General features: G+C 37.7%; 65 protein-coding genes and 1 pseudogene (1 of these 66 cut by a window edge). 12 read left to right on the forward strand and 54 right to left on the reverse strand.

Annotated features, from left to right (window positions below; all coding sequences use genetic code 11):
• Window positions 1-238 precede the first annotated feature (238 nt).
• The 3 genes from AAG807_RS11925 to AAG807_RS11935 form a co-directional block, all read right to left on the reverse strand.
• Window positions 239-652: a DUF6157 family protein gene (locus AAG807_RS11925; RefSeq protein WP_341904065.1), complete on the reverse strand. Its 414-nt coding sequence runs from the start codon at window positions 650-652 to the stop codon at window positions 239-241.
• Window positions 653-726: 74 nt separating this feature from the next.
• Window positions 727-1,230 carry a hypothetical protein gene (locus tag AAG807_RS11930; RefSeq protein WP_341904068.1) on the reverse strand — a complete coding sequence of 168 codons (504 nt, stop codon included), beginning with the start codon at window positions 1,228-1,230 and terminating at the stop codon, window positions 727-729.
• A 66-nt stretch (window positions 1,231-1,296) separates the two neighbouring features.
• A complete protein-coding gene (locus tag AAG807_RS11935) occupies window positions 1,297-1,692 on the reverse strand; it encodes an OsmC family protein (RefSeq protein ID WP_341904071.1) in 396 nt (131 codons plus the stop codon).
• A 434-nt stretch (window positions 1,693-2,126) separates the two neighbouring features.
• Here AAG807_RS11935 and AAG807_RS11940 point away from each other — a divergent pair, with 434 nt between their 5' ends.
• The 3 genes from AAG807_RS11940 (at window position 2,127) to AAG807_RS11950 (ending at window position 4,802) form a co-directional block, all read left to right on the forward strand.
• Window positions 2,127-2,369: a hypothetical protein gene (locus tag AAG807_RS11940; RefSeq protein ID WP_341904074.1), complete on the forward strand. Its 243-nt coding sequence runs from the start codon at window positions 2,127-2,129 to the stop codon at window positions 2,367-2,369.
• A 208-nt stretch (window positions 2,370-2,577) separates the two neighbouring features.
• Entirely contained in the window at window positions 2,578-2,817 is a 240-nt protein-coding gene (locus tag AAG807_RS11945; RefSeq protein WP_341904077.1) for a hypothetical protein, read from the forward strand.
• A 167-nt stretch (window positions 2,818-2,984) separates the two neighbouring features.
• On the forward strand, window positions 2,985-4,802 hold the full coding sequence (locus AAG807_RS11950; protein WP_341904080.1) for a serine hydrolase: 1,818 nt from the start codon (window positions 2,985-2,987) through the stop codon (window positions 4,800-4,802).
• 33 nt (window positions 4,803-4,835) lie between these two features.
• Here the strand turns inward: AAG807_RS11950 and AAG807_RS11955 are convergent, their stop codons facing one another.
• From AAG807_RS11955 to AAG807_RS12000, 10 genes are all read right to left on the reverse strand, one after another.
• A complete protein-coding gene (locus AAG807_RS11955) occupies window positions 4,836-5,564 on the reverse strand; it encodes a hypothetical protein (RefSeq protein WP_341904083.1) in 729 nt (242 codons plus the stop codon).
• Window positions 5,461-6,180 (reverse strand): hypothetical protein, encoded by a 720-nt coding sequence (locus tag AAG807_RS11960; protein WP_341904086.1) that lies wholly within the window; start codon window positions 6,178-6,180, stop codon window positions 5,461-5,463. Before AAG807_RS11960 ends, AAG807_RS11955 begins: the two co-directional genes overlap by 104 nt.
• 75 nt (window positions 6,181-6,255) lie before the next feature.
• Window positions 6,256-6,690, reverse strand: coding sequence for a GNAT family N-acetyltransferase (locus AAG807_RS11965; RefSeq protein ID WP_341904088.1), 435 nt, complete (start codon window positions 6,688-6,690; stop codon window positions 6,256-6,258).
• 90 nt (window positions 6,691-6,780) lie between these two features.
• Window positions 6,781-7,656, reverse strand: coding sequence for a hypothetical protein (locus AAG807_RS11970; protein ID WP_341904090.1), 876 nt, complete (start codon window positions 7,654-7,656; stop codon window positions 6,781-6,783).
• Between the two features lie 135 nt (window positions 7,657-7,791).
• Window positions 7,792-8,352, reverse strand: coding sequence for a hypothetical protein (locus AAG807_RS11975; RefSeq protein WP_341904093.1), 561 nt, complete (start codon window positions 8,350-8,352; stop codon window positions 7,792-7,794).
• 16 nt (window positions 8,353-8,368) lie between these two features.
• On the reverse strand, window positions 8,369-9,466 hold the full coding sequence (locus AAG807_RS11980) for a hypothetical protein (RefSeq protein WP_341904095.1): 1,098 nt from the start codon (window positions 9,464-9,466) through the stop codon (window positions 8,369-8,371).
• Window positions 9,467-9,594: 128 nt separating this feature from the next.
• A complete protein-coding gene (locus tag AAG807_RS11985; protein ID WP_341904097.1) occupies window positions 9,595-9,963 on the reverse strand; it encodes a hypothetical protein in 369 nt (122 codons plus the stop codon).
• A 344-nt stretch (window positions 9,964-10,307) separates the two neighbouring features.
• Window positions 10,308-12,071, reverse strand: a complete 1,764-nt coding sequence (locus AAG807_RS11990) for a S41 family peptidase (protein WP_341904101.1) — start codon at window positions 12,069-12,071, stop codon at window positions 10,308-10,310.
• 156 nt (window positions 12,072-12,227) lie between these two features.
• Window positions 12,228-12,659 carry an SRPBCC domain-containing protein gene (locus AAG807_RS11995; protein ID WP_341904103.1) on the reverse strand — a complete coding sequence of 144 codons (432 nt, stop codon included), beginning with the start codon at window positions 12,657-12,659 and terminating at the stop codon, window positions 12,228-12,230.
• A gap of 6 nt (window positions 12,660-12,665) precedes the next feature.
• Window positions 12,666-13,145: a DinB family protein gene (locus AAG807_RS12000; RefSeq protein WP_341904105.1), complete on the reverse strand. Its 480-nt coding sequence runs from the start codon at window positions 13,143-13,145 to the stop codon at window positions 12,666-12,668.
• A 129-nt stretch (window positions 13,146-13,274) separates the two neighbouring features.
• Between AAG807_RS12000 and AAG807_RS12005 the strand changes: the two genes are divergently transcribed.
• Window positions 13,275-14,258, forward strand: coding sequence for a helix-turn-helix domain-containing protein (locus AAG807_RS12005; protein WP_341904108.1), 984 nt, complete (start codon window positions 13,275-13,277; stop codon window positions 14,256-14,258).
• 289 nt (window positions 14,259-14,547) lie between these two features.
• On the opposite strand, the gene AAG807_RS12010 is transcribed toward AAG807_RS12005, so the two are convergent.
• The 11 genes and pseudogenes from AAG807_RS12010 to AAG807_RS12060 form a co-directional block, all read right to left on the reverse strand.
• A complete protein-coding gene (locus AAG807_RS12010) occupies window positions 14,548-14,880 on the reverse strand; it encodes a TfoX/Sxy family protein (RefSeq protein WP_341904110.1) in 333 nt (110 codons plus the stop codon).
• A 17-nt stretch (window positions 14,881-14,897) separates the two neighbouring features.
• Window positions 14,898-15,497: a hypothetical protein gene (locus tag AAG807_RS12015; RefSeq protein WP_341904112.1), complete on the reverse strand. Its 600-nt coding sequence runs from the start codon at window positions 15,495-15,497 to the stop codon at window positions 14,898-14,900.
• Window positions 15,498-15,562: 65 nt separating this feature from the next.
• A complete protein-coding gene (locus AAG807_RS12020; protein WP_341904114.1) occupies window positions 15,563-15,907 on the reverse strand; it encodes a hypothetical protein in 345 nt (114 codons plus the stop codon).
• The gene (locus tag AAG807_RS12025; protein ID WP_341904116.1) at window positions 15,907-16,032 is read right to left on the reverse strand and encodes a hypothetical protein; all 126 of its coding nucleotides are present in this window, start codon (window positions 16,030-16,032) and stop codon (window positions 15,907-15,909) included. Before AAG807_RS12025 ends, AAG807_RS12020 begins: the two co-directional genes overlap by 1 nt.
• Before the next feature lie 54 nt (window positions 16,033-16,086).
• Complete coding sequence (locus AAG807_RS12030) at window positions 16,087-16,620, reverse strand: hypothetical protein (RefSeq protein WP_341904118.1); 534 nt, start codon at window positions 16,618-16,620, stop codon at window positions 16,087-16,089.
• 6 nt (window positions 16,621-16,626) lie between these two features.
• Window positions 16,627-17,100 (reverse strand): GNAT family N-acetyltransferase, encoded by a 474-nt coding sequence (locus AAG807_RS12035; protein WP_341904121.1) that lies wholly within the window; start codon window positions 17,098-17,100, stop codon window positions 16,627-16,629.
• A gap of 15 nt (window positions 17,101-17,115) precedes the next feature.
• Window positions 17,116-17,673 (reverse strand): annotated as a pseudogene (locus AAG807_RS12040) (GNAT family protein).
• Window positions 17,657-18,004 (reverse strand): hypothetical protein, encoded by a 348-nt coding sequence (locus AAG807_RS12045; RefSeq protein ID WP_341904123.1) that lies wholly within the window; start codon window positions 18,002-18,004, stop codon window positions 17,657-17,659. The pseudogene AAG807_RS12040 and the gene AAG807_RS12045 overlap by 17 nt, the downstream one beginning before the upstream one ends.
• 20 nt (window positions 18,005-18,024) lie before the next feature.
• Window positions 18,025-18,228 carry a helix-turn-helix transcriptional regulator gene (locus tag AAG807_RS12050; protein ID WP_341904126.1) on the reverse strand — a complete coding sequence of 68 codons (204 nt, stop codon included), beginning with the start codon at window positions 18,226-18,228 and terminating at the stop codon, window positions 18,025-18,027.
• 3 nt (window positions 18,229-18,231) lie between these two features.
• Window positions 18,232-18,780: a DUF2975 domain-containing protein gene (locus AAG807_RS12055; RefSeq protein WP_341904129.1), complete on the reverse strand. Its 549-nt coding sequence runs from the start codon at window positions 18,778-18,780 to the stop codon at window positions 18,232-18,234.
• Window positions 18,781-18,859: 79 nt separating this feature from the next.
• Window positions 18,860-19,618, reverse strand: a complete 759-nt coding sequence (locus AAG807_RS12060) for a DUF3667 domain-containing protein (protein ID WP_341904132.1) — start codon at window positions 19,616-19,618, stop codon at window positions 18,860-18,862.
• Window positions 19,619-19,684: 66 nt separating this feature from the next.
• On the opposite strand from AAG807_RS12060, the gene AAG807_RS12065 reads away from it, so the two are divergent.
• Entirely contained in the window at window positions 19,685-20,446 is a 762-nt protein-coding gene (locus AAG807_RS12065) for a helix-turn-helix transcriptional regulator (protein ID WP_341904134.1), read from the forward strand.
• A 32-nt stretch (window positions 20,447-20,478) separates the two neighbouring features.
• On the opposite strand, the gene AAG807_RS12070 is transcribed toward AAG807_RS12065, so the two are convergent.
• On the reverse strand, window positions 20,479-21,678 hold the full coding sequence (locus AAG807_RS12070) for a hypothetical protein (RefSeq protein WP_341904136.1): 1,200 nt from the start codon (window positions 21,676-21,678) through the stop codon (window positions 20,479-20,481).
• A gap of 244 nt (window positions 21,679-21,922) precedes the next feature.
• Here AAG807_RS12070 and AAG807_RS12075 point away from each other — a divergent pair, with 244 nt between their 5' ends.
• Entirely contained in the window at window positions 21,923-22,717 is a 795-nt protein-coding gene (locus AAG807_RS12075) for an SDR family oxidoreductase (protein WP_341904138.1), read from the forward strand.
• An 18-nt stretch (window positions 22,718-22,735) separates the two neighbouring features.
• The gene (locus AAG807_RS12080; protein ID WP_341904139.1) at window positions 22,736-23,653 is read left to right on the forward strand and encodes a helix-turn-helix transcriptional regulator; all 918 of its coding nucleotides are present in this window, start codon (window positions 22,736-22,738) and stop codon (window positions 23,651-23,653) included.
• Between the two features lie 5 nt (window positions 23,654-23,658).
• On the opposite strand, the gene AAG807_RS12085 is transcribed toward AAG807_RS12080, so the two are convergent.
• The gene (locus AAG807_RS12085; protein ID WP_341904141.1) at window positions 23,659-24,015 is read right to left on the reverse strand and encodes a hypothetical protein; all 357 of its coding nucleotides are present in this window, start codon (window positions 24,013-24,015) and stop codon (window positions 23,659-23,661) included.
• 543 nt (window positions 24,016-24,558) lie between these two features.
• Here AAG807_RS12085 and AAG807_RS12090 point away from each other — a divergent pair.
• Genes AAG807_RS12090 through AAG807_RS12105 form a run of 4 tightly spaced genes read left to right on the forward strand, consistent with a single transcriptional unit; the run spans window position 24,559 to window position 29,801 of the window.
• The gene (locus tag AAG807_RS12090) at window positions 24,559-25,497 is read left to right on the forward strand and encodes a hypothetical protein (protein ID WP_341904143.1); all 939 of its coding nucleotides are present in this window, start codon (window positions 24,559-24,561) and stop codon (window positions 25,495-25,497) included.
• On the forward strand, window positions 25,494-27,005 hold the full coding sequence (locus AAG807_RS12095) for a hypothetical protein (protein WP_341904145.1): 1,512 nt from the start codon (window positions 25,494-25,496) through the stop codon (window positions 27,003-27,005). Before AAG807_RS12090 ends, AAG807_RS12095 begins: the two co-directional genes overlap by 4 nt.
• Before the next feature lies 1 nt (window position 27,006).
• On the forward strand, window positions 27,007-28,749 hold the full coding sequence (locus AAG807_RS12100; RefSeq protein WP_341904148.1) for a hypothetical protein: 1,743 nt from the start codon (window positions 27,007-27,009) through the stop codon (window positions 28,747-28,749).
• Window positions 28,737-29,801 carry a DNA adenine methylase gene (locus tag AAG807_RS12105; protein ID WP_341904151.1) on the forward strand — a complete coding sequence of 355 codons (1,065 nt, stop codon included), beginning with the start codon at window positions 28,737-28,739 and terminating at the stop codon, window positions 29,799-29,801. The genes AAG807_RS12100 and AAG807_RS12105 overlap by 13 nt, the downstream gene beginning before the upstream one ends.
• 313 nt (window positions 29,802-30,114) lie before the next feature.
• On the opposite strand, the gene AAG807_RS12110 is transcribed toward AAG807_RS12105, so the two are convergent.
• The 21 genes from AAG807_RS12110 to AAG807_RS12210 all read right to left on the reverse strand — a co-directional run bounded on the left by AAG807_RS12110 (window position 30,115) and on the right by AAG807_RS12210 (window position 50,475).
• Window positions 30,115-30,690, reverse strand: a complete 576-nt coding sequence (locus tag AAG807_RS12110) for a GNAT family N-acetyltransferase (protein ID WP_341904154.1) — start codon at window positions 30,688-30,690, stop codon at window positions 30,115-30,117.
• A complete protein-coding gene (locus tag AAG807_RS12115; RefSeq protein ID WP_341904158.1) occupies window positions 30,687-31,211 on the reverse strand; it encodes a hypothetical protein in 525 nt (174 codons plus the stop codon). The genes AAG807_RS12110 and AAG807_RS12115 overlap by 4 nt, the downstream gene beginning before the upstream one ends.
• Window positions 31,212-31,390: 179 nt before the next feature.
• A complete protein-coding gene (locus AAG807_RS12120) occupies window positions 31,391-32,683 on the reverse strand; it encodes a T9SS type A sorting domain-containing protein (RefSeq protein ID WP_341904161.1) in 1,293 nt (430 codons plus the stop codon).
• Window positions 32,684-32,816: 133 nt separating this feature from the next.
• The gene (locus AAG807_RS12125) at window positions 32,817-33,515 is read right to left on the reverse strand and encodes an SDR family oxidoreductase (RefSeq protein WP_341904163.1); all 699 of its coding nucleotides are present in this window, start codon (window positions 33,513-33,515) and stop codon (window positions 32,817-32,819) included.
• Window positions 33,516-33,526: 11 nt separating this feature from the next.
• Window positions 33,527-35,026 (reverse strand): cryptochrome/photolyase family protein, encoded by a 1,500-nt coding sequence (locus AAG807_RS12130; protein WP_341904166.1) that lies wholly within the window; start codon window positions 35,024-35,026, stop codon window positions 33,527-33,529.
• Between the two features lie 4 nt (window positions 35,027-35,030).
• Window positions 35,031-35,168 (reverse strand): DUF2256 domain-containing protein, encoded by a 138-nt coding sequence (locus AAG807_RS12135; RefSeq protein ID WP_341904171.1) that lies wholly within the window; start codon window positions 35,166-35,168, stop codon window positions 35,031-35,033.
• Complete coding sequence (locus AAG807_RS12140) at window positions 35,165-36,667, reverse strand: deoxyribodipyrimidine photo-lyase (RefSeq protein ID WP_341904173.1); 1,503 nt, start codon at window positions 36,665-36,667, stop codon at window positions 35,165-35,167. The genes AAG807_RS12135 and AAG807_RS12140 overlap by 4 nt, the downstream gene beginning before the upstream one ends.
• Window positions 36,646-37,278 carry a flavin reductase gene (locus tag AAG807_RS12145; RefSeq protein ID WP_341904176.1) on the reverse strand — a complete coding sequence of 211 codons (633 nt, stop codon included), beginning with the start codon at window positions 37,276-37,278 and terminating at the stop codon, window positions 36,646-36,648. The genes AAG807_RS12140 and AAG807_RS12145 overlap by 22 nt, the downstream gene beginning before the upstream one ends.
• A gap of 33 nt (window positions 37,279-37,311) precedes the next feature.
• On the reverse strand, window positions 37,312-37,599 hold the full coding sequence (locus AAG807_RS12150; protein ID WP_341904179.1) for a TIGR03643 family protein: 288 nt from the start codon (window positions 37,597-37,599) through the stop codon (window positions 37,312-37,314).
• A 330-nt stretch (window positions 37,600-37,929) separates the two neighbouring features.
• The gene (locus tag AAG807_RS12155; RefSeq protein ID WP_341904181.1) at window positions 37,930-40,146 is read right to left on the reverse strand and encodes a S41 family peptidase; all 2,217 of its coding nucleotides are present in this window, start codon (window positions 40,144-40,146) and stop codon (window positions 37,930-37,932) included.
• Between the two features lie 348 nt (window positions 40,147-40,494).
• On the reverse strand, window positions 40,495-41,139 hold the full coding sequence (locus AAG807_RS12160; protein ID WP_341904183.1) for a hypothetical protein: 645 nt from the start codon (window positions 41,137-41,139) through the stop codon (window positions 40,495-40,497).
• A gap of 149 nt (window positions 41,140-41,288) precedes the next feature.
• Complete coding sequence (locus AAG807_RS12165) at window positions 41,289-41,918, reverse strand: class I SAM-dependent methyltransferase (protein WP_341904187.1); 630 nt, start codon at window positions 41,916-41,918, stop codon at window positions 41,289-41,291.
• A gap of 39 nt (window positions 41,919-41,957) precedes the next feature.
• Window positions 41,958-43,610: a T9SS type A sorting domain-containing protein gene (locus AAG807_RS12170; RefSeq protein WP_341904189.1), complete on the reverse strand. Its 1,653-nt coding sequence runs from the start codon at window positions 43,608-43,610 to the stop codon at window positions 41,958-41,960.
• A gap of 53 nt (window positions 43,611-43,663) precedes the next feature.
• Complete coding sequence (locus tag AAG807_RS12175; protein ID WP_341904191.1) at window positions 43,664-44,038, reverse strand: hypothetical protein; 375 nt, start codon at window positions 44,036-44,038, stop codon at window positions 43,664-43,666.
• Window positions 44,039-44,078: 40 nt separating this feature from the next.
• Window positions 44,079-44,714, reverse strand: a complete 636-nt coding sequence (locus tag AAG807_RS12180) for a 2OG-Fe(II) oxygenase (RefSeq protein WP_341904194.1) — start codon at window positions 44,712-44,714, stop codon at window positions 44,079-44,081.
• 180 nt (window positions 44,715-44,894) lie between these two features.
• A complete protein-coding gene (locus tag AAG807_RS12185) occupies window positions 44,895-45,608 on the reverse strand; it encodes an SIMPL domain-containing protein (protein WP_341904197.1) in 714 nt (237 codons plus the stop codon).
• A gap of 131 nt (window positions 45,609-45,739) precedes the next feature.
• Window positions 45,740-46,327, reverse strand: a complete 588-nt coding sequence (locus tag AAG807_RS12190) for a hypothetical protein (protein ID WP_341904199.1) — start codon at window positions 46,325-46,327, stop codon at window positions 45,740-45,742.
• Window positions 46,328-46,334: 7 nt separating this feature from the next.
• A complete protein-coding gene (locus AAG807_RS12195; protein WP_341904202.1) occupies window positions 46,335-47,786 on the reverse strand; it encodes a S41 family peptidase in 1,452 nt (483 codons plus the stop codon).
• A gap of 152 nt (window positions 47,787-47,938) precedes the next feature.
• Window positions 47,939-48,385 (reverse strand): cupin domain-containing protein, encoded by a 447-nt coding sequence (locus tag AAG807_RS12200; RefSeq protein WP_341904205.1) that lies wholly within the window; start codon window positions 48,383-48,385, stop codon window positions 47,939-47,941.
• A 39-nt stretch (window positions 48,386-48,424) separates the two neighbouring features.
• Window positions 48,425-49,330, reverse strand: a complete 906-nt coding sequence (locus tag AAG807_RS12205; protein WP_341904207.1) for a L,D-transpeptidase — start codon at window positions 49,328-49,330, stop codon at window positions 48,425-48,427.
• A gap of 230 nt (window positions 49,331-49,560) precedes the next feature.
• Window positions 49,561-50,475: a ClpXP adapter SpxH family protein gene (locus tag AAG807_RS12210; protein ID WP_341904210.1), complete on the reverse strand. Its 915-nt coding sequence runs from the start codon at window positions 50,473-50,475 to the stop codon at window positions 49,561-49,563.
• 162 nt (window positions 50,476-50,637) lie between these two features.
• Between AAG807_RS12210 and AAG807_RS12215 the strand changes: the two genes are divergently transcribed.
• Window positions 50,638-50,949, forward strand: coding sequence for a helix-turn-helix domain-containing protein (locus AAG807_RS12215; RefSeq protein WP_341904213.1), 312 nt, complete (start codon window positions 50,638-50,640; stop codon window positions 50,947-50,949).
• A gap of 370 nt (window positions 50,950-51,319) precedes the next feature.
• On the opposite strand, the gene AAG807_RS12220 is transcribed toward AAG807_RS12215, so the two are convergent.
• The 7 genes from AAG807_RS12220 to AAG807_RS12250 all read right to left on the reverse strand — a co-directional run.
• Window positions 51,320-51,772 (reverse strand): SET domain-containing protein, encoded by a 453-nt coding sequence (locus tag AAG807_RS12220; protein ID WP_341904215.1) that lies wholly within the window; start codon window positions 51,770-51,772, stop codon window positions 51,320-51,322.
• A 38-nt stretch (window positions 51,773-51,810) separates the two neighbouring features.
• Window positions 51,811-53,265, reverse strand: a complete 1,455-nt coding sequence (gene bchE / locus AAG807_RS12225) for a magnesium-protoporphyrin IX monomethyl ester anaerobic oxidative cyclase (protein WP_341904218.1) — start codon at window positions 53,263-53,265, stop codon at window positions 51,811-51,813.
• A 136-nt stretch (window positions 53,266-53,401) separates the two neighbouring features.
• Window positions 53,402-53,827: a hypothetical protein gene (locus tag AAG807_RS12230; protein WP_341904219.1), complete on the reverse strand. Its 426-nt coding sequence runs from the start codon at window positions 53,825-53,827 to the stop codon at window positions 53,402-53,404.
• Between the two features lie 687 nt (window positions 53,828-54,514).
• Complete coding sequence (locus tag AAG807_RS12235; RefSeq protein WP_341904222.1) at window positions 54,515-55,045, reverse strand: MepB family protein; 531 nt, start codon at window positions 55,043-55,045, stop codon at window positions 54,515-54,517.
• Between the two features lie 11 nt (window positions 55,046-55,056).
• A complete protein-coding gene (locus tag AAG807_RS12240) occupies window positions 55,057-55,401 on the reverse strand; it encodes a hypothetical protein (protein WP_341904224.1) in 345 nt (114 codons plus the stop codon).
• 7 nt (window positions 55,402-55,408) lie between these two features.
• Window positions 55,409-55,978: a hypothetical protein gene (locus tag AAG807_RS12245; RefSeq protein ID WP_341904227.1), complete on the reverse strand. Its 570-nt coding sequence runs from the start codon at window positions 55,976-55,978 to the stop codon at window positions 55,409-55,411.
• A 60-nt stretch (window positions 55,979-56,038) separates the two neighbouring features.
• Window positions 56,039-56,416, reverse strand: partial view of a hypothetical protein gene (locus AAG807_RS12250; RefSeq protein WP_341904230.1) — the 3' portion only. 39 nt of this gene lie beyond the right edge of the window; only the last 378 of its 417 coding nucleotides appear in the window; its start codon lies off the right edge, out of view; its stop codon occupies window positions 56,039-56,041.

Raw genomic sequence — 56,416 nt, forward strand, 5'->3', positions numbered from 1 at the left:
CCCAAAAGGAACTGACTTTGATAAAATTGATCCCAAACAGGTCGCTTTTGTTGAAAATCAAATCAATCATAGACCACGAAAAAGATATAACTTTAGATCTCCATTAGAAATGTTTAACCAAAAGTTGCATTTATAAGTTGAATGTACCACTCCCCAAGAAGTAAGTTTTTCAAAGTAAAGGAATACAAAGAATTTTCTTCGGATTTGAAGTTGATTTACGGACTATCTGCATACTCTTCTAACGACTTGATTTCATTGCTTTGACAATTTTCAAACTCTCGTCTTCAATAAATCGTTTGTATTCCGCGCTCTCCGAACTGTACAAGGCCATTTTCCCTTGTTTATCAAAATGAACTCCCCAACCATAACGTTTTGTCAATGGTGAAGCCCTAAAACATGCTTGTCCCTTAGAAAAAAACTGTACTCTGGCTTCTTCGTATTCGCTTTCTACCAGGTCTTTTCTAGCAGCAAAAACCTGAAACAAGACCTCATCAGAAGTATATTTATACGGATTCTCGCTCAGCATTTCAAACTGCCTGTTCGCTACCGTTTTTGTATCACCTTTCATAGGTGGAACCTGGCAATTTCCAAAAGGACAATCATCCGCAATGGCGATGAAGGTATCGGCATAATTTGTTGTATGAACTTTCATCTAACTAAGATAAGTAATTTACCCCTCCTTTCCCAATCTTAATCCGATCCCTGCAAACGGAGTCCCGAAAATCACTATTGGTATTGGTATGGCTCCTCATTGATTGTCATCTGACGGATATTTTCCAATACACGCTTCATGTAAATTCTCCAAAAGGTCTTGGTGAATATCCAATTCAAGGGATAAAGCAATGCCACATCGGAATGCAAGGTATAAGTGTATTCTATCTCAATCTTGTTGGGTTCCAATTCAGTTGTTTTCCATTCTCCGGTAAATTTTGAAAAGCCCAACATCCAGGACTGGAAATCGCTCACTTCAATTTTCCAATACACGTTCTCCTCGCGTTCAATAACCTGATCTATCGAAGCCCATCCGCCCTTTTGAGTGAGTGATTTAGCTACAAATACCTTTTTGCCATAGCCGGGTTTCCCCCAATGTTCATCATCCGTACAATGTGTCACCCTGGGCATCACACCATATCCGGTATGAACTTTTGACACATCGCAAAGCATAGGTGTTTTGAAAGCACGTTCCAGAGAACAATTATAAACCGTAATTACTTTAACCTTTGATTGCATACCTCCTATTTATCACTTTGTTTTTGAATAGCTTAATGACACATGCGTGCAAATGAACTTTTTCCGTCAAGCGTATTCCGTATTGATTTCAATCGGATTCGTAAGGATCTTATGAACGGGGCAGGCATTTGCAACCATCATCAAGCGATCCCGCTGCTTTTCATCCAGGTTCCCAAAAAGTTCCATAGTGCGATTGATAATGGTCTTGTTTGCTTTTTCGTCCCTTTGAAGATTTACTTCCAACTTCACCTCCTGCAAATCCCAACCTTTGTTATCGGCATAGATCCGAAGTGTGGCACTCGTGCAAGCCGCTAAAGCAGAAGCCAATAGTTCCGTAGGTGAAAACCCGAGATCCTGTCCCCCGCTTTCCAAAGGTTCATCAGCAATCACGACATTTCCGGAAGGTGATTCCATTTCCACTCGATACAACTCTTTTTTGATACTTGATGAAACACTTGCCATACTTTTCTACTTTGGATTAGAAGGAAAGATACGTATTCTTTTTTGTAAGTTTCAATCAAGAAATACGCTTTTAAATAGAAAAGTGTATTAAACAAGTTGTCTAATACACTTTTCTCTTCCTACCACACTAACACAACTTCTAAAGTTCTGTCACTCCACTACAAGCTCTTTTTAGGATTCATTCCTATAGTTCTAATTATTCTATCAAGTATTATTTCTTGTTCCAATCTTATAAAGCAAAGGTGGAGAACAATCTAGCTATGGATGTTACGTAATTATTGGAATAGCTTACAAAATTCACAGAAAGGTGGTTTGTCAAATTTTCAACAAATCTTGGGATTATGTAATTTTTATCAGGATTCTTGTAACAAAACTCCTGTTCTTTTAGCTCATATTTACCTCAATTGTTTCGTCGAAAACTTAAAAAAACGGTTATGAAAAAAGCACTTTTAGCCTTGCTCCTGCTGTCCGGCTTTACGCTGGGATCTTGCAAAAAAGATCGTACCTGTGCATGCGCAATGGTCCGGATAGATGATAACGGAAATAGGAATACCTCATCTGATGGAAATTATTCATTCAAAGATACCCGTCTGCGCGCCGAAAAAAAATGTGCCGATTTGGAAGAAACAGGAACAGATATTTGGGGAGACTACTCCAGAGAATGTGACATCAAATAATCTGTTTAGTTTGAAAGATTACATCGTGATCTTTGAGATGAAACAACATTAAGCGATGGATTTAGGTAATTATTGGATATTGAAATCATTTACCGAAAATCTAGGAATCATGTAAGTTTTATTCAAATTTCTGTAAGAGAATTTCAGGAACAATCAACCACTTTTGTTTACTGGTTTATCTAAAAAACACCTTTAAAACAAAATGATTATGAAGAAAGTAATTTTAGGATTGTTAGTCCTATCCGGATTTGCCTTGGGATCTTGCAAAAAAGATTATTCATGCGAATGCAAAAAGATTCACACAGATGATAATGGAAACAGTTTATCCACAGCGGATGGAACTTACACATTCAAAGATTCAAAAGTTCGTGCAGCAGACAGATGTAACGATCTGGAAGGAACAGGAACAGATATCGCTGGAGATTACACACGTGAGTGTGATATCTAACACCAATTTCATCAAGTGATTTGACGCTGCAGGGATTTAATCTTTGCAGCGTTTTTTTTGTAAATCACTTTTCAGAAATTACCTGGAACAGACAATTACATTCTTTTACACTTGGTGTTACTTTTCAAAGCGAAATTGATTTACCTTGTGAGTATCAAATCCAATTTATGAAAGCAGTTATCCTATTCATTGCATTATTGACAACCGGCGTGGTTACTTATTCCCAAACCACTTATTCCAAGGAGACACTTGAGAAGATCAAAGAAGTAGAAAATAATATCACCGGAAACGTTATTCTGAATAATGAAAAGCCGCGCACCATTCCGGAGCAAATGAAGCTTTACAATGTGAAAGGGATGAGTATTGCCGTGATCCAGGATCATAAGATTGCCTGGGCGAAAGCTTATGGTTGGGCAGATGAGTCTGAAAAGAGACCCATGACAACAGAAACCTTGTTTGAACCCGGTTCCATTAGTAAATCGCTGAATGCAGTAGGAATACTAAAACTTGCACAGGATAAAAAAGTGGATCTGTATACCGATATCAATACCTACCTGAAATCCTGGAAATTCCCTTACGATTCGCTTTCCAAAGGAAAAAAAATAACCTTGGCGGAAATTCTCAGCCACAATGCCGGTTTAACGGTTCATGGCTTCCCGGGACACAACATCAACGGTTCGGTTCCGACGGTATACCAAGTATTAGACGGAAAAACACCTGCAGTAACTCCGGCAGTAAGAAGCGAATTCGAACCTGGTTTGAAGTACCAATATTCAGGAGGTGGAACAACTATTTCACAGGTGATCCTTACCGACATTACCGGAAAAGCATACGATGAATGGATGTTTGAAAATGTACTCAAACCCATTGGGATGACACATAGTTCGTACGCCATTCCAAATTCAAAAAGTAACCCGAACCGATATGCTTCCGCTTATTATCCCGATGGCTCGCCTGTACTGAACAAATTCCATGTATACCCGGAACAAGCAGCAGCAGGATTGTGGATGACTCCAAGCGATTTATCCAATTACATCATCGATATGCAATTGGCTTACCAAGGCAAAAAATCCAAAGTATTGACACCGGAAATGGTGAAACTGCATCTGACTCCTTACAACAATGGTCCTGCAGCCATGGGTACATTCATTCAAGACCTGGATGGAGCGAAGTATTTTGAACATGGAGCCGGAAACGATGGATTCTGCGGACAGTTTTATGCAAGTCTCGATGAAGGTTATGGCGTTGTCATTTTTCTAAATACGGAAGATGGAAGTTTGCTCTACGATGTGATCAGCAGTGTTGCGAAAGCTTACAATTGGAAGAACTTCTATCATGAGCCTCAAAAAAAGGATCTTGAAAATGGACCTGTAGTAATCCCGGAATTTATCCTGGAAAAATACAAGGGAATTTATCTGTTTGAAAATCAATGGGCTTCCGTTGAGGAAAAAGATGGGGAAATTCGCTTTTACACCGACGGGCTATCTGCGAAAATGTATTTCACCTCGACCACCCGCTTCATCAATCGGGAGTTTAGGGCTGAGAAAGAATTTTATACCAATGAAGAAGGAAATGTAATCGGCTATACAAGACAAGTGGAAGGAAAAGCATTTCCAAACGCTATTAAAATTCTAAATCCTGACACCCTTCATTTAAATGTGAATGATTTGGGAAATATCGGTTGGTATTTAATGGAACGGAAAGAAACCAAAAAAGCACTTCCTTACTTTAAACGGGCTGTTGAATTGTATCCTGACGATCTGAACGCCAAGATGAACCTGGCACACGCCTATCTATTCGACACTAATTATCCCAGCGCTATAGCGATTTATAAGGCGCATCCCAAGGAACTGATCAGACCGGAATATACCTGGGAAGAAGGAATCAAAAATGATTTCATCTACTTCAGTGAACACCATTACGATACCAAAGGATTTGATCAGGTATTTGAAGAATTAAAGCTTGAAAAACCGAAAGGGTATTGATTTCCCCTTATCTTTTTAATCCTTTCATCCATTTCAGTAAAGACTTATTTCTTTCAATATGTTTTCTTTAGCTTGAATCTCGAATTTCTCATAGAAATGATCCGTTTTAAAAATCCGTTCCATTTCCAGAAAGTGCTGCAAAACTTTCTTCCTTCCCGGATGGTAAATTAAATCAGGATAGATAGCGTATTCTTTTCGCACATTTTCTGCGTATGTCAAATATGTTTCCCAATTCTGACCTAAAATGGAGAGATCCGCATCGGTAAAGTAATTCGTGTCCGAATCTGTGTATTCCTGATGCGTTTTGGTTGCACGAATCTGACCTTTGCAACTTTCAATCATTATTTGCGGTACTTCCAGTTGTTTCATCCTCGTTTCTGCAAGTAAAGCGCTTTGTTCTTCATTATCCGACTTTTTCGTATCATAAATGATGTCATGATAATAAAGCGAAAAGAGAATGGTATCCCAACTTGAAATGGAATCCTTTACTTCAGTTAATTGAAAAAACAAATGATCCAAATGTGAAAGTGTATGGTAATATCTTGTATTATCGGAATAATTTGATGCAATTTCTTCCCATAATTCATCTATCAGATGAATATCATCCGAATAGTTCTTTGCAAGATTTATAAAATCCTCTTTTATCATATCAATCATTTTAATCTCCGCCGCAACCACCGCAGCCCGAGTCTCCGCCACATCCGGAATGTCCTGAATCTCCGCCACATCCACTTGTGGAACAACCTCCCCCATTTCCTCCATTACGTATAAATAAAAATCCCATGAAAAGAATGGCTATCAAAACTTCTATTATCGTTCCTCCGTCCGAATGAGATTGAATGAAGAAAAATGAGGAAAATAAAAGCAAGAAGATCGTGGTGTTTTTTCCTTTGAAATTCGGTTTTCTAAGCACCCAATTTCTTTTCGTATTTATTCGTTGAAAATGAATATCTGAAAATCTTTCTTCGTTATCCGGCCAGATGTTTACAGGCGGTTCTTTCTTAAACATTTTCTTATACAGAAGAAGTGTTTCGGTATAAAGATTATCAAATTTTTCCCCTTCCGAATTTCCACCTTTTGTAGGATTGTGATGGATTTCTTTTGATAGTGTGTTTCTGCATAAATCAACCCAATAAGATCGGGTATATGTCAGATGTAAATGCCAGACTTGGTCAACCTGATCTGATGGCGTAACACTGGTTTCAGAGATACAGCAAAGAAAAATGAACTTCTTATACTCTTCAATTACTTTTTCTGAATAAGATCTGGTCCATCCATTTTCTCTTGCCAATCGGTGAGAAAATGTAAATGATGATTCAGGATCATCCAATTGGAATGAATTGATTTTATTCCAAAGCGTTTTTTGATCTACTGTCATTAAACTTTTCAGTGGCGATTTATTATGTCAAATTAATACATCAAAGGTATTTATTTTCTTCATTGATTGAACATCCTATGTCATTTGCTTATACATCAACAGATGCGGAATTCCGTCTTCCGGAAAATACTCCCCTTCTGCGAGGTAATTGTTTTTTAAGTAAAAATTGACAGCTGTATCTCTTGCATGGCAATAAATCCGTTGCGTCTTATTTTCATTTGCAATCTTTTCACAAAAGACCATCATTTTTGATCCGATACCGGAATCCTGATTTCCTTCCTTAACAACTACACGCTGCATTTTCATTGCATCTCCTTCAGGCACCAATACAGCAGTTGCAATCAATTCATTTCCAAGCAAGCCAACGATATGCAAGTGGTTCCTTTCCTCTTCCAGTTCTTCAGCAGTGAAAAAACTTCCCAGAGGTTTACGTAAAATCTCTTCCCGAAGTTGAACGGCGGATTTCCAACCATCACTTCCGTATGCTATGAGTTTAAATTCCGGTTCCATTTTCATTTAGTTGTTCAGAAATTCTTCTATCAAAATTCCATTCCGGATGTTTATTTCACAGAATTAAACTTACTAAAAAACGATTAATGATTACTCTTTCAACTGCATGACTTGCGACAAAAGCTGGGCTAATTTCGTTTTTTTCACACCCACATCATCCGTATATTGGCTCAAGACACAGGAAACATAGCGGTCTCTGACTTTTGCATTCACATAATACACAATCAATACATTACTTCCTCCCATGATCAGTTCCGGAATATTTATTTTCAATGTACACCGAAGCGCTTTCACTTCCTGACCTTCAAAAATAACATCCACCTGTTTTTGCTCAAGAATACTATATTTTCCGGGATCATCATTGCGAATTTTCTGATTGGTGATTAGTTGTCTTGCACGCACAGAATCAGTGAATTCGGACCAATTCATTTGTCCGTGATTCGGACATTGCAGGTTTCGCGGCCCCATCCACTGACAAGGCGGACCAAAATCAACCGGTCGTCCGGCAAACATGACCGTATCTACCGTGAGAGAAGTGAAAACACTTTTCGGAAGGGTCTTCTTGATTATTTCCGTATAAAGTTCTTTTTCAATGGCTGGAACCCGGCTGCAAGAGGTTCCAAAAGCTACCACCTTCAAGATTCCCCATCTGGGTGTTGACAAGAAATAAATACTGTGACTGACAATTCCATTCTCCATTACGTTTTGTTCAATCACTTTCACATTTGGAAAATCAGGACTGTCGAAAATGGGTGTTTCTTTCGGGATACCCAGTTTATTCTTTACTTTTCGGAATCCTTTCTCGTCAAAATACAATTCAAAATCAATTTGGGCAACATCGTATCCTTCCGTATTGTAAAGGGTTTGATTTCCATCCTTAACGGCTTGTAAGTTCTGAATAGTAGTGCTTTGTGCTATTGAATTGAAAATGGTAAGGAGAAAAATCCCGATGAGTATCCGTTTCATGTGTTGTCAAATAAAAGTACAACCAACCTTTCCCGGTAACAGATCCGATTTGATTTAGTTGGTTAAAAACAATTTCTCAAAACTAGTTATATTTTCAATGGAAGATGTTACGACAACAATAATTGTGAACTTCTTTCAATCCTTGTAATACCCGCTAAACCACCGATCAAAATCCACTTTGTACTTTTCCTGAGCCTGTTCGATCAATTCATCCGGATTTTCAACCGGTTCCAGACCAAATTGTTCTTTCAACCAATTTTTGTAGGATGCATGTCCTTCACTTTCCTCGTAATCCTCTTCGTCCTTGTAGAAATAGACTTCCTCATGATCCACGGAAATTTCAGAATCAAACGTCAATAGTTGCAGCAGTGCCGACAAATTTTCCGCAACAATATGCACACCACCTTCATCCCCGAAAACAACTACCGGTAATTCATTGAAGGCTTTAGAAGAACCGTCATTCCAAACCGCATAGATTGACCCCGAACAGTTTGCTTGTGCGAAAGGAAACAACCGTTCTAAAAACGCTTCATCTTCACTCCAGCTTTTAATTCCCGATTTATCATCTATCAAAACGCCGAATCCTTGAGAATACTCCTCAAAGTCGGAAACTGTATTTTGAAAATGGATCAATTTTTCCAGTTCTGCCGGAATATCTGTTAATCCCAGGTTTTGTTTGAATTCTTTTAGTTGCATGTTGAATTATATGAATTTATTTCGTTGGTATCACCTTAATTTTATGTGACCATTCATTTGTTGTCGGGATTCCTGATTTATTGTTTATCGTAATGGTTCCTTTCACTTCCAGTTCTTTTGAATTTGGAACCACAATGCTAATATATCCCTTTCCATCTTTGATTTTTCCGACGCGACCCCCAGAGACAGTTATATCAGGTGTCTTGTATTCATTGAAAGCGGCCATTAGGACTTCCAATTGCACTGTATCTCCTGCAACTGCTGCATTAGGAACATTTACGAGCGGAAGAATCTTTGAAAAGCTATAACTTCCTCCACATCCTACCCTGCCGCGCATTTGATAAAATGCCAACAATCTTGCTTCTAAAATACTGTTTTCGACGGATAAGAGTACACCCATTACATCTACCCAAGAATCCTCCTCAGTTAGAATTGATTCCCACTGCTTGTCTGTCTTACTTAATAGAAAGTATATTTTCCGAACAGCTTCAATATCGTCAGGTGCAATATTCGACTCCTTAGTTTTCTCATCAAATTGACGATCGAAATCCTTTTTGTCTTTGAAATCATTAATTGTCGGGTCTTTGAAAAAATACAGTCTATCATCAATACATGCGGATTTTTCAATGATCTCACAAAGTTCTCTTCTAAACCTACGAATTGATGTTATTAACAGATCCCTGTTTTTTGGATTCAGAATATCACTTCCTCCCCGACTTTTTACATTAGATAGAACATAGTTAACCGGTCTTGAACTTTTTTCCTTTTTATAATCATATTGAATGATACTTTCTTCTTTTGCAAAAGACAACTCTTCATGAAAGCTGGTGAACATATCCATTTTCATTTTTTCAATAATGGAAACATAGTTACCTGAAAGACTATCTATTTTGATTAAGAACCGATATAAATCCATATAAACTATTTGCACTTCTCCATTACTTCTGTCTTCTGACATCTCTCTTATATCAGACAATTTCTCCTCACCGTAGCCAAACTGTTGATTCGTATTACCCTGCAAAACTTCAAGTGCGTAAATTTCTCCCGGATCAATATCCGATTGACAGGAAAACAAGAATGAAATAGGGACAATTAAGGCTATAAGTACTTTCATGGCTGCTAGTATAAGGTTTTCTGTTTTTATAACGCTTTGGAATAACAAAAAAGCGACTCATTAGTTACGAATCGTTTTAATCATATCTATCCTCCCCCTCATTCCCCCTCCGAAGGGGGAAGCTTAATTCACTCCCTCTCCTCCATGAACTTAGGAGCAATGACCAGAATGGTTCCCAATACAAAGATCCAGGTACCGATCTGTGAGAAGAGATTTATCTTGCCTTCCCAATTCTCCAATTCTTTCACTTGTCTGGAATAGAACTCCCAGTCCTTATCGTAAGATTTCAGATTCATTTCACTCGTTGAATGTTCCTCCGCATATTCTTTACCGATCAATCTCCAAATGTGATCCAGCTTCTTATTCAAATGATAATTCTGTGATTCACGGAATGAGCTTTCGGAGTCACTTTGAAACGATTGCACAAAAAAGGAGAATAAGATCAGGATTAATCCGATGCCTTCCATTCGATTGAGCCAGGTTCGTGATGTTTTCATAGCGGTTTTGTGAATAGTGTTTTAAGTTTGAAAAGTACTTATAATTCGAATATACCCCTTGAAATCATTATTCTCTAACTAAAATTAGTTGGTTTCCCTCCTGCTTTCTCTACTTCCTACTTTTTTCCAAGGCAAAAATGCCTTTGTCCCAATTGCAAATTTCAAACAGCCCCCTGCTCCAGACCAATCTAAGGAAAGGCGGGATCAGGATCCCAGATGACAAGCACTTTCCAACATTGGTAGCTGGAGCAGGAGGCTTTTAACTTCGCCAAGCTATTTATAAGGTCGGGTGACAATTCTATAATTAGGTTGAGATTTCTGTGTCGTGCAATTTGGACTTTTGCTTACTTCTCAATCAATTCAATTGCCTTGAGCAACATCAGATCCTGATTCTTCGAATAATTCTCTTTGGTGAGTTTAACCGGAACATCAATCTTCACTCCTCTTTTCTGGGCTTCCGTACCATCCGGATAAAAGATGGCATTCCCGGTAAAATCCAATTCATAAGGGCCGGGAAGATTCATGGTTTTCAAGTCACCGTCTGCACCGGCACTTTGTTCACCTATCGTAACTGAATTCGGGAAAATATGCTGTAGATTCATGGTATTCCACTCGCTCATACTCTGAGTTGCCGGATTTACGATAATCACCACCTTTCCGCCATAAACTGCTGAACCGTTTAATTTCAGTTGCGGATTATAATACACATCGGGAGCCGTCTTGTGAACATAAGTTCCCACTTTCAGTTTGTTCACCTGGTAATATTTCGCATAAGGAGTCAATGTTTGAGCAAAACTCTTCGTCACGAACATCGGCACAAAACCTCCCCAATCCGGATAGCCGCGCATGTCGAAAATGATTCCCTTTTTACTTCTTGCCAGATTCAGGATAGAATCCATTTGTTGATCGATCTTTTCATCAGCCACATTTTGAATAAAGCGGAAGGTCTCATGAATATTGAAATAGGCAATCTCCCGATTCAAAATGATTAAGGAGTCACTCTCCACTTTTTCACGATTGATCATCCCAAGATAAGTATTCAGTTTTTTTAAATTCGGATCACCGCTTCCGAGGAAAGAAATAGTTTTGAATTCTTTCTTCTTGTTCCTTAGTATTTCAAAACTGAATTGTTTACTATCAGAACTCCAGATCAAATTTTCAATATAATTGGAAAGATGATAAAGTAATGTCTGACGATTCGAAGTGGAAAGCAAGAAGGACAATTCGGTTATTTTATCTGAAACTGTCTGACCATTTATTGAAATAATATAATCTCCCACCCGAATATCGGCTGATTGGCATAAATCCGGAATAATGCTATCTGTAATAAGTATCCCATCCTCAAAAACCTGATAGGCAAATGGAGGGTATGTTTTGTTCTTGAAAATTTCTTTTTTCTCTCGCAATTGTTTATAAAACTTGAACGAATGCGAATCCTGTAAAGAAGCTGCTAACTTCAATAGAATCAATTCATATTCTTTTCGATTCTTACTTTCCAGCATGGGAACAATTTGTGATTTTAACAGCTGGTCAAAATTTTGCTCCATCAGATATTTGTGCGGGTACAAATAATCCACAGCGCCTTGAATCTTAGCCAGGGCAAGCATCCGGTAATCCACAGGAACGGTTTCGCCTTTAGAAAAATCATACTCCTTCTCATGGGGAAGTAATGCGATGTAGTTCTCTTCAGGAATATAGTAATGATCATCTCCAGTATAGCGATTCTTAAAAACAGCGCTTAGCCGCTCCTTGTTCTTTGTATCGAAGAATGCATTTTTTTCAAACCAGTTGAAATCCAGGTTTTTGCTGATTACATCCGCGTTCTCTTTGGTTGGTCTGCTTTCCGAATGAGATTCGTATAACCTGTTCAGAATCTGATCAATCAATTTATTGAATGATTCCTTATTGGCTATTTGTTCGACCCCGGAAAGGTATGTTAAAAACAAACTATCTGCATCAATCCTTCCGGAAGCCAAATCCGGGTGATAATACTTGATAAAATTCCAGGTTTTGAAATACAAATAGTATGTTTCCTGTTTTGTGGTCTTTTGTCCGAATGAAAAGGAGAAAAAAACAAGAGCCAGAGAAAGTATGATTGATTTATGCATGCGGATTTATCTACTGAAGTGATTATATATCTTGAATTCAATAGTGAATATAGCTCTTTCAGCTTGTTTTTAAAACAACTTAGACCAAAATAAAAGCGACTCAGATACCAACCGGTAAATGAATCGCTTGAATTGAAAAGAGGATGTATTTGTATCTTACTGATTTACAAACGGAAGGAATTTTTCCTTTAGATACTGTGACCAAGCCGGAGCACAAGCATCGTAGCATTCCACTTCGGGAGTCAGACCGACGTGTGTGAATATTAATTCTGTTTGACCTCCTTTCTCCGAAATTTCAAAAACCAATTTTGTTCCTGTCCATTCATCGGCTTTTTCGATGAAGGTGAAATCGCTTTCTGTTATGAGCCAAACGAGTTTTTCATCGGGAATGATTTCCACTAGTTTCTGTTTGGAATAATGAGCGCCACCACCCGCACGAAAACTGAACTCATCACCCAAATTTTCCGAATCGCCGCTAAACTCTTCTTCATACAATCCCGACCACCAGGACCGAACTTGCTTGATCGCCTGAAAAACTTCCCGTGGAGTTTTATCTGTTCTTACAGTGAATGTGAAATCTGTTGCCATGTTTTTCTACTTTAAGTAAACCAATTGTCCTGTGTGATAAGCCAAATGTGTCGTTCTCGTTAGAATGATATTCAATTTGTTACGGTGCGGCTCTTTTGCAAAATCTTCTTCTGAAACGGAAGTATGTCTTTCGAACCAATTTTCTGCACTCAACTTGTCAAATTGCTGTTTCAACTCCTCCTTCTGTTTATTCCACATGGATCTCAATTCAGCTACGGATGGAAGTTCACTAACCGCCTTGTCCGGAGATTCGATAAAAGCCTTGTCCAATTCCCCATAATTTGCCTTGCCCAGATCCAATAATGGAAGCATGTGATCGTGTACTGCAATCAGATGTCCTAGTATATAAATCCCTCTGTTTTTCCCCGGTGCTATTTCTCTTTGTAATTGTTCGTCCGATAAGGAATTCACTAGTGTGTCGCAATTCTTCACGGATGCTTCCCATCTGTCTAAAATGATCTTTACCATTGTTTGATCTGTTGTCATGATTATCAATTTTGAATGTTATTCTGCAAAACTATCGTCTAAAACCCATTCCTACAAGTGGCTAAATAGACAATCTAACGGGTTGATTTGGACAAGAGTCTTTTGTACATTTGTAGCAAATTGCTTGCAATGAAACACATCACGATTATTGTTCCGGAAGGAGAAGGTAATAACCTGAGTAGCATCGTTGGTGCGTACAAATTGTTTTCCAAAGCCAATGAGTATTGGAAACAGAACGGAAATCCGGAGCGGTTCATCATTCAATTGGCTGGAGTTTCAAAGAACATCCAATTTTTCGATGGTCTGTTTGAAGTGAAACCCCACCTTCATCTTGCCGATATTGCAAAAACGGACCTGATCATCATTCCCTCATTGAACCACAATTATGTCGAAGCTATCAAAGCAAATCAATTCCTCATTGAATGGATTGAAAAGCAGTACAAACAAGGCGCAGAAGTGGCAAGTATCTGTACCGGCGCATTCATTTTGGCATCCAGCGGATTATTGGATGGAAAAAGTTGTTCGACCCATTGGTCGGCTGTGAATGGCTTCAAAGCGCTCTTTCCGAAAATTAATATGGAACCTGACCGGTTGATTACGGATGAAAAGGGAATCTATACCAACGGCGGTGCTTATTCATTCCTGAATCTCATCATTTACCTGATAGAAAAGTATTTCGACCGGCAAACGGCTATTTTCTGCTCGAAAGTTTTCCAGATTGAAATGGACCGGAACAGTCAATCGGAATTTGTGATCTTCAACGGACAAAAACTTCACAACGACGAACTGATCATACAGGCACAGACGTTTATTGAGAGTCAATTGAAGGAAAAAATATCAATCGAACATCTGGCTTCCCGATTTGCTGTCGGAAGGCGGAATTTTGACAGAAGATTCATCAAAGCTACCGGAAACACGCCTGTTGAATACACCCAACGGGTAAAAGTCGAATCGGCAAAGAAAGCATTTGAAAGCAGCCGGAAAACAATCAATGAAGTGATGTACGATGTGGGCTATTCGGATGTGAAGGCTTTTCGTGAAGTCTTCCGGAAAATCACCGGGATGTCGCCATTGGAATACCGGAATAAATACAATAAGGAGGCTGTTCGATAGCGCTCCTCGTATTTTTCACCACAAATGAAGAAGGCGCCTACCGGTGGGAGTTATGTACTTAAGTCAGGTAACATCAAAAAATGAACATAACTTAGAATTATTTGACACGCAGATTCGCATATTCCGACAAGGTCGGAGCGCAGATTTTAATTGCTATACATCTGCGTAAATCCGAGACATCCGCGTGCTTTTTTTAAAATATTCAGCTTCTTGATGCTCCAATTTTCGTTTGAGATTCAATTATTTTGTTGGCAGATTGAATTTCTTTGCTGTATAATCATCAATCATTCTATTTCGACTTCTTTTTCGGTTTGGGTTTCGGTTCCGGCAATTCTTCTACGGTCAAGCGGATCAATTCGTTCAACCAATCGGCGTCTTCCAGTTTATCTTCGATCAAAAAACTGGGTTTTGCACCGGGATAAGGCGGAGCTTCCACTACATTCCCGATAAATGTCCTTCCTGCGGATGTTGGCTTAATGAATAGCTTATTATCACAAACCAGCGCGAATAGTTTGATATCGAAATACAATCCGTATTCACCGAACATTTTCTTGTAGGTCACTCTTCCCGAAGAATTTATCTGGTCGATTATAAAATCTATGAAGTGTTGATCTGAAGCCATGTGCTGGTTATTTAGTATTATTTGTCATTCTGAACTGTTTCTTTTTTTTTCGGATAAACCGCTTTTGTGCGACCTCTATTCGAGCTGCCCGCAATAAAATAAAGCCCCGATTCCTTATAATAAGAGTCAACTATCAGCTTGTCTCCGGATTTCCCTATACGTACCTGGTCATTTTCGTACCTGACAAACAAAGGAAAAAAAGGAATCAAATACCACTTGGTGCGTCTGTAAAAGTATCCATTTTTGAATTTACCGGAAATCACTTTGGAAAACAAAAGCTTGTCCACACGGTAATAGCCTATTGTTGCTTTTTTGTGTGAAGTAAATTCAATTTTAACACTTTCCCCTTGATCCAAATCAACCGATTCAGGGATTTTGGTTATTAGCGTACGTATCAAATCATCATCTGTTACCGGGATATCCGAATGATCGACTCTGGAATCGTATGAAGTACCACACGCCGTATCGGATTTGTTCAAATACGTTCCGTTCAGTTCCGTGTAGTTTTCCCTGGAAACGGGAGTTATCGGATAATCTTTTAATTCCAGCCGTTTGAGTTGCGTGCAGCTTGTTATCAGCAACAAAAGCATGAATAAAGAATAATTTGTTGATTTCATTGGGTGATTTTAATCGGGTGATTGATCTCAAGTACTATTTCAAATGATGATGCATGACCATAGATTTAATCATTGACTGATTTTCGAAGGGCTAAACGAAAAAGTCCGATTGCGGTAATTACGCATCCGGCTCCTGCAAGTATTGCTCCAATAAAAATAAAACCTGTTTTAGTTAAACTCCCGAACAATCCAACGCCTAAAAAAATCGAACCTATCAACAAGTAAGTCCAGGCTCTTTTAGCAGCTTGCTTTTTTATTTGGGATCTTACGATCAAGTATGCTGTTTCAACTTCCTCCCGCGAAATATTAAAGTTTCGTTGTGCCTTCTTGACAATATTTCTTTTCAAATTCAGCAGCAACATTTCTTTTCCCAGAAACTGTTTCAGCCCGTTTATCTTATCTTCTTCCATTATTCATTTCCTAAATTTTGATTTTTAACCAAAGCCGAATCAATCATTCCCTCAAGCACATCCAGGTTCACATCCGCCAACTTCTTGACGTAGATACAACCACCATCCGTTTTATGTTTACCCAATTGTTCCAATTACACTCACAACGGTCGGTTTGGTTTTGATTTCTTTTCTGCCATTTACCCTTGTATTTGGTCTTCTAATTTAACCTTAATCAAGAAACCATTTTTATATTTTTTCATTCCGACAAATTTTCGTCCGGATTTAAATTTGTTATAGAACTTCACTTGCTGTTTCAGGATGATCGTTCCCCCGGAAGAATTCTTCCATTTGGTCTTGATTTTGGAATGGGTCCAGTCCGTTTCCAATTTATCAATGATTTCATTCATTCTATTCACTCTGATTTCTATCGAATCTTCGGACATTTTACTAGATTCAGAACCGTATTCCAATTCGTCAATTAAATCCCGCAATTTTGCAATTGAGTCATTGCGTATTGGATAACTCCAACGCGTACAAAATGCTTTTTGCTTGCTGTAATAATTTGATTTTCCTCCGATTAAGAATAATGGATGTTTGGTATAGCAATCACAGGTGTCGTCAGTAGCGAATTCGTAATTCCTACTAACTGTTCTCGTGTTCATGCAACTACTTAAAATCAGCAGGATACCAAACAGAGTGAAATTGAAACTGGTACGTTTTTCCTTTTTCATCACTTACTATTTCTCATTTCTTAAAACATAAAACAAGGTGTCTACCGGATTGAAACTCATTGTTTCCGGCAGATCTGTCTTCGGAATCTGAACAAACTTGTTTTTGGAATAGAATCTCTGAGCTGCCTTAAATTGATCCATCGTACCCAAATAAACATTGGTATAACCCAAATCTTTTGCTTGGTCAAGTGCCATATCCAACAGAGATTTCGCAACAGTTGTTTGTCCTCCACGGTGTTCTTTTGCAACAAACATATTTCTCAGTACGCCAGTTTCGCTATCAAAACACGATAATCCAATGGTGCCTACAATCTGATCTTCATGAATGGCAACCCAAAAGAAATTACCCGATTCAACATATTCGGAAACAGATACGGAATTCGGATTTCTAAACGGAAGATCAAACTCTCTTTGAATTTCACCCATCATTTCCTCTATTTCAGGCTGATGGTGTTCTTCGAACGGAACAATTGAATACATTTGACAGCGTTTTAGTTACTTCTTTTCATTTAGATATTCCTCCCGCAATTTCGAGAATAGGATTGAATCTTCGAACTTTCCTGCAACATAATAATGTTCGCGCAAGACTCCTTCTCTTATAAAGTTATTCTTTTCCATTAAACGCAAAGAAGGAATATTTTCCTTCCCCACCAATGCTTCTATCCGGTGCAGATTCAGGAACTTGAATCCATAGTCGATGATTGCTTCAAGCGCTTCTCCCATCAATCCCTGTTTCTAATAGTTTTCATCTTCCATTACATAGCCGATTTCTGCACGCAAGTGATCTGTGTTCCAATTGTGCAATCCACAGCGACCGATTATCTTTTCAGATGCTTTGTCTACAAGCAGAAACAGTAGAAAGCTTCGATTGTAACTTGCATACCCGTTTTTGTATTTCTGGTATTCCTTCTCATAATCAGCTTCCGAACGATGTCCCAGGATGGTCATGATCTTTGGCTTTAGATTCCGTTCAAAAATCTCCGTCATATCCTCAGGAGAAAGTCCTTTGAGAAGTAAGCGTTTTGTTTCGATCAGTTTAAAGTTTTCCATCATTTAATCCCTTTCTCAATACTCCTATTTTATTGACTTCAATAACAGATTGAAAGTTTTCATCCCAAAGTACAAAATCCGTAATCCCTATAAAATTTTCCAGTTGAGATTTAAACCAACTTTTCTCAATTGGTCGCGAAGATTTTCGCCCCATAGAAAGAAAAAGATTTTCACCTGCAAAATGTTGATCTATTAATTCACTTACAAACTCTTTATTTAAATCATTACCTAAACCAGTATGAATCCATTCACTTTCTGAGATATCGGAAGGTAAAAACCATTTGACTTTGTCAAGGTATAACTTACTCGATTCATATATTAAACGTGATTCCATCTGTTTTCTTAATGATTATCCTAATCCACATATTCCAATATATCTCCCGGCTGACAATCCAATGCCTTGCAAACGGCTTCCAACGTACTAAAGCGGATGGCTTTCGCTTTTCCGGTCTTTAGAATGGACAAATTGGATAAGGTTAGATCTACTTTTTCAGACAGTTCATTCAGCGACATTTTCCGTTTGGCCATCATTACATCCAAATTCACAATAATGGGCATAGCTTATACGGTTAATTCGTTTTCTGTTTGAATTTCTATTCCTTTTCGGAAGATTTGTCCGATAATGAATAGGATCACTCCCATGAATAACCAGACATCAGCTCCTCCTAAACGCAAATCCTCCGTGTCGGGCATTTCCACTCCTTGCGTAATAAACCATTTGGCAAACTTAGTTCCCCAGGAAGAAAGTAACCCGATTGCAAAGGACAAATAGGAAAGATTGAAGATAAAACGCTCCACATCTTTGTTGAAAGGCTGAGCTAAATTTAATTTTTTATCGTGCAGTAATTTCACAATCAGGTAAAAAATCCATGCCCGAACAATGGCCACCAAACTCATCAGGGAAGTCTCGATATAATAATAACCAGGATCGAAATCGTAGAGATTTGTTAAGTTCACTTCCTGCCAGAAAATAGAAGCATCAGCCGGATCAATGAACAATCGGAAGACCGTATTGAATAGGAATACACCGGCTTCAAAGCATACGCCAATAAAAATGATCCAGGAAAGGATATAGAGGAATTTCAGAATCTGTGTTGTATTACTTTTCATCTTGAATTAGTTAAAATTACAAGACAATAATACTAAATATTTATCGAAAAACAATAAATATTGATTTATTTTCAAAAAACTAGTTCTTTATCATTATCACTACTATACACAAGATCATAATTAGAATGTAATAGCTTATCATTCCCAACAAATAAGCTCCAAATGCTTTCAGGTAAGATGAAATTTTGGATTTGTCAAAAAATTGCCCGATTGCCCAGCTGCAATAAATCACACCGAGTATTTCAGTAATTCGTGCGAGATGTATCCCGCTCACCCCTTCAATGACGGAAGAAACGGCAAGCAACAGCATCCCGATTCCCATTACAAAGCATAAGAGAATGAGTATTTCAAAGAAATTAGAATCGTGCTTTCTGAAAAACAATTTTAACCAAAGCGCTATGAATACCCCCATAATCATATTCGCATATCCGTAATGATGCTGGATCCACTCGAAAATTACAGCGATAGAAGCCAGTATTGACTTTTCCAACGGTGAATGGTTTTCCTCCACATGAACAAACCAGTGAGAAGCGATCGTATAAATCAAAGAAGTGACAATGATGAAAATGACCGGCTTCACCAACCGACTCCTGTCTTCGGAAATAAAGGTCCTAACGCTTTTCCCCGGGCGAACGATCAGTTCCTTTATCGTGAACAGAATTCCTTTTTCAAGATGCAGCACATGCACTATTTCGTGCAATATATACTTCCCATCAATCCGTTTCAATTTTGCAGCTTGTCCGCAATGACTACAAAAATTATCGGTAATCGGACTTTTACAATTGGAGCAATTTGTCATGTCTATGCTTGTTTCATCCAAACGAATGGATTTCCACAAAATTCAAAAAAGGAATAGTCAAAAAGACTACACTTTAGTGTAAATTTGGGGATTCGAACCAAACACATGAAGAACAAGCAACCCTCCACTCTTCTTACCAAAAACAAAGTAGGAGTCGTATCCGAAAAGGATACCCTTCAGCAAACAAATTATTTGGAAGCTGTAAAATCTTTTGCCCGATTGACCTATGAAAGTGTGTATGTGATTGATTACGAAACGATGTCTTTTGAATATGTTTCTGAAAACCCGTTATTCTTATGCGGTTATTCTTCTGAAGAGGTTCTGAAAATGGGTTACGATTTCTATTTCAAGCATGTACCTGAAGAAGAATTGAACTTATTGGAGCAAATCAATGAGGCCGGATTTGATTTTTTTGAAAAGCTGCCTGCAGACACCAAAAAGGAATACAGTATCACCTATGATTTTCATTTGACCAACCAGAATGGCAAGAACACATTGATCAATCACAAACTGACTCCTTTATTTTTGACCGATGACTCGAAAATATGGAAAGCGGTGTCTATTGTTTCCCTTGCACATCATCAACATCCGGGGAATGTGTTTATCAAAAGACAAGGTTCGAAAGAACAATGGGAATTGGACCTGAAAAATAACATTTGGCGCAAATCACTGAAACCAACACTTTCCGAAAGAGAAATAGAAGTACTTCGTCTGCATGCACAAGGATTAACCATTAACCAGATTGCAGAAAAAATATTTGTTTCTCCGGATACAGTCAAGTATTACCGAAGACGCATTTTTGAGCGCTTGTCCGTGAATAATATTGTCGAAGCGCTTGCGGCGGCTGTTAATAGCAAGATTATTTGATTGCCGGAATTAAAATTTCTTAATCCGTGCTTCTAAATTCTTTTTTCCAATTCCTTTTTAAGATCACTCAACTTAATTGGCTTCAAATTCATTGATAAATTCATTTCTTTGTCAATGATAATATCCTTCATACAAAAATAGGGTTCGCCTTCTTTATAAGCCGTTGCCAGAACTTTAGCTTTGGCACCTATCGGCAAGATCATTTTCTCCGAATCATCATGAGAAAAGTTAAACTTGTCATCTTTTTTCTGGTAACCGGGAAGGTACATGTTGTATTCAGGTAAGATTAATGATGTATATACGTATCCGAATTCATCTTCATTGTCTACAGAAACGAGCATATTGACTTCTTTAGATTTAGGTTCCGAGAATAGCCTGTCAATATTAGCCCATCCCAATTTTTTGACGGAGAAAATATAACTCGTATTGAAATCTTCAACAAACCCATTCTCCCCTTTATTTATAATCACTTCCTGTGTAAAAACACTGTTAGAACCTTCCTTTAACGCCTTAGTATCTTTGAATATTGAAATTATTTCAATTTTACTCTGACCAAAAGTCACTTTATCACCCGGTTTTCGTCCAAGCTCCCAAAGCCAATTTTCCACTTTATTATTCTCTTCCTTAGATGCAGTTTCACCCCCAATATGATAATATCTTATGGTAATAAAAGATTGCTCCAGAGACTTAAGTTCCTCGTTCATAACAGGAATCGGTTCTACCCAATCAATCTTCCCGCCTTCCTCTTTTCCTTCGAAGATGCTCATTCCCTCCTTCATCGAGTCATCAGGAAGCATCACACCTATTTCAGTATCTTTTGCAAGTTCAAGCTGTTTGTTATCAGACGTGGCATTGATATAAATCATCCCTCCGCTTTCTAACATTTTATCTCCTGAAGTAGTTGTCAGATTTCCCATTACAAAATCAACCGGAGACAAGGCTTCCTTAATCTCCACTTCAATATTTGAAGGAACTTTTGAACTATTTGAAAACATGAAAGAGTTTCTGTAGATTCTGTAAATAGTGCCATTCTTTGAGACTATTGAGGTGTCCTTGGTATTATCAATCGTAAATAATTGACTTTTGAGATTGTTATCAGAATAAACCTTGCTGATCAATTCATTTTTTGCTTCATCGCGTTTCTTATACTCTTCAACGACATTGTCAGCATTTTGACACCCAATGAGGGAAATCATTGTCATTACAAGTAACAATCTACTATTTTTTTTCATCTTATTTTTTGATTCAATAATTTTGGTGCATCACTTCGGCTACGTCTGAACATTGCTATTCGTTGCCGAAGTTATGATAATTCCTTCATTTACTAAAACCAAAAGTTATCTAACAAATGGCTTATTAGGATAATTACCTTTCAAGCATTTTAAAACCGCCTTTCACCTACAAGCTCCCGCCATTTGAATACAGAAAGACCCAACTTCTGACTGACCTTTGTATCAACAAATTAAAGTTTATCATATGAAAGTCACATTGATCACAGGAGCTTCCGGCGGAATCGGAGAAGCCATTACCAGAAAGATTGCAGAACAAAAGAATAACGTGGTGCTCGTAGCGCGAAATGAAGCCAAACTTCAGATCCTTTGCAAGGAGCTCGCCCTCAAACACCAAATCCAGGCGAATTACATTGTAGCTGACCTGGCACAGGAAGATGCACCAAAATTGGTTTATGACACTTGTAAAAAGGAGAACTACGAGGTTGAAAGTCTTATCAACAATGCCGGAATCGGTTCGGGAGGTGAATTTGCTGAGATCAGCCTGGAAAGCGAACTGGCCATGATGCATTTGAATATGAATTCCATGGTTAGTTTAACGCATTATTTCCTGCAGGATATGAAAATCCGGAAAAGTGGAACGATTGTCAATGTGGGTTCCATGATCTCATTCATGCCCATTCCTTATATGGCGCTTTACGGTGCAACGAAAGCCTTTGTCCGTTTTTTTACTCAGGCATTATACGAGGAATGTAAACCGTACCATATTCATGTCATGTTACTAAGTCCAGGGTTGACAGAAACGAATTTCATGAGAGCTGCCAAATTGGAAAATAAAACCGGAGAAGCACTGACGGCTGTTGGTCGAACTCAAACACCTGAACAAGTGGCAGAGGAATTTATTGGTGCGTACCTGAAGAAGAAACCGTTTCATGTTTCAGGAAGTTTCAACCGTTTCGGTGTAAAGATCATCAGTTTGATCCCTAACAGAACGATTGCAAAACAGGGGGCGAAAAGTTACCGCAAACGATTAGCAAACTAATTCGTAAATTTAGAAGAGATGAAACAGAAAGCGATCCAGCATATTCATATCTATTCTTTGGCGCAGCAAAATGCTATTTTGGGGTTTCCAAAACCGAAACATCCGCTCTTTAGTATTCAGCGATTCGAGGATTTCCCCAAAATCGTTTCGGAGGAAAAGATCAAACTTTCGATGGATTTTTACCAGATCACTTTTAAAAAGGGATGTCCCGGGAAATTCAGGTACGGACAATCCGATTATGATTTTGATGAGGGAGTCTTGTCTTTTTTTGCTCCAAACCAAGTGTTTATCACTGAAGGAGATTTCATTGCTCCGTCCGGTTATCTGATTTTGATCCATCCGGATTATTTGCGGTCCTATCCCCTGGAATCCAAAATCAAGACCTTCAGTTTTTTCGATTATGCTGTCACCGAAAGTTTAATCTTATCGGATGAAGAAGAGCAATTCATTGAAAACGTCTTTATCCAGATCGAAAAGGAATTTCACCGACCGATTGATTCCCTGAGTCAGGATGTGATTCTCTCCAATCTGGAATTGTTACTGACCTATAGCAATCGCTATTACACCCGGCAATTCATCACGCGGAAACCGCAGTATAATAACCTGCTATCAAAATTTGAAGCGCGATTGAATGAACTTTTCACGGACGAACTACTATCTGAAAACGGACTTCCAAATGTCGCCGACCTGGCTTCGGAATTCAACCTGACTTCCAAGTATTTCAGTGATCTGATCAAGCAGCATACCGGTCAAAGCACCCAGCAGCACATTCATGCCAAGCTCATCGAAAAAGCCAAGGAAAAGCTCTCAACCACTGAATTATCCGTCGGAGAAATTGCTTTTCAATTGGGCTTCGAGCATTCACAATCCTTCAGTAAGTTATTTAAGATTAAAACCAATCAGACACCTGTAGAGTTTCGGCAATCTGTGAATTAGAATCCTTATTGTTCCAGTATTTTATAGCTAATGATAAATATGATTTTTAATCCGAGAAAAACAAACAAGAATATTCGTGCGATTTTATTGGGAATGATGATACTGAAAATTACAAGGGCTATGACTGAAAGGATATCCATTGTCCAACCAAAACTTTTGTAAAGAAGGGATACTTTTTGCCAATTCGTATTTCCATCTTTTTCAAAAAAGATAGGAATAACCACTTTTTGTAAAATAAACCAACAGATGGATATGACATATTCTATCCCCATTAAGATCAAAAGTTGATAAACTGTTTTGATCGCTTTTTGTCTCTCTGTCTTTGCCGAATCGGACAATTCGATTTCTTGAAAATCTTTCATACTGGAATTCTAAGTTTACTGTGTTTAATGAATCGTGGAAATTGAAGAACGAAAGATAAACTTTTTTTTAATCCTGCGATTCGTGTTCCAATTCAAATGGGTTCACGAAAAAAAACCGTTTCATCTTGGATGAAATGAAAAACCTAGCCACTATGCAGCAGATGGCAGGTTCCATGCTCGTTATGAACAATACAGAAGGATATCTAATCCCTACGGGGGCACCAAATAATTATCAACTTGAAAATATCGATTCAGAACATAATTGCTAGACCATATGATTTCCAAGGTAATTGAAATGCAGCACATTCATCCGCAACTATATGCCCTCTAGCATACGTTTGGGTTGCTAGAATGATGAATTAAAATGTTAACTTTGTAGCAAAAAGAATAATGAACCACGTTCTATACATCGCTAGTTTACATCGGCCTTTTAGTCAACAGCTAAAAACGACGAAGTGGGTATGCGATTTTATAGCGAATTCTAAAACTAAAGTTTCGAGTTCAGACCTTAATCTAAATTTTTACTACTACTTAATTAAATCATTGGAACGCGAATACAAGAAGGTTACACTCACCGAATTTAATGGACTTCCAAGTGATGTTGCAATTAACAGTATTTCCCAATATATAAGTTCAAGATCGAAAGCCGACTTCCTTAGTGAAGTACCTGAAATAATTAAAAGCAGAAAAACCTCCTTAGAAAGACAGATCTATTCAACCTACAAGGCAGCTTCTTATTATGTCAATTTAGCGAAAGATAAGTTTGAACTAATTAATAATCGAAACGAATTAACACCGCATGGGGAATTATTATTAAAAATGCGATCAAGTTTCTTCTCGTTGTCTAAAAAGGAAGTAGAATTTTATTTTTGTCGGTTACTGGAGGCTGATTTTCATCTTTTCATAACGCATTGTCTATTTATTAGACTTGAAAAAAAATATTCTCTAAAAAACACGATAAGAGACCAAATAGATTTCATTAATGAGTTTTTAGAAATTAAACATTTTAATTTCACAAGTTCTAGTCTTAGTAATTATAATGTAGTTCGTTCATATTGGGTGCAGTCTCTGAATGTTGTGGATGTGAAAGGAAATATCAGGAAGAATTTTATCGAGATCATTAAAAACCAACCTAAATTCAGTATATTGTTCGACGAGCTTAAAAAGCTGTTTTCAATTTTTGAAAAGGAAAACTTCAAAATGAAGAAAACGTATTTGCTGCGTAAACAAAAATTCCATGACATTTATCGCTCATATGTTTCAACGAACGTCAGTGATCAAGGGTTTGTAAACTTATATGATATAAAAAAAGGACTGCGAATATCACCAGAGAATTTTCAAAAATTGTTAATTGAATTCTATGAAAGTGAAAAGAAGACCTTTCATATTTTTTTTGACAATACAGTCAACTCAATTGACAGAAATGAACGCTTCTTTATTCGAAACCGTCCTGTAATCAAAATTAAAATTAAACAGCAATGAACATAGACCAACTTTGGGATAAACTTGCCCTACCAAGTGGCAAACTCACTGGCTTTAGAAAAGATATCTCAGAAGGCAAAGTTCCAGAACTTCCATACTACATAGTAGGACAAGATGCTTTGAAAAAAGTAGTAAAAGAACGGCTTGAAGTAATTGATTCGTCTCGAATGATTACCAATTTGATTATTGCGAAGTATGGAAATGGCAAAACTAATTTGCTAAAGTATCTTCAACTTTTCTTCAAGACATATTCAGAATTTAAAATTCAGGTCCAATATTCAAGGGCTGATGTTGAAAGAACGGATCTTGTTTTATTCTTGCTTAAAATATTGCAGGATCAATATTTAGAGGAAATTGTAAGAATTATTGTTAAAATAAGGGCGAATCCTGATATAATCCCAAAACTAGTAAACGACTATAATAGTAATTTCCGTGAGATAAAAAGTTACTGTGAAAAGCTCTTCGAACCTAGTAATTCGGAAGAAACGATTATCGAAATTCTCTATTTAGGCACGGGGCGATTTTACAACAAACGATATTTCGACAATCATAAATTAGAGCAATTGAAAGATTTTAATAGGAGAGAAATTTTAGTCCTGTTTTTAAATATCTTATCACATGATTCAAATTACGTTGTATTTGCCATTGACGAAGTAGAAAAAATCCGGGAAAAATCCAAGATTCGTTTTAGCCATTTTCTGACGTCATATCGTGAACTTGTCGATCTTTTTAACCAAGTAAATGGTCATTATCTTATTGTTAGTCTCACAACGGCTTCCGGTGCGCAAGAGATAAGTACAGCTAACGATGCTTTATATTCACGAATTAACGGTGATATAATTCAAATTGAGCCCCTAGCTAAGAAAAAAGAAATGTTAGAATTGATCGACTATTTAAATGATCTCTTCCAAACGGAAAAAAGCTCGACAGATATCTATTCACAGATTCTCAGAAAAAATACCCCAAACAATCGAGAAGCTATACAGGAAATATCAAAATTGTTGTACGTGAAAGAGGCTGTCGCACCGTTGCATGAACTTTTAGAGACAGCAGAATTGTCCGTGTTATACGTTGATACAGAGGAAAAACTAGAAAATGACGACGCATTTAAGAATCTTCATAGAAAGTTTTTTGATCCTTTGGAGTACTATGTTGAAGCACTTGGCTTGACAAAGGGATTAAATAAGCAGGAAAGAACGTTTGTTGATGAAGTTACTGAAAGGGTACACTATTTCATCTTTAACACTTATCTGGAGGATTTTGAAAACGAAAAAACGAAGATTGAAAAACTTATATCGCTTTATCCACATTTTAATATCATTGTGTACAGTCCGGTTACGCTTGAACTTACCCATACAAAGCTTGATTTGAGTGAAGATGAACGTGTGGAAATTATTGACATTGAACCAAAAGATTTGTTTATTCTTTTAGAAATGTACCGCGATAATTATGATCTCCAACCTCAGCTCACGGAGATAATTTCAAACTACACTAAACATAAGCTTTAATATGTTTGACAATAATAGCAACGTTTTTTCCAATGACTTTACGCTACAATTGGATGACATTGTCAAAGCGATTTGTGACATATCCTTTGACATCGGTATGCAATTACAAGGTCCGGCAGTTGCGGGGAGCACAGATGCGGAATTCTCGATAAAAGATTTGTTCAAGGATGAATTTGTTGCGGAAATGTCGATCAGGCCAGAGAGATTGACTAAACAAATCGCAGAAGACGGAACGGAAATTAAACCCTATACAAATGATGAGTTTTTTGCATTGATTTCGCAACATTATAATGATAATTTAGTCATTGATAAAGATTTTATAGCACAATTAAATGGTTCGGACATTCTTTTCGTTGACAAAAAGGACACGAGATTCATTAGCACGGGAGAAAGGGCCCACGAACGGCTAATGGCGGCATTGAAAAAAGTTAGAATTTTAAAACAACTGATTTCTAAACTAAAAAGTGATAAAATCCAAAAAAGTCTCGAAAAAATCGACATCTTCGAAACTGACATCCTTTACAAGGGAGCTATCTCGACAGAACAAAGAGCTGGACAACCCGTTTTAGCGATAATTGGACTAGATTTTATTGAAAATGGAATAGTCGCCACTTATCCTGTTGATAAAGAACATTTCTGGTTTAATGAGGATAAGTATGCTAAATTGTCACCAGGATTCGAAAACGTTACTGATACCGGAATTCTCAAAGCTATCAGTACAGGTGTAAAATTGGGAATAGTAGTAAATCAAAAATTTCTATTGCCAGAACCAGGCATTGACCTCAGCAGTTTCATTAAGCGTGATCGACTTGAAGAGTATTATTTTTTGCTTTTCGAAAAGACATACAGTAAAAAAGTCAGAAAACTAGGTTATGCTGATTCATCACTGATAGAATTTAAAGCACTAAGTACGGATGTAGCATTAAACCAACTACTTTCACACTTGAAAAACAACTTTTATATCGCCAATCCAGCGCTAATAGAAGAAAGATTCAAGATATTTTTCAATTCTGTAATTCATTTTGAAAAGTTAGCACTCCTAAAGGATTATCAGTTCTTGTTATCTTCCAGTATCGAAGAAGAAACACTTTTAGGTGTTTACTCTGACACCAAAATTGGAACTGAATATAACCTGCTGCATTGGCTGAACCACGAGGGAATTGACAAGGCAAGACATTTTCGTGGGGGAACTGAACCTGAAAAAAAGGCAAAAAAACTAGTTTCCACTTTGAAGCCAGCAATATGCTACTATTTTCTAGAGAAGTATTTTGAGGATCTAGTTGAAAAGGCGCTACAAACCAATAATTATCAGTTTTTATCTAACATCACTCTACTTGAAAACAAGAAAGTATATTGTGAAGTAGACTTTCTTGTTTTGGCTAATAAAAAATTCTACTATGTTGAGGCAAAAACCAAATTGTCTCGGTATTATATAGATGACTTTTTGAAAAAGTCTTCTAAAATAATCGATAAATTACAACCTATGATTGATCAAGGTATTGAGGTTCATTTCGTACTGTTATCCAGCTACAGTGACAAGACTGTCACAGATTACCAATTCTTCATCGATGAACATTCTGATAAAAAAGAATCTGGCTACAACGAAACTCGTTCAGGATTAAATTGCTTACCGTACCATTTCCAGGTGCCAATTCCAGACAAAGAGGGACAACGAATAACATGTGTAGCCGAACCAGAGTTCGACAAGTTACAAAAAATTTTACTTTCAATATGCCCAAAATAGCCCTTCCAGTAACGCGTTATTACGGCTCCAAAAGAAAACTTATTGAAAGAATTTGGAGAGAAATTGAAGCCCAAAGATTAGAGTTTGATTCTGTTCTGGACGTATTCGGGGGAACTGGCATTTTTTCATATTTTGCCAAGGTCAAAGGGAAATCCGTAATTTATAATGATATTTTTGCATTCAATTATAACATTGGAAAAAAGCTAATACAACAAACTACCAATGAACTCACCATTGAAGAAGCACTAGGACTCCTGAATAGAAGACCGGGTATCGAATACAGAGATACGATTGCTGCAAATTTTGAAGGGATCTATTTTACACAAGAAGAAAATGAGCAGATCGACATCTTTATTCAGAATGCAAATATGCTTGAAAACGAAAATCAAAAAGCTAGTGCCTATTATATTCTCTTCCAATCATGTATCATAAAACGACCATACAATTTGTTCCACAGGAACAATTTGAATATGAGAGTAAATTATAATGGAGGCGGTTTTGGAAATAAAACCACATGGGAACATACCTTTGAAACTTTATTCACGCGTTTCATTGCAGAATTAGATAAGTTTACGTTCGATAACGGAAGAGAGAATATAGCAGTGAATTTCAGTGCGTTAAACTGCCCAAGCAGAGCTGACTTGCTATACGTTGATCCACCATATTTTAGTACAAGTCGTAGTCATACAACATATCATGCGAAATATCACTTTCTTGAAGGATTAGCTAATTATACCGAGATAGAAAATCATATAAATTTTGAGAAACTTAATAGAGAAATCAGCATAAATAAAAGCTCAGAATTCGAAAACCCAAGAGCGTTCCTACTCCAACTTGAGCAACTAATTAATACTCATCAAAATTCAATTATAGTAGTGTCGTACCGAAACAATGGCATCCCAAGCATTCAAGATATATCGGAGTTAATTCAACAATGTAGACCCAACAATAGAGTAGTTACATTGGATTTGGGTATGTATGGTTATGCTTTAAATAAATCTAATTCAACAAACAATGAATATCTAATCATTGCAACGAATGACCCTAATTAAGCTCAAGTTGACCTCAACTAGCAAATTTCGCATATTTGAATAACAAAAAAAAACTTAAAATCATTACAATACAAGCTAGTAAAATCGGTACCTCATTCGGTTGCCCACTATATATAAAGCTTCGGAAACGCCTCCAAATGGGGACTTTTTCTTTCTCTCAATTTTCACTTTCCAACTCACACTTTCTTCGAAGCTCTTTTTCAGAACGAGTGAGATTTGATTGTGGGAGAGCTAGCCTAGGAGCTTAAAATTCTCTTCCAAAGTACTCGACTCTAGTTCCGGTCCCCTCCTCTACTACACTCAATCACAAAGCTTACTTTTTGTTTTCAAGGGTGTTTTCCCATGCTTCTTTTGTAATCCGATAAACATTCACAGGCATGCCATTGTAAGTTGTTTGTTTTGAAAGCTTCATTCCATTTTTCAGTGCAACCAGTTGGGAAGCGACATTATCCGGATGGATGATTGAGATCAAGGAATCACTGAAATCATGTTGAAAAGCAAAATCCCGGCATTTCCGGGCGGCTTCGAATGCATAACCGGAACCTCTGGATTCGGGCATCAGGGAATAACCGATTTCCAATTCTTCCGTGTCATCCACTGTATGAACCAATAAGCCACATTGACCGACAAACTTTCCCGATTTGGTATCAATCAATGCATTCATCCCTCCTTGCAGATTCTCATATCTCCAGGCAATCTTATCGAACCACTGCCGGCATTTTTCCGATGCAGAAGCTGTTTCGGAAAAAGCAAAATAGCGCATGATTTCGGAATCTTCACAAAACGACAACCAGGTATCGAAGTCATCTTCATGTACCCTTCGAAAAGAAAGTCGTTCGGTTTCTTGCCCGAAAAGCCATAATTGGCTTCTATCAGCTACTTTGATCATGCTGCTTTTTTGTATTTGTAAGGTAATTTTTTGAGAACTTCTTCTTCCAACCGTTTCTCCACTCTTTTCCTACCTCGAAAGAACCTATTGAAAACGGGATCACTGTATCTCCACTTCCCGCCTTTCTCCACCACACTGATAAGCATCAAACTACTGTTAAACGGATGATTGTCCCAGTACTCCTTATTCATATAATACTTCATTTCATACACTTCCTCCGGTTCATCCTTAAAATAGAAATACACTTCTATATTCGTTAGCTTCTTGTACTTGTGGACCATTACACCATCAATCAGTTGATAATCGATTACGGAATCTTCAGGAGCATATGCCTTCCATGCAGGATCATTTTTAGGGAACCGGTATAGTTCGTTTTTAGCTAAAAATTGATTGACCGCCAATTCCAGAGAGTCTTTTGATACATCAAAATCATAGGACGTGATTTTACCAGTGATACCACAGGAAAAAACAAAAAAGAGACTGCTCATAAAAAGCATCCCGAAAATCAGCTTACTGATCATGTTGTCGGAGTTTAAGCTTCCTCCAAAGTACTGATTTTCTCATTAACTATCCAATGCATTGATTGGATATCAGAAAACCTTGAATTTTGAAACATCGGAACTTGTATTGATCTGTTCCTCTTTTACATTCCAAATTCCTGTTATTCCTTTTTTGAGTTTCATTTATCTGAAAATGTTGATCATTCCTTGATCAGTTTTTCTGTCAGCAAATCACCATTTTCCAAAATCATTTTGACCAAATACAATCCTTTCGGGAAGGTTTCCATCGAAACAATTACCTGCTCCGTGATCTTATTTTTCTCGTAAATTTTACTGCCTGAACCATCTAAAATTTCAAGAGAAAAGTTTTGATTGGGATACCTCACACTGAAAGACGACAGAGCCGGATTCGGAAAGATGAAAATCTGAGAATCATTTAGTGATGCTTCTGTCAATGTGAGATTGGAATTGCAATATTCTTGTCTTGGATTTGCCAATACGCTGCACTTAAATCCGTAAATGCTTTCGGGAAATACTGCTACAGGCATATCCGTTTGAAGCAAATTTGCCATTCCTGATGGCATCGTGATCTGATTGGTACTGCCATTTCCCAATGCAACATCCTTTCCTGCCAAACTGCCATTAAATGTGTAATCGCATAAGGCATCTATCAGTCTGTAGTATGCATAATAATCCAATGCGTCAAAGGCCGCATAAGTGGTTGGCATATCGTGTTCGGTAGTGTAATCGTAACCACTGACTGTGGATGGAACCACTCGGATGAAATCCTTTTCAGCGGAAGGAATATTAATATTGGAAAAGATTTCAGTCGCCATTCGATGGTCATTTACACTATCGGTCGTGTAGATAAACGTTAGCATTTTGGTATCCAATGGGAAGGTCTGTAACTCAGTTTGGGTAATATTAAAAGAATACCATTGGGCAGAAGGACAAATGAATCTTCCATTTTGCCCCCAATTATTTTCTGTAAAACAGGTATGAGAAACTCCAATTGTAGCGCCACCTCCGAAAGAGTGACCTAAAAAACCAACCCTGGTAGTGTCAATAATAGTTGGATAATCCCGGGCTGCCTTACGAAAACCTGCTGTTAGATTTACATAACGATCATTAATGGAAACCCCATTCGTTTGATAAGGAACAAAAACGATGGCATATCCTTTCTTAGCAAAAAAGCTCAAAAGTCCAATCACATGAAGCGGATCACTTCCTCCATATCCATGGCTATAAAACAAAGTCGGAACACTTGATGTAATGCCTGAAGGATAATAAATCCGGATGTTTTCTGTGGGGAAATTCGGATTTGTAAAAGATTCAATAGCTAAAGTATAAGTTCCTTCGGAACCATATCCACTTGTAGGTTTTGCAATGGGACCGGTGTAAACCTGACCAAATGCAGCCATGGAATTGAACAAGATGAAGAAGCAAATCAATTGCCGGTTTGAATGCATCAGTTGATGTATTTGTTGTTTCATAGCTTTCAATTTAAATCGCTTCTCAAATGTAAGCTAAAATTAGCTCAACTTCCTGCTAGTGACTAACTTCGATCTTTGAGTGTTTTTTTATTACTCAACCACTTAAAGGTATTGACCTACTACTATTAGAAACCTAAACTTTAAGTGAAGAATATCCTCCATCTACATGTAAAATCTGTCCCGTTATCCAACTTGATTTCGCTGAAAGCAAGAACTCAGCCATAGAAGCAATGTCTTCAGCAGTTCCTATTCGTTTCAATGGATGTCGCTGCGCATTTGCTTCCCGTTTTTGATCACTGTTAACCAATGAAGCTGCGAGTGGCGTATCTGTCAGTGAAGGTGCAATGCAATTTACCCGAATTTTGGGAGCATACTCAGCTGCCAATGCTTTTGTCAACCCTTCAATCGCACCTTTCGAAGCCGAAACCTGAGAGTGGAATGGCAATCCCGTCTGAACGGCAACAGTAGAAAACAATACGATAGAAGCATCTTTGCTGTTTTTCAATTTGGAAGCGACAGCTTGAATCGTTTTGATGGCTCCAATGACCTGCAATTGATAATCTTCCAGGAAATCAGCCGGTTTGATTCGCTCAAATGGTCGAAGGTTAATACTCCCCGGACAATAAACCACCCCATCCAGTTCCTCCGGTAAAAAATCCAAAGAAAATTGGTCCTCCAGAACATTTAGATGGTGGTACTGAATGAATGGATTTTCCGAATGAATTTCAGTTGTATTGAATGTTCCAAAAACCCGATGACCTGAATCAGCCAATTGTTGCGCCAGTGCTTTCCCTATTCCGGAAGAAGCACCAATAATTAAATAGTTTGACATATCTCTGTTAGTTATTTTTCATTCTTATTACTCAACAAATCAAGCGATTGCAGGAAGTGTTTAGCTTCACTTAAATGTGCCCTTTTCTTTTCTTCCGACATCGCATCAAAACTTCTGATCAACATGCCCAATCTCGGATTTTGTAAAAAGAAATCCCGATGTACATGCATGAATCGCCAGAATAAACCATCCCAGGTTTTCTGCCAATCCCCTTTTTTGAAATCACTCATTTTCATCAAGTAATTACTGCCACTGATATAAGGTTTGGTTGACATCAGTCCTCCATCTGCAAACTGACTCATTCCATAAACATTCGGAACCATCACCCAATCGTACGAATCAATAAAAAGTTCCATAAACCAACGGTAAACTTCATCGGGATCAAATTCACACAAGAGCATAAAATTCCCCAATACCATCAATCGCTCAATGTGATGACAATACCCTGTTTCCAATACTTTTTTGATCGTCGAATCAATGGGTTCTATTCCGGTTGTTCCTTCCCAAAATGAACGAGGAATTTTTCGTTTAAATCCCCAGTAATTTTTCGTTCGTTCTTCACTTCCCTTTAATTCGTAAACTGCCCGGATGAATTCACGCCAACCGATGATTTGCCGGATAAAACCTTCCAACGAATTCATTGGGATCTCCTCACTAAGGGCATAGTTTACTGTTTCATCCACAATGAATTGAGGAGTAATCAATCCAACATTGAGCATCGGAGTTAACACACTGTGATGTAAAATATGCTCCTTGGAAACAATGGCATCTTCATAAGCACCGAATTCGGAAAACCGCGTTTTCAAAAAATCTCTTAGCCACTTTTTACTATCATCAAAGGTTACGGGATAAATGAAATCTGTATTGAGTTTGCCATAATTTGTTGAAAAGTGCTTTTCGACGTACCCCATTGCTTCTTCATGAAAAGGGTTTAAAGGAATCCCTTCAACTTCCGGCGGGGTCTTTGTTTTCGGATATTTCAATCGGTTTTCATCGTCAAAACTCCACTTTCCACCAAGCGGTTTAGCATTCTTTTCTAATAAGATCGATCTGCTAATTCGTTGATGTTTATAAAAATCGGTCTGAAACAGGCGCTTTTTACCGGAAAAATAAGTCCTCAGTTCTTCAGAAGAATTGATAAAAAGTAATGACGGATGTTTATCCGATTGAATACCATGCTTTTCACATGATTCACCGATTCTTTTTTCCAACCAATTGTCTGTGGTGTCAATGTATTCAAAGTGTGGAATACCCAGCGAATGAAGATGCGAAATGAGTTTTCTGACATCCGATAATTCATTGAAGGAATCGATGTAAATGACCTGGATGTTTTTTGATTGCAAATAGTGTTCATAGAACTTCATGCTTGCTCTATGAAAAGCTATTTTCTGTTTGTGAAAATGGTATTGTCGAAAAAACAACCATTCCTCTACCAAATAAATGGTTTTGCAACTTAAAACAAGCTTGCTTTGCTCAAACAATTGATGCGGAAAAACAACTCCTATACTCATTGATTTACTTATTCATTCGACACTTTTCGCTGCAATACTTTACTTCATCCCAAACTTTCTCCCACTTCTTTCTCCAAGTGAATGGTCGTTGGCAAGCAACACACATTTTGCTTGGTAAATCCTGTTTTTTCTGTCGCTTCATTTCTTCCTGTTTGACTTGAAGGAACCGGAAGTATTCACATGTTTTTTCAAAATGCGGCTGCCTTCTTCTTTCACCACTTCCTGTTTTCTGAAACTCCACACCATATCACTAGCCGCTTTTCTGGTAGCCTCGATATCCACAATCGGATTGGGATAATCTTCTCCGATTTGAACCCCGTAAAGACTTTGTTCCATTGCAGTCATTTTCCACGGCTCATGGATAAGTGAAGGAGGAACTTCCTTTAATTCCGGAATCCACGTTTTAATAAACACTCCCTCCGAGTCATGTTCTTCTGAATTTTTGACCGGATTGTAAATGCGAATCGTATTTATTCCCGTAACCCCCGATTGCATTTGCAGCTGTGGATAATGAATTCCCGGTTCATAATCTAAAAATTGTCGCGCCAAAAAATGCAGATCTCGCCAGTCTTGCCAAAGATTAAATACAAAAAAGGAGACGACCAATGCACGCATCCGGAAATTGATATAACCGGTTGCCACCAAACAACGCATGCAGGCATCCACTATTGGCACACCTGTTTTCCCTTCTTGCCAAGCAAGAATGTCCGTTTCATTTTTGGGTTTTACCAACACATTGTAGGCACGGTTGACGTTTTCAAATTCCATTCGACACTCGTCTTCAAACTTTTGGATGAAATGACAATGCCAGTGCAAGCGTGAAATGAAATTGGAAAGTGCTCTTTTATTTGCGGTTGCAGTTTCATACAGATTCATGGTTGATTGATAAACCATCCGCATACTGATATTTCCATAAGTGAGATACGGAGAAAGTCTGCTACATCCCTTGCGACTTAATGCCGGTTTGGAAATGTGTTTCGAATAATTCACATAGCGCCCTTTTAAAAAGCTTTCCAAATATTTCCAGGCATAACTCTCACCTCCCGGTTGAAAAGACTTATCGAATACCAGAATATCTGCATTTAATTCAGGACCTTTTATCCTCTGATATACCGATTCTTTCATCCGAACTAAATTCAAGGAATTCAACTCGAAAAACCGGGGTTCTTCCTGCATTTTTGATTTCCACAATTCATCCCAATCTTTTCTTGACCTGAGTTTTCGAACTACCCCATTGTTCTGGTATTCTTTCCATTCGATGGTATGTTCCCTGCAAAATTGCTGAACCGAAAGATCTCTGTCGAATGTTAGTTTGTTTCCTGTTTCCTGATGTGAGAAAATAGTTTGAATTGCATAATTTTTGGCCAATTCCGCAAAAACGGAAATAACTTCATCGTGAAACACATAAATGCTCATTCCTGTAAGCTTCGCCTGCATATCCTGAATGGACTGATAAACAAATCGCCAATGCCGCACATCGCTGTCTTCATAGTTCATGACGGACGGCTCGAAACAATATAAAAGCAAAATGGGCAAAGCTTGTTTTTGTGCCTCGTAAAGCGATTCGTGATCGGTAAAGCGCAAATCCCTTTTCAACCAAACAAGAACGATTTCTTCCTTCACACTAGTTTTGTTGGCCATTTATCTGTGGTTGCATAGCTCAATCTTCCGATTAGATGTGCTTCATAATAGGCATCCAACCCACTGCATGCCAATAGATTTGCTTGATCCAGAAAAACAAAACCATCTGCTGAAATCAGGCTTTCATCCAATTCAATTTGCTCAATACTTCCAATAATCAAAATCGTATTATTGATGGAAATGTCTATTTTCTGTTCCAGTTTCATGGCCACTTTCACAGGTGCTTCAGCCACAAAAGGTGCATGGAAATCCGCCTGATAGAGCGCTGTAAAACCACAAGCTTCAAATTCAGAAACCGATTGATCATACTTTGCGGAGGTTTGATGTACTTTTTCAAAATCACCTGTCTGCACATAATTCAAGGTGTATTGACCGGTTTCCAGAATATTGTCCAATGTATCCCGCTTCACCGTATCCGGTCGACAAATAATTCCCCAAAGCGGAGGATTCGCTCCGATATGAATCAAGGAATTAAAAACAGTCAGATTTGGTTGTCCGTCAGTCGATTGGGTTCCCACCAAAACAGCTTGTTTCATTCCAGCCAACGAATTAATCAACTTCGCCCTATAACGGCTTTCGTAGTGATTTAATGTTTGTTTATCAATAATCATGATGAGTACAGTTAGAAGTAAATTCCAGTGCCATCAGCGCTTACTGATTTTGTTCATCGAAATAGATCTCTGGCGACTGCATCTAAAGCGATCAATCTCTGTATTCCTTTTTTGTGCGTGCTTTTGACTTGTTCCGCTATTGACCCGTTTTCGCCATAAATTAAAACTGCTTCGTTTTAATTCCCGTCTCATCAAGACAATCACATCTGATTCCGAATAGGCAAATTGTGCCTTTATTGCTTCAAAGGGTGTTCGGTCTTCCCAAGCCATTTCTATGATTCGATCAACATCAACTTGTTGTCTGAAAGTGTTCTTTAGCATTGGATACTTTTAGAGTTTTGCTTACACTTATTTTGTTTAATGTTTTTCAATTAAACTTAAACACTCTAAATTTATCACAAACATTCCTGATTCCAATAGCAATTCAAACTATTCTTTAGAATTTCCAACTAATCCCGAAACAACGCTTTGGAAATACCCGGTTCAAGCTTCTTCCAAAGCATTGATTTTCTTATTCTTAGCTACAGAAATGGTCGGTGTTTTGGAGATAATCTAAGAATCAATTAAATGTCTTTCGGAATTCTAAGGGTGAAAGATTCGTTGTCGCGTATTCTTTATCGATCAGTCGCGGTTGATCTCTTCTGTGATTTTCTAAATTCCCTTTATAATTTGGATTGCTTTTTCAAGCACTTCGTCGCGACCTTCTTTAATTCCCTGAATGGTCGGTTTAATTTCAATATCCGGAACGATACCTATTCTTTGGGTTTCTTTTCCATCAGGATAATAAACTCCTATCCCACTAATCAAACTCATGATACCGCCAGGTAAACTAATTTCGGAAACATTCCCGTCAGCTCCTGCAGTTGTTGAACCGACAACGGTTGCATTCGGATGAACTCTGTATGCCATCGCATGGTATTCAGCAGAGCTTTGTGAAACCTCATTTACGAGGATGATGACTTTACCTTTGAAGGAATCGTGGTTTTTTTCACCTACCTCGAGTGTATATTTGAAAGTGAAAAGCCCGGGAGTTGTTATATTTCCTTTTGAGAACTTTACAAACGGTGTACTCTTCGGTAACAAATAGCTCATCAAATCAAATAGTACAAAATCAGAAGGATAGTTTCTGTCATCGATGATTACACCTTTTGCTTTCTGCACTTCTTCCCATATTTCCGGCAAGTATTCTCTTTTAACTGATCCATTGTTTATATAAGCTATTTCATTGGTTATCATCCTGAAACAAGTATCTGAAGCATCGAATTTACTTCTTAGCTGCATCTCCTTCGGATTGAATGCTTTCAACACTGCTTTCTCTTCTTTATTATTCCGGGTAAATTCAACAGAAATGGTCGAATCAGTTGTTCGAAGTAAGTTGTAGGCAATATCTCTCAGCTTTGTCGGGTAATTTGATGCCGGAGAAAGGTTTAGCCGTTCTTTTATAATTTCCTCAACCGGTTTATCATTCACAGAAGTGATCATATCTCCCACTTGCAATCCTGTCTCTTTTCCCCATTTATCGTTATGATAGTTTGTAACCAAAGCTTTATTTTCCACAAATGTTATTTCCAAAGGAGCGTAATTGGATCCGAAATAATCCGTTAAGGCTCTGTTCCTTCCCCAGATATTGGCATGAGTGTCATGAATACGACCAATGAGCTGTAACATCGTAAGTGTATACTCTGTTTCATTCCCGGCAGCAATCACTTTCGGAATAAACTCTGTCAAAACACCTTTCCAGTCTTCTTCTATCAAGTTTTTATACGGGAAATAATACTGGATCATATTCCAATACCGATACAAAGCTAACAGTCGAAAACCTGCATCCGGATATTCCATGGACGAATAGCTGTCTTCATGTTTAAATTCAGGGTTTCCAACTACACCCAATCCAATATAATAATGTTCTTTTGGTCTTTTTGCATTTTTGATTTTTAATAAAGACCCTGTCAACTCATCAGATAAATTCGACGTTTTGATCCAATCCAAATCCGGGACGAGTTTTGTTTCCGATGGTTTGATCTTTGTTTCCTTTCCTTCCTGGTAAGTTCCAAAACCATCAATCCATTTAGTTAAAACTTCATCCCTACTTTTTTCGTTTTCTGTATTCAACACCTTGGGAAGAATTCTGAAAAGTTCATAATCCCAGTTATATTCTCCATTAGCAATATTGGGATGATAGTACTTTAAAAAACCCCAAATCAACCCCAGAACTTTCAGATTTTCAACTTGGTTTTCACTAACAGGAATAGTTGTTATTCCGGAGCCATTATCAAATTCCCTGTCTTTATCAGCAGGAAACACCTTTCTTTCGAGAGGTTTTAGGTCCTTGATATTTTTCCCATCGATTGTTACTGTAAACTGGTCAATCCAAATCTTTCCTTTTCCAGCCATTACGCCACCAAAGACTATTTGTGTTGTGTTTTCAGGATCCATGTCCAGAGTCATCTCATATTTTGTCCAGTCTGTTGTCCCTTTCAGACCTTTTTTGCTCATATTGTCAAAATCAACTTCAGGGTCAATTCTCATCCAAATACCGGCAAATCCACCCGTCACATTCTCTGTTTTTATATAGCCACTAAGTGTTATTTTCTTTCCTGAATAGTTATTCGGAATGGTGAATGCCCAAGCACTAAATTCCGGTTTTTCGCCCCTGTATTCAATAGACGCAGCATACTTACCATTCTTTACCACTGTGGAATCGAGAGAAAGCTTATAATCAGCGCTTCCAAAATTATCCCAAAAAAGAGGGGTTCCGTTTTTAACTGTCTCAAAATCGAAATTCAATTCTGGCATAGAATCTTTTGTTTGACAATAAGCCATTATTGTTGAGATCAAGATTAAACAGGTTAAGGTTGTTTTTTTCATTTTGGTAGTTTATCAGATTTATAGACGAAGAGCGGGCTTATTCGCTTTAATTATAAGTTAAACAAGGTGGTCATTAAAAACTTCACTTCTCAGAATGAACGTTCAATTGGAGAAAATGTTACTTCAACCGTTCCAATTGCCCTTTGCGTTTCACCAGGTTCTTGTAATCCCATTGGATGTCTCGCGCTTTTTTCAATCAGCCTTCCAGGTTTTCCAACTTGATTTCCGATATCTCATTGTAGAATAGGGACTTTAGATGTTCATCTGACTGCGAAAGGTTGTATGTTTGGATTTCGGGATTCATCTGAAATTAAAGTATTCGTGCACTATAAGAAAATTCATCCTGAGCTACTTTACAATTTTGCCTACTCCATTCAGAGGTTCTTTCTCCTCAACTCCTTTGGAGACTTCTAAAGTATACTTCCACCATTTATCGAATTCCAAATCTTCATCCTGCTCCCCATTGTTCTGTTTTACCAAACTTTTCCATGCATTACAATATGCTATGAAATGATCCATAAAATCTGAGCGGTATTCCAAACTGGTAGTTTCTGAAAAATGAAACCTGATTCCTTTCTCCTGTGATATGGAAAAAACAATTTGTTCCCCTTCAGTGGTCAGAAAAGCAAATGCCTGAAAATCTTCAGGAAGTCCAATTCTAAATGTTTCTTCATCGATTTCATCCAGAATCTTTAAGATATCCGCCGCAATATAAGACCAATAGTCTTTTGTGATTGAATAAATAACATCCCATTTTTCCACAATAGATGATTCGGAAAAGCGGGGATCTTTTTCATTCGGAAGCCACATCCCAAACTCAACATCGTTCAGTTCGTTCCAATTAATACCTGTTTGGATGGATCTGTGAAATTCAAGTATTGCGTTCCCGCGAGAACCATCCGATTCATTTTCAGATGGTATGTTCTCAAATTGTTTTGAAACTTGTTCTGTAGGCTTCTTATTGCTACCTAGAAGCCTTTTTAAAAATCCCATTATTTTTGTTTAAATGATTATTCCTTAAAATTATCAGTTTTTCAGTCAAAAAAATCAATTTATAGTTTTCAAAGGATCTCTCATATGTATCACAATATTTATTGCATTGCCATCCTCTTTTTGTCAGCATGTCGACCACATAAATGATCTTAAATCGACTTCAACTTCCTAAAAGTACAGAAAACAAAATTTTGAATCGTATCAAAAGGGGTCTTGTGATCCACTGTGATGCAATCCAGTTTTTCGAAAAGTGGAGTGAATCGATCTGTCATACTGGCTTCAGAATATTGTTTGATTTCAATTCCACTGCATTTTTTTGGTCCCTGTTCCGAAAAGGTTCCGATCACCAAAATACCTGATGGATTGAGTCCTTCATGAGCTATCTTGATGTAATTGGATAGATCCTCTTCATTCACCAGAAAATGAAAGGCTGCCCGATCGTGCCAGAAATCATATTTCTCCGTAGGCTGAAAAGCGGTTACATCCGAGACAATCCACTTTACTTGTTCAGCCCGATTTCCCAAACGCTGCTTCGCCCGTTCAATTGCGCTTGCAGAAATGTCCAGAACGGAAATATCCTGGTATCCCAAGTCCAATAAATGATCCACCAAAAAACTATCGCCCCCGCCAATGTCAATTACTTTGGCTGTTATCGGCACATTCCATTTTTCAAAAAAGCTTAAAGAGGTTTCCGGCTTTACCTGAAACCAGCTCACATCTTTCAATTCCCTGGTCTGATAAATTTCTTCCCAATGTTTTTGACGATCAAAATTCTCCATTACTTTCTTTTAAGCTATTCAAAAAAACACCTGCTTACCTTATTCTACACTAATTTTCTTACTGACGCTATTGCCGATCTCCACAAAATAAATTCCGGACTGCATGCTCCCTTTTTCCAATACAACTTGTTTTCCGGTAAAATTGACGGTCTTGATCACTTTTCCGGAGACGTCTGTTATTTTCAGGGTTCCATTTTTTTGTTCTTCTTCAAAAACAATCGTTGTTTGCATGGTAAACGGATTCGGATAAATCGTCACTTGCTTGTCGGAATTGATTTCATCCAGACCAAGCGTACTAGTCAGTTTTGCTGTCAGGATATCTGAACGCATGTTTGCGGATGCATTCGGCAGCGAAATACTTCCCAAATCGAGTGTGTCACAATAAAAAGCTCCGGTAATGTAAACTTCTCCTTGTGCATTGATCAAAATATCATTGCCGTCCATGTAGTCATCACATCCGGCATTCTTCGCCCAGATAGCATTTCCTGACGTATCGTATTTTGCGATAAAGATATCATCCGGACCAGATTTAGTTAAGGTTGTTGTACCAAAATCGATCGTCGGACTTGAAAACCATCCGATGACATAAGGATTGCCGTTCGGATCCACATTCAGATTGATTCCAAAGTCATTGGAAGTGTTCCCTGCACTTTTTGCCCAGATTGCATTTCCGGAAGAATCGTATTTGACAATGAACAGATCCCCCGTATTTCCAGCACTAGAAGCATTTGTCAGGGTCGTATTCCCGAATAACCCGGCTGCACTGGTAAATGTCCCAACAACGTAAACATTGGAGTTGGCATCAGTACATACTTTGAACGCTTTATCATCTCCGGTTCCTCCCGATTTCTTTGCCCAAATGACATTCCCGGAATTGTCATATTTCACGATAAAACTATTGTAGAATCCCTGACAGGTCAAAGTCGTGGCATCGAATGTAATCGTTGAACTATGGAAATAACCGGTTACGATAATATTTCCGGATGCATCTGTTGCAATGCCCGAGCCGACATCCGTAGAAATTCCACCTGCTGTCTTCCCCCAGATCGCATTTCCCATCGCATCATATTTCACCATGAAAAAAACCTGATGTCCCGGTCCTCCACTGGTTAAGGTAAAAGTACCGAATGATAAAGACGGACTATCGAAACCTCCTGTAACATAAACGCTTCCTGAAGCGTCGGTAGTAATTCCCGTGATGTCCTCACCCACTGTTCCCCCGGCACTTTTTGCCCAGATTACATTTCCGGAAGGATCCAGTTTTGCGATGAAAAGGTCTGTTGAATTATTGGAAGCCGCTTCGTTTATCGTTGTTCCTCCGAATACAATGGACGGGCTGAAAAACCAACCTGCCATGTAGATATTTCCAGTTGCATCGATGTTTATACACGTACTTGCATCATCACCTGTCCCTCCGAAATTCTTTGCCCAAATCACACTTCCTGCAGGGGAATACTTCACGATGAAAGCATCGTAATTCCCATTGTTTGTCAATACAGTAGAGCCGAACGTGATGCTCTGACTAAGGAATTTACCTGTTACATAAATATTACCACTTGCATCTTTGGCAATAGCCCTTCCTTCATCGTAATTGTTTCCTCCGGAACTTTGAGCCCAAATCCAGCTTGGAGCCTGAGAAAAAGAGGTGAACACGAGTAAAATTGCGGTTAGGAATAGTATCGTTTTTTTCATTTCGTTTTAGTTAGTTTGGATATAAGACTGACTTCTTATCAAAGGGTTGGTTCTTATTTTCGTTTTAATTGCCAGCTTACTAAATCCTCTTCCGGATAATCCCCCAGTTTGTTCCAAATTTCTACGCGATCGATTATTCCATTCGTAAAATGCACCATTGTTTCTGCCTGAATCTTTAATTCGTCATGAATCAATTCAACTTTGGACAATTCAGGACTCGATTCACCAAACAATTCGTACAACTGTGGATCCGTCAACCAAAACTCTTTTGCCGCCTTCCGATACTCAATGTATATCAAAAGTCCCGAATCCATGTGTTCGTATTCCACCTCTTCCAGGTGTTCCAGTTGTTTGGTTATTTGCTCTTCGTACTTTTCACCTTGCAATGTTGCAGTAATAATGTCCAAAGTAAGTTTTGATTCTATCATCTTGTTTTATTGAATTATTTGCCGAAGTTAGTGCTATATCTCAATTTTTCAACCAGCCGGCGATACTGTTTCGGGTTCGGGTTAAAGAAGGATTGACCTCGTGTTCCATTTCATCACTGCGGAACAAGACCATTCTTCCTCCCAAGGGAGAGATATCAATCTGCTGTCCTGCTTTTGGATAGAGTGAGAGCAGTCCGCCATCCTCTTTTTTCCAATCTTCATTGAGGTAAAGAACGATCGAATATTTCCGGCCTTTTTCGTTTTTGAATTGATCAATGTGCCGTTTGTAGAAACTATTCTTTTCATAAGAGGAATAATGACTTTCAAAACTGGTGATGGCAGTGAAACAGGTGCGATTCAAATACCCGATAAACTTCCCGATCTTATTCAGGTAGATTAGTTCAAAGGGATTGGTACTTTCTTCTTCAATCCAATTGATTTTATCACCTCGGACAAGCTCATCTTTTTTGAAATCTTCATTATTCCCGAATCCGGAAGGCTTCATACTTTCCGATTCACTTAAGCTCCGGATAGTGGCGTTCAATCCGTTTACAGTTCCGGGCAATATGAAATCATTGCAGCAACCGTATTCGTTATCGATAAGTCCTTGTATCAATTCCTCGAATTGAAGCAATTCAGTTGATTGCTCTTGCTCTTGGGTCTCTTCATCAGTCATTCTATAAACCTATTGGTTTTACCTGAATGCATGTCTTACAAAGAGGATAGGCTAAAGAACGACATAATAAATTCGGTTTATTGCTTTTATTTCAGAAAAGATCAATTCTCTCGATTCCCAATTGGTCAAAAAAAAAGCGATTCATAAGAACCGCTTTTCTAAAATGAGTTGTCTGACCAATCACTCAATAAACCAAACCACTGCCACTGCTTCCTGTAATTCTATTTCCTGGGGAGCAAAGCTGAGATTCGCACCATCTGATAGTTCAGCTGCTTCAAAAGTTCTCATATCAGACTTATAATAAACTGCTGACGGAGATTCACTTCCGAAGATAATCGCTTTCAAACTTCCAACTTTAACTCCTGCAGCCGTTGTTAAATTGGTTGCTTTCTTACGTGCATCCGTAACAGCTTTCGCCTGAAGTTCTGCTTCTGTTTTCTCACGCAAAGCATCGGAAATATAGAAACCGATATTGAAATCCACCGGATCTTTTACATCTGAAAAACGCGCTACTATCTTCTGCAATGTTGTCTGATTGTACCCAAATTTCACTGTCAGGTTTTGAGAAACCACGTAACCACTATCGATTGGTCCGTTTTGACGGTAGATCCTGTTTTTGGAAGCAGAGAAATTGGTTGTTTTCACATCCGTTTCCTGAAACCCAAGTTGTTTGAGTATTTTCAAGTATTGCTGGGTCTGGTCACCAATCGCTTTGGTGGCGTCTGCCATGTTCATTTTTAGTGATGAAACATGAATGTTCAGCTCCGTCATGTCCGGAATGATGGAAACTTTGGAAGTTCCGTTTACCGTAACTGTAGATTTTGAATTCTGTTGGTCTGTTTGCCCGAATAATGTTCCTGATGCAAGAACAACTAGTAAAAGAAGCTTTTTCATGATTTCTGTTTTTTAATTTTTCTTCGTGAGAGGAATAGCAAGAGCTATGCCAAGGTTGAAGGTGATTGATTATAAATTATAAGCAGTATTCTCCCGATAATTGTAAAACATTGATGGTTTGTTGATTATGTTTAGTTATCATTTGATTGAAACAACTTTATTAACTCCAGGTCATTTGAATTTTTTGCCAATTGTCTCCCCATTTCCCAAATTTCTGCTTCCCACTTCTTCCAATCATTCGTATTTGGGTTATTGGTTTGAATAAATGTATCTACATTCCTCGCAATTATTCTCAGATCATAAGCAATACCATCCAGTGAAACTCCTTTATTGGCATCAAACAGATTTAATTTAAAGCAGCTAACTTTTTCCTGAGACATATCTATCAGATTTTCAATATATAACTGTTCTGCTCCATTCTCTGATGAAATAAAAATTCCATGAATAAGCTCTTCCTTGTTAGAATAACCTCGGAATTCGCTCTCGGCAAACTTTATAGCAAAGATTCCTCCCCAACCAACAAACGATCGAGCTATTTTAACGATCCAAATATATTCTATTGATTTTTCGTTTTCCCGCCAACCTTTTTCATTTCGAATTGTCACGTTTCCGCTTCTAAGATCCTGAATACCAATGTAATTTGCTATAGACCCTTCAATCTTTCGAAAATGCTCTAAACTATTGAGATAATTGTCAATGCTGTTCTCCTGTCTTTTCATCTAGATGCTAATTGTTTCTAACGATCCGCAACACTTCCATCAAGGTATGATCAATGGTATTATCAACGGTCAAAGCTATCGGGAAATCGGGTTTTACTCCACGTCCAAACTCACCTTTGGTCGAATTCGATTTTACGTGATATGCCGGAATATCGAGCTTGATACCCGAATTTGGCAAAACGAGTTTATAGGTCAATATTCCATTACATCCAAGTTCAGCACCTCCGGTTTCCTGACCAAAAAACACGGCTCCGTGTTCTCTCAAATGCGAAGAAACCAATGCAGCCTGGGAGAAGGTTATTCCATTGGTAATGACATACAACTTTCCTTTAAATGCATTTTTTTTCGGTCTGTAGGTAAAAGTTTCTGTAATCTGTCCTTCCGCCTTGTATTTACGCGGTTTAATTGCAAATGCAAATTGTACTAGTTTGTCCCAGCCGGAGTATTTGACATACTCGTTCTCCGTGCGCTTTTTTCCGGGTCTTTCGAAATTCAACAGCACTTTTTCAGAGGATAAATAAGTCAGGAACCGATTTCCATGCCTGAAATCTCCTCCGGAATTTTCTCTTAAATCAATTATCAGCTTGGAGTTCGGATGTTGTTTGAGATACTTGAAAACTTGTTTGTAGTATTTTTTGTATTCTTTCTTCTCCATAAAACTTCTAATTCTTAAATAACCCAAATTCGCCTCGGAATCAAAACTAAAACTGCTCCAACTAGTTTCAAGGATCTTGTTCAAATTGTCCGGAAGAGCAGGCTTTACAAGCTCAACGGCTCTTTTCTTGGTTGGTTGAACAGCTGTTTGTTTTATTTCCCCTTTACTATTTCGGAACTCAATGACATATTCCTGAGGAATACCTGAGAGAAATAGCATATAAATACCGAATCGTTTTTCAATCAGGGCATTTCTGAAAACTTGTGTGAATCCATCCCCGGTTTCCATTGCCAATAGTTCATCAATGATATCCTGTACCGGTCTATTATTGACACTGATTAGTTCATCATTTATCTGAAAATCCAGCGAATCGTCAACCGTATTTGAAATATAGATCTTGCCTTCCACATGTTTCATTTCGAAAGGGATCTGGTTGTCCAAACCTTTGACTGATGCAAACCAATTATCAGATGGCAATGCCTGAGTATGCCCGCATCTGATTTGTGAAACCAATTTTCTGCACAAAAAGAGAAAGTCCATTTCACTGAGACTGTCCGTAATCGAAGCTTTCTGGCTTTCGTAAAAGGTAGTGAAATCGACTTCATTTACATAAAAGAACGGAGCCGGATGATAATTGATCAGGGAGGAATGTAAGATTCCAAAATCTTCGATCGCATTCTCTTTAGTCAACATCTTACCTCGAGAAAAGGAGGTGTTTTGGGAAAGAAGATTTCCGCTATAAGCTACTCCAACTAATAAAATAACTAAGATCTGTTTCAAAATCATTTGGTTTCCCTTTTTCATAAGGGTTCAAAGTAAAGACTTCTTTTCCAAACCACAACCGGGTTTGAATTCAAGCTTCCACAATTTTAATTAGAAACGGAGCTATTCAAAACCAGAACAGCGTCTCAAAGAGCAAGCAAATCTTTTTTTTCAGTCCGGAGAACTATCGAAATTCAATTCTCAATTGAATCCTTATCAGTAATGGATGTTATGATGGTGGTTATCATCTTGAATTTTTCTTCCGCCTTAAAACAATGCAAACTATTTCCCGGAATGATGATTCCTTCTCCTAAATTGAGTTTGTGGTCGATGTTATCGATTGTTACAACCGCTTTACCATCAATGATTTGAACATAGATATCTGATTTTATGGTTTTCTCACAAAATTTTTCGCCTTCATCAAAGGAAGTAGCGATAACAGAACCATTCGACTGTTTAATGACCGTTTTACTTACTATGGAATCAGGAACATACTCTATGATTTCAAGCATAACATGTGATTGTGCTTTGGACAATCCACTATTGGTTACTTCTTCAACGGGTTTTATATCTTGTGCCTTCATTTCATTGGTAAGGTCACAAATTTCTCCCATTAAACTGTTGTGTAAAAAATGAATCAAGTTATATAATTCACATGTTTAAACTGAAATTCCATTTAATCAATGCTTATCCGATTCTATTTGTGCGGTCTTGTTATTAGCTTCGGTCGATACTCCCCTGTTTTTCTGTTCAACCAGAATTTCATTTAAGAAAGGTTCCGTTATCCTTTTAATGTCAGTTCCGGAAATATCCAGGGAATGCGGATCATGAATCAATTGCAACCAAGGTTTGGGAGCGTTGAAATCATAACTTCCAAAAATAATTACGGGTGTTCCTTTCACTTGAATGGTTGTCTTGTCGGACAAGATCCATTGATCAGCCCAGTAATAAAGATATTTTGCGTCTTTTTCCAAAAGTCTCATACAAGAATGTGAAACCGGATAGCCGGGCAAACTGTATTGATGCCAACCAATTCCGGCTTTATTCGCTACGTTAAAGTTCCAGTGTAATTCCCATTCATCGTTAAAGGTGCTGATTGTCTTTTTTGCTTTCCAATTGGTAAAGAAAAGTCCGGTGGGAGTCTGATCTTTCTCTCTTCCCATATTGGTTGGTCCGGCATGAATCAGTTCACCGTATTCATAAGCTCCGAAAGTCTGAGTAGCATAAGAGAAAAAAATGATCTTATCAATGTCTTTCAGATAGGATACGTTCAATGGAAATGGAAGATAACAAACCATATCACCGCTTAGATCAACCGGTACGATGACCGAATCCATCTTTGCGAAATTCAGACTGTCGGTTCTGTTTACCGCAAATACAATTGCGCGTTCCGAACTTCCTATAATGGAATCCGACAACCAAAGTTTCGCATTCTTTATTTCATAAGCGAGTGTTTCCGGTTGTTTCCAATGAGGATGATCCTCTTCCTGCTTGCTTGAAGGCTCCTCATTACCGGAACTACATGAAACCAAAAAGGTGGTGAGAATCGTTAGGACAAGGACTGATTTTTTAAGAGTGACTTTCATTCTTTAAATCTCAGTCAAATTCCCTTAGGAATAGTTACATAATTATTGGAAACGTTACACCATTATCAGATTTAATCATTTTTGTCAATTACTAATTTCGACTGTCTTTTTGTTCTTTCACACAAACCAAAAAAGCGACTCATCCGCTTAGGTCGGACAAATCGCTTTTTGAATTGAAAATAGAGAAGAGGAAATCCTCTTACTTTTCAATTATTTATCAGGGGCGGTTACTATTTCATTCTCCAGATTGAACCGTTTTTCGTTGTTCGTTTTTCCAAGATTCCCTTTTCAGTCCATTCATTCAGCACTTTCTCCGATTCATTTCTTGGGGTATCGGTCAATTCTGAAAATTCCCTGGCTGTTAAAGAAGAATAGTTGGCAAAAATGGAAGTAAACTCTTTGGAATAGTTGCTTTTTTGGGCTTTCGATTCCAATCCCAAAATCGCGTTTTCATAAGAGGCATAAGCTTGTGAACCATATACCTTTTCGGTTTTACCTGCCTTATCCATAAAGAACAAAGTAGGAAATCCCCTCACTCCCAATTCCTTACCCAATTTCAAATCTTCATGGAACAACTCTTTTGCTCTTCCTTCATAATCTGTTTTGAATTGCTCCACATTCAAGCCAGCTTTTTTGGCTGCTGTCTCTAAATATTCCCACTTGGTGATATTCTTTTTCTCCAGGAAAACCATCTCACGGATTTCACGAAGAAAAAGGATTGCTTTTTCCTTGTCCTGAAGCTGGGCGGCTTTAAAAGCAATTGACGGAGGATAAGAAGAAGATAAAGGATCTTCCAACCAAATAGCTCCATCTATCGGCATATCGTAGTAAACACTTACTTCGTCCCAATGATGAGCCACATCGGAAGGTTTGCTGATTCCTCCACTGTTGTAGTTCCAATCGGGAAGTAAACCGCCCATTCGGTATTCAATTTCGATACTGTTTCCGTATTCCAGTTTCAATTTCCTAAGCTGTGGTTCAATTCCCCAGCAAGAAGAACAAATCGGATCCGTATAATAAATCACCTTGATTGGTTTTGTAACGGATTTAAAGCCATTTGAACCTAGAGAATCGGAATCATTTCCTGGTAAAGCGCACATTCCGCTTTCGATATCACAAAGTAAGGGGTTACTTTTTTCTTGCATTGTCTTTGAATTCTGTGAGTTACAATTGGTACTACTCAGCGCAAGTAAACCAAGTAAAATTTGATGGGTCAATTTCATTCAAGTCTGTTGTCAGGCACAATTTATTTTACCTTTGTACGAAGGTCAGAATAATAAAATCACTCCACAATAAGTCAGTTTTTTATGACTACAAAAAAAATTACAGAAGAGAATGAAACGTGTCCTGCACAGGCACTTTTGAAAATGCTTTCAGGCAAATGGAAACCAGAAATTTTTCGTCTGGCAACCAATGGTCCTTTGCGGTTTAGCGGCTTACTTCGCCAAATAAGCGGTTCTAATAAACAAACCTTATCCGTTGCATTAAAGGAATTGGAAGAAGTGGGATTACTTCAAAAGGTGGTCATCAAGGAAAAACCTCTGCACATTGAATATTATCTCACAGAAAATGGAAAGTCTTTGCTGCCGATTTTTGAGCAGTTGGAGAGTTTGGGTTAGTTTTTTTTAAAGATTCGAGTCACTGTAGCTGATCGATAATTACTCTTACTTTTTTCCAAGGCAAAAAAAGTAAGCAAAAATGCCTTCAACCCAATTACGACTTTCGAGCAGTCTCCCCTTTCGGGCTTGATGCATGAAAAGGCGGGATCAGGATCCCAAATGACAAGCACTTTTCTGCACAAGCAACCGAAATGGAAGCCTTTTTGTTTCATAATGTTCAATAAATTGATCGGCTGATGATTTAAATTAAATGTCTCGATTTTCCTGTCGTGTAATTGGGATTTTCTCCGCAGCATTAGATAAAAAAAGAGTCCATTTCTTTTTACGAAAAGTAAATCTTCCTCTTTTTCAATTATGTATATTGCATCATTCAACCATGCTTTTTCCAATAAGCTTTCCCATAACTGCAAAACAATTCTTCGTTTGCCCGGATATTTCTTAGAGCTTCAATGCAAACCTGATCGTTCAGGTCTAAGGTAATTCGTGCATTGTTTTTAAATTTTGAAGGAACCAATCCTTCGGCATCATTGGCATATTTTGCAAAGCACTCCACATTTTTGGAATCCATTATACTTCCATCCAATAAATTGATAAAGTACCCATCATTTCCTGCTTCGGCTCTTAGTTTAGCTTCTAAATCGCTGAGGATTTCTCCTTTAAAAATAGCAATGGTTTCGTCTTTATAGATGTCGATTACCGTAAAAAGACCATAGCCCGCATGGGGGATTTGAGATTGACTTTTGTACAAATAGTCGGATTCCAAAGCCTCAATTTGATTGTTCGAATTTTTCAATGTTCTTTCTTTAAATAAGCTTGATTTCATCACTCAATAATACCGAAAATTTGATTGATCCGGACTTCTCATTTCCAAAAGTCTTTCATTTTCACTTTATCCCGTGTCAATTTAGTTACAAAGAAGAATTGATACAATTCCCAAAACCAAACACGTCTGCCAATTCGGGTGTACCAGCGCATGGCACTTCTCAATCTAGCTTCTTTGTGAAAGAACAATCGCTTCAATGCTTTTGGTCTCAACTGGACCGTTATTTCTATCAATTTGACATAAAGAATAACTTTCCAGGGTTTTAAATACTGTGTTCTGATTACCTGATGTTTATAATCCCATTTCCGCTGATCCGTCAATATAATTTCTTTTTCCTTTACGTCTTCAAAGTAAGGCGTCCATTTGTGCGGAGTGACATAAAGTAATTGTATCTGATCCGGATCATAGGATATTAATTGCTTCCAGCTATTGTAGAAATCACGTGTCTTTTCTTCTCCAAAGCCCACCACATAGGTCGCCATAGAAAGAATATTGTGTTTTCTTAATAGTTGTATTGCTTCCTTGTCTTTTGAAATCGTTCCAGCCTTTTTAATTTTTGCAAGAACCACTTCATCGTAGTTTTCAATTCCTAAAAGGAAGCGTTCAAAACCTGCTTGTTTGTATAAATGAAGGAATTCCGCGTCTCTGACAATATTATCTGCCCGAATCGAACCAACCAAAATCAGCTTTAAGTTCTTTGCAATCAATGCTTCTAAAAACTCCCGCCATGCTTTTGGATTGGATGATGGATTTTCATCTGCAAAATTAAAGACTAAAACCCCATATTCCTTATGTAGCATTTCCATTTCATCAGCCAACGATTTTGCACTTCGATGTCTCCACTTTTTCCAAAACAAACTCTGACCACAATAGGTACATGGATATGGGCAACCTCTTGAAAATTGGATGACGACTGCCTTCCGTTTTCCCCAATAGGTATAATTGTAACCTTTCATTAATTCCCAACCGATTCTGAAATCGTCCAGATTTTTAATGGTATCAGCTGCTGGTGTTTTAAAAGGGATTCCATTCAGGTTGAATGCCAATCCTTTAATGTTTTCCAAATTCGCGTTGTTTTCAATTGCTGCGATTAAGTTTAATACAATTTCTTCTCCTTCGCCACAAACGATATAGTCGATTTGTGGATTATCTTCCAAAATTTCCTTCCAATGATAAGTTGGGAAAACTCCACCGATAATGATCTTTATCTTTTCATTTCTTTGACTGACTATTTTCGTTATCTCATTGATGATAGGTTGCGCCGAAGTTGAACCTGAATGCCCTAGCAATATTACATCAGGATTCTTTTCAAGAATCAAAGCTGCAACCTTTTCAATTTTATAATTGTGATAGTCGGCATCCAAAAGTTTAACATCGTGACCGGCATCGATTAAAGGACCACCGATGGATAATAGTCCTAATGGTGGCAAATGCTCATTAGGCATTCTGCTTCCTATGGATAAATGAGGTGGGTTGATGATTAGGACATTCATTTACTTGTATTTAATTGATTGAGATTTCAAATGTATTAAAAGTACTTTGAATTACAAAGTGAATTAAACTTATTTTAACTTTTGGATTAAGTCCATCTTTAATGATTTGTAGTATCCGGATGTTTTTAGCAGTACATTATTTTATGATCGGAAAAAGACTTTCTTCCCGTACCAAATTCTTCGAACTAACTTTACGGCTAAGAGAATCCAGCCAAAAGCCACTTATATCCAAAAGGTAACAACCTATTTTTATACTCTTACCTTCTTTATCAATCAGTTCAAACCAACTGTAGTTCCACCAAGGCATTCTGGAGCCTCTTGGACCTTCATGAAGAATTACTTTAGTAATATCTGCTGTATTCAAAGTGATTTCCTTTTCACTACTCGTTAGTGAGATGGTATTATATCTCAATATAAGAACAGCATTGCGTGTATTCTTCAAGTAATTAAGATGTATAATGATCCCAGGAATAGTAAAAATTGAAAAAAACAGATTTACAACTAGTAACGAGCCTATTCCTCCACCGTCAAAAACAATTAAAATGGAAATACCTATTTGCATCGCCAAGCAAATCCAATTTAGAATAGACTTTAGAAGAACCTTGCTAGACTTGTATTTGTAAATGTGTTCTTTCATTTTCGAATCAGCAGCTTAAAAATGCCTTTATTCCCCGGCTAAAGAGTTTAATGAAAGTGCCGTGAACAGGTTCCTAAGGTAAGGATTTTAGGTGATTGAAACAAAAAGCGATCTGCCCGAGAACAAATCGCTTTCCTAAATTCAAATACTGAATTATTGTTTCGCTCCTTTTTGAAAATCAATTTCCAGTCATTTTTCTCTTTTGAAAACACTTCCGTTATGAAAAGTGTTTCAGAGTCTTTTCCTTCGAGTTTCAACAGTTCCAAAAAAGTCATAACCACCGTGTTTTCGGTTGCCCTAATTATTCGAAAATCTTCCGCAGAAAGTGATTCTATTTTCACAGCTGGATGAGTAATGTATTTCTCTATGAATGGGCTTTATCGTACTGATTCCCATCAACTGATTGCAAGATGAATTTCGATTAAAAGCTGCTATTTATGAAATCTGACTTTCGTGTTAAGACTTCATTTAACAGTTTTGTTTCTTTTGAGGCTAACAATTTTAGAACTGGTTCCTCTTTGATGTGAAATATGCCTCTTGTTGAAGATGATTCCCGGATTGTAAATATGCTATATTGTCAAAATCCATATTCCATTAGTTAATTCTTCCATTTTAAGCTATTGACAAGGTTTCAATTAACATTTTTCGAGCCAGGTCAAAGTCCGTTGTGTTGTCGTTCTTAATGGCTACGAAATAGTTTGTCTGCCAACTTTGCGTTTTTTCTGCTTGTTTATTCGTTACGGTTTCCCAGGGTGGATAAACCCTTATCCCCCGTTTTCCGCCTTTTCCGTTTTGTGTAATAATTCCTTTGTCAACCAAAACCGATTTCGGGAAAATAAATTGCCCGATATTGCCGCCACTTTTTGATGTGATTGCGATAAAATCAAAGTCATCTGAACTATCAAAAGGTTCCGTTATGCCATTTTTATTTCGCTTCCAAATGGTTACAAACTGTCCTACTTTTGTTGGTGTGATTTTCGAAACCCGATGCACCATTTTCTTTTCATCCAGGTCAAATGAACAAGCACCATATTCCACACTTTCCAAATTCACTTTTAAGTTGGTCAGACCAAAACCGCATTTATCATAAATCAATTCTTTCACCATTTTCAGGTCGGAATGAAGTACGTTTTCTGTTGTCATGATTTTTTATATTACGTCAGAAGCGTTAAAAAATGATTCAATGCTTCTTTTCTCAAATTGAGATCTGATTCACTTGCGTTTAATTCTTTCCACAACAGCATATCTTCGCCACCTAAAATAATTTGTTTAACCTTTTCAACAATGTCCATTTGCAATGTATTAGTATCTAGTTGGGCAGATGCAATTGCAAACCAAAAATTGTACTGTTCTTCGTGCGAATTTATTTTTGACTGATAATGAACAGTCATCTTTTCCATCACTTCTTCAATCGAATTTGTTTTTAGCAGTAACACAAAATCTGCATAAACATCACTTGCTGTATCATTATCCGTTATTCCTACTCCCCAAGTTCCCATTATCCGTTCAATTAACTGTTTTAAATTTAAAGTAAAGGGTGTCAGCATCCAGAGGTTTAACAAATTCAATGAATTCTTTCATTTTTAACAGGTCACTTAATAAGTTACTACTATAAGGCCTACTTTCTTTTGAAAAGTAACGATTGTTATCATAGAAATAGGCATTTGTATCCGTTATTAAAGTCTTTAAATCGTCTATTCTTAAAATTCCCGTTTCAAGTGAGCAGATTGTTTCGTAAACCTTTTCAATATTCCCTATTAACTGGTCATTATTGGTTTGAATGATTACTAACTGTTTTGCTTTGTCCACTTCATTATCTAACCTGGATAAATGTTCTAACTCTTGCTCTTTATCCCAATAGTTGCTCATTGAGTAGATTATATCAACATTCACATCAATAATCTTCGCTATTTGATCTAATTCCCCAAGATCATTGCCAAATGCAATTTCTCTACTAATCAATAAATCGCTAAACATATCACTCAGCTCCCACGCTACGAATAAGTTCAATCCATCATCTATTAATTCTTGATTCGTTAGTTCTGTTGAATTAAACGCACATATGGATACTGCCATATTCTAATTTTATTGTTGTTTTTTCTTTCGTTTCTAGCTTGCAACCCTTTGAAAATTGGTCTATAGTTCGTTTATCAAGTCTTGGTCTGTTGTCTTTAAATACTTGTTTTCAACCTCAAAGTTTGTCCGTTTACTAAGCTGCTTCAAAATCAATTCTGTTTCACTTACTACTGATCCTTTAAAAGTTAAAAGATCCTTTTCTACCCAAGTGTTTGAAGGGGCACTAACTTGATTTTCAACTTTAAATGAAATGGTGCCATTTCCAAAATATTCAAATGCTCCGCAAAAAGTATATTCCGGTTCTCCGTTCACTTCATGTCCTGTCATAGAGAATGTCTTTAACTCTTTTGTAAAGTACGCTTTATCTCCCGTGATTTTTTTGAATATTACATACCCGTTTTCGTAAAAACGTAATAAGCTAAGAGTGGTAGACATACT

Source organism: Fluviicola taffensis DSM 16823, from assembly GCF_943372375.1.
GTDB classification, from domain to species: Bacteria; Bacteroidota; Bacteroidia; order Flavobacteriales_D; family Crocinitomicaceae; genus Fluviicola; species Fluviicola taffensis_A.

Coding starts and splice junctions, on each gene's coding strand:
- AAG807_RS11925 (WP_341904065.1), bottom strand. CDS start 652: ATGAAAGTTCATACAACAAATTATGCCGATACCTTCATCGCCATTGCG.
- AAG807_RS11930 (WP_341904068.1), bottom strand. CDS start 1,230: ATGCAATCAAAGGTTAAAGTAATTACGGTTTATAATTGTTCTCTGGAA.
- AAG807_RS11935 (WP_341904071.1), bottom strand. CDS start 1,692: ATGGCAAGTGTTTCATCAAGTATCAAAAAAGAGTTGTATCGAGTGGAA.
- AAG807_RS11940 (WP_341904074.1), top strand. CDS start 2,127: ATGAAAAAAGCACTTTTAGCCTTGCTCCTGCTGTCCGGCTTTACGCTG.
- AAG807_RS11945 (WP_341904077.1), top strand. CDS start 2,578: ATGAAGAAAGTAATTTTAGGATTGTTAGTCCTATCCGGATTTGCCTTG.
- AAG807_RS11950 (WP_341904080.1), top strand. CDS start 2,985: ATGAAAGCAGTTATCCTATTCATTGCATTATTGACAACCGGCGTGGTT.
- AAG807_RS11955 (WP_341904083.1), bottom strand. CDS start 5,564: ATGGAGGAAATGGGGGAGGTTGTTCCACAAGTGGATGTGGCGGAGATT.
- AAG807_RS11960 (WP_341904086.1), bottom strand. CDS start 6,180: ATGACAGTAGATCAAAAAACGCTTTGGAATAAAATCAATTCATTCCAA.
- AAG807_RS11965 (WP_341904088.1), bottom strand. CDS start 6,690: ATGGAACCGGAATTTAAACTCATAGCATACGGAAGTGATGGTTGGAAA.
- AAG807_RS11970 (WP_341904090.1), bottom strand. CDS start 7,656: ATGAAACGGATACTCATCGGGATTTTTCTCCTTACCATTTTCAATTCA.
- AAG807_RS11975 (WP_341904093.1), bottom strand. CDS start 8,352: ATGCAACTAAAAGAATTCAAACAAAACCTGGGATTAACAGATATTCCG.
- AAG807_RS11980 (WP_341904095.1), bottom strand. CDS start 9,466: ATGAAAGTACTTATAGCCTTAATTGTCCCTATTTCATTCTTGTTTTCC.
- AAG807_RS11985 (WP_341904097.1), bottom strand. CDS start 9,963: ATGAAAACATCACGAACCTGGCTCAATCGAATGGAAGGCATCGGATTA.
- AAG807_RS11990 (WP_341904101.1), bottom strand. CDS start 12,071: ATGCATAAATCAATCATACTTTCTCTGGCTCTTGTTTTTTTCTCCTTT.
- AAG807_RS11995 (WP_341904103.1), bottom strand. CDS start 12,659: ATGGCAACAGATTTCACATTCACTGTAAGAACAGATAAAACTCCACGG.
- AAG807_RS12000 (WP_341904105.1), bottom strand. CDS start 13,145: ATGACAACAGATCAAACAATGGTAAAGATCATTTTAGACAGATGGGAA.
- AAG807_RS12005 (WP_341904108.1), top strand. CDS start 13,275: ATGAAACACATCACGATTATTGTTCCGGAAGGAGAAGGTAATAACCTG.
- AAG807_RS12010 (WP_341904110.1), bottom strand. CDS start 14,880: ATGGCTTCAGATCAACACTTCATAGATTTTATAATCGACCAGATAAAT.
- AAG807_RS12015 (WP_341904112.1), bottom strand. CDS start 15,497: ATGAAATCAACAAATTATTCTTTATTCATGCTTTTGTTGCTGATAACA.
- AAG807_RS12020 (WP_341904114.1), bottom strand. CDS start 15,907: ATGGAAGAAGATAAGATAAACGGGCTGAAACAGTTTCTGGGAAAAGAA.
- AAG807_RS12030 (WP_341904118.1), bottom strand. CDS start 16,620: ATGAAAAAGGAAAAACGTACCAGTTTCAATTTCACTCTGTTTGGTATC.
- AAG807_RS12035 (WP_341904121.1), bottom strand. CDS start 17,100: ATGTATTCAATTGTTCCGTTCGAAGAACACCATCAGCCTGAAATAGAG.
- AAG807_RS12045 (WP_341904123.1), bottom strand. CDS start 18,004: ATGGAATCACGTTTAATATATGAATCGAGTAAGTTATACCTTGACAAA.
- AAG807_RS12050 (WP_341904126.1), bottom strand. CDS start 18,228: ATGCCCATTATTGTGAATTTGGATGTAATGATGGCCAAACGGAAAATG.
- AAG807_RS12055 (WP_341904129.1), bottom strand. CDS start 18,780: ATGAAAAGTAATACAACACAGATTCTGAAATTCCTCTATATCCTTTCC.
- AAG807_RS12065 (WP_341904134.1), top strand. CDS start 19,685: ATGAAGAACAAGCAACCCTCCACTCTTCTTACCAAAAACAAAGTAGGA.
- AAG807_RS12070 (WP_341904136.1), bottom strand. CDS start 21,678: ATGAAAAAAAATAGTAGATTGTTACTTGTAATGACAATGATTTCCCTC.
- AAG807_RS12075 (WP_341904138.1), top strand. CDS start 21,923: ATGAAAGTCACATTGATCACAGGAGCTTCCGGCGGAATCGGAGAAGCC.
- AAG807_RS12080 (WP_341904139.1), top strand. CDS start 22,736: ATGAAACAGAAAGCGATCCAGCATATTCATATCTATTCTTTGGCGCAG.
- AAG807_RS12085 (WP_341904141.1), bottom strand. CDS start 24,015: ATGAAAGATTTTCAAGAAATCGAATTGTCCGATTCGGCAAAGACAGAG.
- AAG807_RS12095 (WP_341904145.1), top strand. CDS start 25,494: ATGAACATAGACCAACTTTGGGATAAACTTGCCCTACCAAGTGGCAAA.
- AAG807_RS12100 (WP_341904148.1), top strand. CDS start 27,007: ATGTTTGACAATAATAGCAACGTTTTTTCCAATGACTTTACGCTACAA.
- AAG807_RS12105 (WP_341904151.1), top strand. CDS start 28,737: ATGCCCAAAATAGCCCTTCCAGTAACGCGTTATTACGGCTCCAAAAGA.
- AAG807_RS12110 (WP_341904154.1), bottom strand. CDS start 30,690: ATGATCAAAGTAGCTGATAGAAGCCAATTATGGCTTTTCGGGCAAGAA.
- AAG807_RS12115 (WP_341904158.1), bottom strand. CDS start 31,211: ATGATCAGTAAGCTGATTTTCGGGATGCTTTTTATGAGCAGTCTCTTT.
- AAG807_RS12120 (WP_341904161.1), bottom strand. CDS start 32,683: ATGAAACAACAAATACATCAACTGATGCATTCAAACCGGCAATTGATT.
- AAG807_RS12125 (WP_341904163.1), bottom strand. CDS start 33,515: ATGTCAAACTATTTAATTATTGGTGCTTCTTCCGGAATAGGGAAAGCA.
- AAG807_RS12130 (WP_341904166.1), bottom strand. CDS start 35,026: ATGAGTATAGGAGTTGTTTTTCCGCATCAATTGTTTGAGCAAAGCAAG.
- AAG807_RS12135 (WP_341904171.1), bottom strand. CDS start 35,168: ATGAAGCGACAGAAAAAACAGGATTTACCAAGCAAAATGTGTGTTGCT.
- AAG807_RS12140 (WP_341904173.1), bottom strand. CDS start 36,667: ATGGCCAACAAAACTAGTGTGAAGGAAGAAATCGTTCTTGTTTGGTTG.
- AAG807_RS12145 (WP_341904176.1), bottom strand. CDS start 37,278: ATGATTATTGATAAACAAACATTAAATCACTACGAAAGCCGTTATAGG.
- AAG807_RS12150 (WP_341904179.1), bottom strand. CDS start 37,599: ATGCTAAAGAACACTTTCAGACAACAAGTTGATGTTGATCGAATCATA.
- AAG807_RS12155 (WP_341904181.1), bottom strand. CDS start 40,146: ATGAAAAAAACAACCTTAACCTGTTTAATCTTGATCTCAACAATAATG.
- AAG807_RS12160 (WP_341904183.1), bottom strand. CDS start 41,139: ATGGGATTTTTAAAAAGGCTTCTAGGTAGCAATAAGAAGCCTACAGAA.
- AAG807_RS12165 (WP_341904187.1), bottom strand. CDS start 41,918: ATGGAGAATTTTGATCGTCAAAAACATTGGGAAGAAATTTATCAGACC.
- AAG807_RS12170 (WP_341904189.1), bottom strand. CDS start 43,610: ATGAAAAAAACGATACTATTCCTAACCGCAATTTTACTCGTGTTCACC.
- AAG807_RS12175 (WP_341904191.1), bottom strand. CDS start 44,038: ATGATAGAATCAAAACTTACTTTGGACATTATTACTGCAACATTGCAA.
- AAG807_RS12180 (WP_341904194.1), bottom strand. CDS start 44,714: ATGACTGATGAAGAGACCCAAGAGCAAGAGCAATCAACTGAATTGCTT.
- AAG807_RS12185 (WP_341904197.1), bottom strand. CDS start 45,608: ATGAAAAAGCTTCTTTTACTAGTTGTTCTTGCATCAGGAACATTATTC.
- AAG807_RS12190 (WP_341904199.1), bottom strand. CDS start 46,327: ATGAAAAGACAGGAGAACAGCATTGACAATTATCTCAATAGTTTAGAG.
- AAG807_RS12195 (WP_341904202.1), bottom strand. CDS start 47,786: ATGAAAAAGGGAAACCAAATGATTTTGAAACAGATCTTAGTTATTTTA.
- AAG807_RS12205 (WP_341904207.1), bottom strand. CDS start 49,330: ATGAAAGTCACTCTTAAAAAATCAGTCCTTGTCCTAACGATTCTCACC.
- AAG807_RS12210 (WP_341904210.1), bottom strand. CDS start 50,475: ATGCAAGAAAAAAGTAACCCCTTACTTTGTGATATCGAAAGCGGAATG.
- AAG807_RS12215 (WP_341904213.1), top strand. CDS start 50,638: ATGACTACAAAAAAAATTACAGAAGAGAATGAAACGTGTCCTGCACAG.
- AAG807_RS12220 (WP_341904215.1), bottom strand. CDS start 51,772: ATGAAATCAAGCTTATTTAAAGAAAGAACATTGAAAAATTCGAACAAT.
- bchE (WP_341904218.1), bottom strand. CDS start 53,265: ATGAATGTCCTAATCATCAACCCACCTCATTTATCCATAGGAAGCAGA.
- AAG807_RS12230 (WP_341904219.1), bottom strand. CDS start 53,827: ATGCAAATAGGTATTTCCATTTTAATTGTTTTTGACGGTGGAGGAATA.
- AAG807_RS12235 (WP_341904222.1), bottom strand. CDS start 55,045: ATGACAACAGAAAACGTACTTCATTCCGACCTGAAAATGGTGAAAGAA.
- AAG807_RS12240 (WP_341904224.1), bottom strand. CDS start 55,401: ATGGGAACTTGGGGAGTAGGAATAACGGATAATGATACAGCAAGTGAT.
- AAG807_RS12245 (WP_341904227.1), bottom strand. CDS start 55,978: ATGGCAGTATCCATATGTGCGTTTAATTCAACAGAACTAACGAATCAA.